The sequence below is a fragment of the Lacibacterium aquatile genome (assembly GCF_042683105.1).
Lineage (GTDB): Bacteria > Pseudomonadota > Alphaproteobacteria > Elsterales > Elsteraceae > Lacibacterium > Lacibacterium aquatile.
Map to the genome: position 1 here is coordinate 1 of NZ_JBHUIP010000002.1, position 41,624 is coordinate 41,624.

General features: G+C 62.0%; 38 protein-coding genes. 14 read left to right on the forward strand and 24 right to left on the reverse strand.

Features of this window, described 5'->3' with window-relative positions; genetic code table 11:
* Positions 1 to 267: 267 nt before the first annotated feature.
* From ACFSM5_RS01710 to ACFSM5_RS01745, 8 genes are read right to left on the reverse strand one after another with little or no spacing between them, the layout of a single operon-like run.
* On the reverse strand, positions 268 to 1,215 hold the full coding sequence (locus ACFSM5_RS01710; protein WP_379874499.1) for an isoaspartyl peptidase/L-asparaginase family protein: 948 nt from the start codon (positions 1,213 to 1,215) through the stop codon (positions 268 to 270).
* The gene (locus ACFSM5_RS01715) at positions 1,212 to 2,234 is read right to left on the reverse strand and encodes a DmpA family aminopeptidase (RefSeq protein ID WP_379874500.1); all 1,023 of its coding nucleotides are present in this window, start codon (positions 2,232 to 2,234) and stop codon (positions 1,212 to 1,214) included. Before ACFSM5_RS01715 ends, ACFSM5_RS01710 begins: the two co-directional genes overlap by 4 nt.
* Positions 2,231 to 3,127 (reverse strand): polysaccharide deacetylase family protein, encoded by an 897-nt coding sequence (locus ACFSM5_RS01720; RefSeq protein ID WP_379874501.1) that lies wholly within the window; start codon positions 3,125 to 3,127, stop codon positions 2,231 to 2,233. Before ACFSM5_RS01720 ends, ACFSM5_RS01715 begins: the two co-directional genes overlap by 4 nt.
* A gap of 5 nt (positions 3,128 to 3,132) precedes the next feature.
* Positions 3,133 to 4,017 carry a DMT family transporter gene (locus ACFSM5_RS01725; RefSeq protein ID WP_379874536.1) on the reverse strand — a complete coding sequence of 295 codons (885 nt, stop codon included), beginning with the start codon at positions 4,015 to 4,017 and terminating at the stop codon, positions 3,133 to 3,135.
* A 2-nt stretch (positions 4,018 to 4,019) separates the two neighbouring features.
* The gene (locus tag ACFSM5_RS01730) at positions 4,020 to 4,748 is read right to left on the reverse strand and encodes an SDR family NAD(P)-dependent oxidoreductase (RefSeq protein ID WP_379874502.1); all 729 of its coding nucleotides are present in this window, start codon (positions 4,746 to 4,748) and stop codon (positions 4,020 to 4,022) included.
* Positions 4,721 to 5,758: a ketopantoate reductase family protein gene (locus ACFSM5_RS01735; protein ID WP_379874503.1), complete on the reverse strand. Its 1,038-nt coding sequence runs from the start codon at positions 5,756 to 5,758 to the stop codon at positions 4,721 to 4,723. Before ACFSM5_RS01735 ends, ACFSM5_RS01730 begins: the two co-directional genes overlap by 28 nt.
* On the reverse strand, positions 5,758 to 6,456 hold the full coding sequence (locus tag ACFSM5_RS01740) for a creatininase family protein (protein ID WP_379874504.1): 699 nt from the start codon (positions 6,454 to 6,456) through the stop codon (positions 5,758 to 5,760). Before ACFSM5_RS01740 ends, ACFSM5_RS01735 begins: the two co-directional genes overlap by 1 nt.
* Positions 6,453 to 7,448, reverse strand: a complete 996-nt coding sequence (locus ACFSM5_RS01745; protein ID WP_379874505.1) for a GntR family transcriptional regulator — start codon at positions 7,446 to 7,448, stop codon at positions 6,453 to 6,455. Before ACFSM5_RS01745 ends, ACFSM5_RS01740 begins: the two co-directional genes overlap by 4 nt.
* Before the next feature lie 179 nt (positions 7,449 to 7,627).
* On the opposite strand from ACFSM5_RS01745, the gene ACFSM5_RS01750 reads away from it, so the two are divergent.
* The 6 genes from ACFSM5_RS01750 (at position 7,628) to ACFSM5_RS01775 (ending at position 14,638) form a co-directional block, all read left to right on the forward strand.
* Positions 7,628 to 9,208: an ABC transporter substrate-binding protein gene (locus ACFSM5_RS01750; RefSeq protein ID WP_379874506.1), complete on the forward strand. Its 1,581-nt coding sequence runs from the start codon at positions 7,628 to 7,630 to the stop codon at positions 9,206 to 9,208.
* Between the two features lie 96 nt (positions 9,209 to 9,304).
* Positions 9,305 to 10,279 carry an ABC transporter permease gene (locus ACFSM5_RS01755; protein WP_379874507.1) on the forward strand — a complete coding sequence of 325 codons (975 nt, stop codon included), beginning with the start codon at positions 9,305 to 9,307 and terminating at the stop codon, positions 10,277 to 10,279.
* The gene (locus tag ACFSM5_RS01760; protein WP_379874508.1) at positions 10,276 to 11,181 is read left to right on the forward strand and encodes an ABC transporter permease; all 906 of its coding nucleotides are present in this window, start codon (positions 10,276 to 10,278) and stop codon (positions 11,179 to 11,181) included. Before ACFSM5_RS01755 ends, ACFSM5_RS01760 begins: the two co-directional genes overlap by 4 nt.
* Positions 11,178 to 12,140 carry an ABC transporter ATP-binding protein gene (locus ACFSM5_RS01765; protein ID WP_379874509.1) on the forward strand — a complete coding sequence of 321 codons (963 nt, stop codon included), beginning with the start codon at positions 11,178 to 11,180 and terminating at the stop codon, positions 12,138 to 12,140. Before ACFSM5_RS01760 ends, ACFSM5_RS01765 begins: the two co-directional genes overlap by 4 nt.
* On the forward strand, positions 12,137 to 13,141 hold the full coding sequence (locus ACFSM5_RS01770; RefSeq protein ID WP_379874510.1) for an ABC transporter ATP-binding protein: 1,005 nt from the start codon (positions 12,137 to 12,139) through the stop codon (positions 13,139 to 13,141). Before ACFSM5_RS01765 ends, ACFSM5_RS01770 begins: the two co-directional genes overlap by 4 nt.
* Positions 13,142 to 14,638 (forward strand): carboxypeptidase M32, encoded by a 1,497-nt coding sequence (locus ACFSM5_RS01775; RefSeq protein ID WP_379874511.1) that lies wholly within the window; start codon positions 13,142 to 13,144, stop codon positions 14,636 to 14,638. It abuts the gene before it with no gap.
* A 341-nt stretch (positions 14,639 to 14,979) separates the two neighbouring features.
* Here the strand turns inward: ACFSM5_RS01775 and ACFSM5_RS01780 are convergent, their stop codons facing one another.
* Positions 14,980 to 15,846 (reverse strand): LysR family transcriptional regulator, encoded by an 867-nt coding sequence (locus ACFSM5_RS01780; RefSeq protein ID WP_379874512.1) that lies wholly within the window; start codon positions 15,844 to 15,846, stop codon positions 14,980 to 14,982.
* A 96-nt stretch (positions 15,847 to 15,942) separates the two neighbouring features.
* Here ACFSM5_RS01780 and ACFSM5_RS01785 point away from each other — a divergent pair, with 96 nt between their 5' ends.
* A complete protein-coding gene (locus ACFSM5_RS01785) occupies positions 15,943 to 16,467 on the forward strand; it encodes a GNAT family N-acetyltransferase (protein WP_379874513.1) in 525 nt (174 codons plus the stop codon).
* A 236-nt stretch (positions 16,468 to 16,703) separates the two neighbouring features.
* On the opposite strand, the gene ACFSM5_RS01790 is transcribed toward ACFSM5_RS01785, so the two are convergent.
* From ACFSM5_RS01790 to ACFSM5_RS01830, 9 genes are read right to left on the reverse strand one after another with little or no spacing between them, the layout of a single operon-like run.
* Positions 16,704 to 17,885, reverse strand: a complete 1,182-nt coding sequence (locus ACFSM5_RS01790) for a fumarylacetoacetate hydrolase family protein (protein ID WP_379874514.1) — start codon at positions 17,883 to 17,885, stop codon at positions 16,704 to 16,706.
* A 41-nt stretch (positions 17,886 to 17,926) separates the two neighbouring features.
* Positions 17,927 to 19,456 (reverse strand): UxaA family hydrolase, encoded by a 1,530-nt coding sequence (locus tag ACFSM5_RS01795; protein WP_379874515.1) that lies wholly within the window; start codon positions 19,454 to 19,456, stop codon positions 17,927 to 17,929.
* Entirely contained in the window at positions 19,453 to 19,908 is a 456-nt protein-coding gene (locus ACFSM5_RS01800) for an RbsD/FucU family protein (protein ID WP_379874516.1), read from the reverse strand. Before ACFSM5_RS01800 ends, ACFSM5_RS01795 begins: the two co-directional genes overlap by 4 nt.
* A gap of 27 nt (positions 19,909 to 19,935) precedes the next feature.
* The gene (locus tag ACFSM5_RS01805) at positions 19,936 to 20,787 is read right to left on the reverse strand and encodes an amidohydrolase family protein (RefSeq protein ID WP_379874517.1); all 852 of its coding nucleotides are present in this window, start codon (positions 20,785 to 20,787) and stop codon (positions 19,936 to 19,938) included.
* Positions 20,788 to 20,790: 3 nt separating this feature from the next.
* Entirely contained in the window at positions 20,791 to 21,819 is a 1,029-nt protein-coding gene (locus ACFSM5_RS01810; RefSeq protein ID WP_379874518.1) for an aldo/keto reductase, read from the reverse strand.
* Position 21,820: 1 nt separating this feature from the next.
* Positions 21,821 to 22,894 carry an ABC transporter ATP-binding protein gene (locus ACFSM5_RS01815; protein ID WP_379874519.1) on the reverse strand — a complete coding sequence of 358 codons (1,074 nt, stop codon included), beginning with the start codon at positions 22,892 to 22,894 and terminating at the stop codon, positions 21,821 to 21,823.
* Positions 22,895 to 22,912: 18 nt separating this feature from the next.
* Positions 22,913 to 23,737, reverse strand: coding sequence for a carbohydrate ABC transporter permease (locus tag ACFSM5_RS01820; protein WP_379874520.1), 825 nt, complete (start codon positions 23,735 to 23,737; stop codon positions 22,913 to 22,915).
* Positions 23,734 to 24,660, reverse strand: a complete 927-nt coding sequence (locus ACFSM5_RS01825) for a carbohydrate ABC transporter permease (RefSeq protein ID WP_379874521.1) — start codon at positions 24,658 to 24,660, stop codon at positions 23,734 to 23,736. Before ACFSM5_RS01825 ends, ACFSM5_RS01820 begins: the two co-directional genes overlap by 4 nt.
* Positions 24,657 to 25,994, reverse strand: coding sequence for an ABC transporter substrate-binding protein (locus ACFSM5_RS01830; RefSeq protein ID WP_379874522.1), 1,338 nt, complete (start codon positions 25,992 to 25,994; stop codon positions 24,657 to 24,659). Before ACFSM5_RS01830 ends, ACFSM5_RS01825 begins: the two co-directional genes overlap by 4 nt.
* Before the next feature lie 240 nt (positions 25,995 to 26,234).
* On the opposite strand from ACFSM5_RS01830, the gene ACFSM5_RS01835 reads away from it, so the two are divergent.
* The gene (locus ACFSM5_RS01835) at positions 26,235 to 27,134 is read left to right on the forward strand and encodes a dihydrodipicolinate synthase family protein (protein WP_379874523.1); all 900 of its coding nucleotides are present in this window, start codon (positions 26,235 to 26,237) and stop codon (positions 27,132 to 27,134) included.
* A gap of 3 nt (positions 27,135 to 27,137) precedes the next feature.
* Positions 27,138 to 27,824: a GntR family transcriptional regulator gene (locus ACFSM5_RS01840; RefSeq protein ID WP_379874524.1), complete on the forward strand. Its 687-nt coding sequence runs from the start codon at positions 27,138 to 27,140 to the stop codon at positions 27,822 to 27,824.
* Positions 27,825 to 27,886: 62 nt separating this feature from the next.
* Here the strand turns inward: ACFSM5_RS01840 and ACFSM5_RS01845 are convergent, their stop codons facing one another.
* The gene (locus tag ACFSM5_RS01845) at positions 27,887 to 28,414 is read right to left on the reverse strand and encodes a DUF2239 family protein (protein WP_379874525.1); all 528 of its coding nucleotides are present in this window, start codon (positions 28,412 to 28,414) and stop codon (positions 27,887 to 27,889) included.
* A gap of 173 nt (positions 28,415 to 28,587) precedes the next feature.
* Between ACFSM5_RS01845 and ACFSM5_RS01850 the strand changes: the two genes are divergently transcribed.
* From ACFSM5_RS01850 to ACFSM5_RS01865, 4 genes are all read left to right on the forward strand, one after another.
* Positions 28,588 to 29,028 carry a carboxymuconolactone decarboxylase family protein gene (locus tag ACFSM5_RS01850; protein WP_379874526.1) on the forward strand — a complete coding sequence of 147 codons (441 nt, stop codon included), beginning with the start codon at positions 28,588 to 28,590 and terminating at the stop codon, positions 29,026 to 29,028.
* Between the two features lie 15 nt (positions 29,029 to 29,043).
* The gene (locus ACFSM5_RS01855; RefSeq protein ID WP_379874527.1) at positions 29,044 to 29,487 is read left to right on the forward strand and encodes a carboxymuconolactone decarboxylase family protein; all 444 of its coding nucleotides are present in this window, start codon (positions 29,044 to 29,046) and stop codon (positions 29,485 to 29,487) included.
* Complete coding sequence (locus ACFSM5_RS01860; protein ID WP_379874528.1) at positions 29,480 to 30,388, forward strand: sigma-70 family RNA polymerase sigma factor; 909 nt, start codon at positions 29,480 to 29,482, stop codon at positions 30,386 to 30,388. Before ACFSM5_RS01855 ends, ACFSM5_RS01860 begins: the two co-directional genes overlap by 8 nt.
* 104 nt (positions 30,389 to 30,492) lie before the next feature.
* Positions 30,493 to 31,674 carry an MFS transporter gene (locus ACFSM5_RS01865; protein WP_379874529.1) on the forward strand — a complete coding sequence of 394 codons (1,182 nt, stop codon included), beginning with the start codon at positions 30,493 to 30,495 and terminating at the stop codon, positions 31,672 to 31,674.
* 53 nt (positions 31,675 to 31,727) lie between these two features.
* Here the strand turns inward: ACFSM5_RS01865 and ACFSM5_RS01870 are convergent, their stop codons facing one another.
* Positions 31,728 to 31,964 carry a hypothetical protein gene (locus ACFSM5_RS01870; RefSeq protein ID WP_379874530.1) on the reverse strand — a complete coding sequence of 79 codons (237 nt, stop codon included), beginning with the start codon at positions 31,962 to 31,964 and terminating at the stop codon, positions 31,728 to 31,730.
* A 115-nt stretch (positions 31,965 to 32,079) separates the two neighbouring features.
* Positions 32,080 to 32,973 carry a bifunctional riboflavin kinase/FAD synthetase gene (locus ACFSM5_RS01875; protein WP_379874531.1) on the reverse strand — a complete coding sequence of 298 codons (894 nt, stop codon included), beginning with the start codon at positions 32,971 to 32,973 and terminating at the stop codon, positions 32,080 to 32,082.
* Between the two features lie 170 nt (positions 32,974 to 33,143).
* Here ACFSM5_RS01875 and ACFSM5_RS01880 point away from each other — a divergent pair, with 170 nt between their 5' ends.
* Positions 33,144 to 34,208 carry a response regulator gene (locus ACFSM5_RS01880; protein WP_379874532.1) on the forward strand — a complete coding sequence of 355 codons (1,065 nt, stop codon included), beginning with the start codon at positions 33,144 to 33,146 and terminating at the stop codon, positions 34,206 to 34,208.
* 63 nt (positions 34,209 to 34,271) lie between these two features.
* Here ACFSM5_RS01880 and ACFSM5_RS01885 read toward each other — a convergent pair whose 3' ends face one another.
* The 3 genes from ACFSM5_RS01885 to ACFSM5_RS01895 form a co-directional block, all read right to left on the reverse strand.
* Entirely contained in the window at positions 34,272 to 36,392 is a 2,121-nt protein-coding gene (locus ACFSM5_RS01885; protein WP_379874533.1) for a FecR domain-containing protein, read from the reverse strand.
* A 277-nt stretch (positions 36,393 to 36,669) separates the two neighbouring features.
* Positions 36,670 to 38,757 (reverse strand): FecR domain-containing protein, encoded by a 2,088-nt coding sequence (locus tag ACFSM5_RS01890; protein WP_379874534.1) that lies wholly within the window; start codon positions 38,755 to 38,757, stop codon positions 36,670 to 36,672.
* 253 nt (positions 38,758 to 39,010) lie between these two features.
* Positions 39,011 to 41,624: calcium-binding protein (locus tag ACFSM5_RS01895; RefSeq protein ID WP_379874535.1), on the reverse strand; the 2,614-nt coding region annotated here is incomplete at its 5' end.

Genomic DNA, 41,624 nt, shown 5'->3' on the forward strand with positions numbered 1-41,624 from the left:
CAGAGACAAAAAGGCCTTCCTGATGATACCCGCTTGACCAAACTCAACACAGTTGCTCGGACTTGATCCGAGGATCTAGAGTTGCCGAACTCCGTTCCGGCTTTGCGACGCGGCGCGTCCACACGAGATCCTCGGATCAAGTCCGAGGATGACGAGGCTAGTAGAATACGCCCCCGGAGGAGACCCCGCATCAAGTGCGGGGTGACGACAGAACAGAAATAGCTGGAGACCCCGCATCAAGTGTAGGGTGACGAACGGTAGGGGGCTTTAAAGCCCCGCCGTCCGCACATCGTCCTTGTAGATGCCGGTATGGGCCACACTGTCGCCCGCCACCCAGCCGCGATACATGCCGCTTGAGTTGAACGGCAGCGATATCACGCCGCCCTTGCCGACCGCGATCAACCCGCCCGAACCACCGGCGGGCATCAGGTCCTTCATCACCACATGGTCGGCGGCGACCTCCAGGCTTTCGCCCAGATAGCGCATGCGAGAGGCGATTTCGTGGGCAGCGGCATAGCGGATGAAGATCTCGCCATGGCCGGTGGCGGAGATGGCGCAGGTGTCATTGTCCGCCCAGGTCCCGGCCCCGATCACCGGGCTGTCGCCGACACGCCCCGGCAGCTTGGCCGTCATGCCGCCGGTCGAGGTGGCGGCGGCGAGGTTGCCGTGGATATCGCAGGCAACGGCACCGACGGTCCCGTGCTTGCGGCTATCGTCATGGTCGTCTGCCCCGCGGTCCCGCATCGCCATCGTATCTTGCAGGGCTTTCCAGCGGGCCTCGGTGAAAAAATAGTCGTCTTCTTCGAACGGCAGGCCTTGCTGGCGGGCAAGGGTCAGGGCCCCTTCGCCGATCAGCATCACATGCTCGGTCTTTTCCATCACGAGACGGGCGAGGCGGATGGGGTTGCGCGGCCCACGCACACCGGCAATCGCCCCGGCGCGGCGCTGGGCGCCTTCCATGATGGAAGCATCCATCTCCTGCTTGCCCGCCGTCGTATAGACCGCGCCGCGTCCGGCATTGAACAGCGGCTCATCTTCCAGCGCGCAGACGGCGGCAGTCACGGCATCCAAGGCTGCTCCGCCATCTTTCAGGACTGCATGTCCGGCCTTCAGCGCGGTGGTGAGCCCCGCGTGATAGGCGGCCTCCTTTTCGGGGGTCATGGTGGATTTCAGGATGGTTCCGGCGCCGCCGTGAATGGCAAGGGCGAAGCTCATGCTTTCTCTCCAAGAGTATCGGCCAGACGAGGCCGGAAATTACCATCGCGCCCTGTCACCGCCTCGGCAGCGGCCAGGGCATCGAGCACGCTTTCATGAGTCGTTTCCGCCATCGCCTCGAACAGGCGGTCGATACGCGACTCGTTCAGGACGCGGCGGGGGATAAGGTCGCTCTTCTCGTCGTGGCTCACGCGATTGGCGGTGCTGAAGCCGAGGGCGATATCGCCGCTGCCATGGCCCCAGAAAGACCCGACTCGCGCCAGCCCGACGCCAGCCCGCGCGATTACTCGGCGGATCTGGCGTTCTTCGAGCGGGATGTCGGTCGCCATGACGATGATCACGGAGCCTTTGTCGTCCTGATCGGCAGGCGGGGCGACTTTGGATCCATCGGGCAAGGTAAGATCACCAGCACGCCCGAAGTTGCAAAGGCTCAGGACGCCTAAGTGAAACTTCTCGCCATCCAGCTTCAGTTTGCGCGACGCGCTGCCGATGCCGCCCTTGAAGCCGAAGCAGCTCATTCCGCGTCCCGCCCCGACAGCACCGACGGCGAAATCCTCGCGGGCGGTGTCGAGGGCAGCGCGGGCATCCGCTTCGCTGATCTTCAAAGCCTGGATGTCATTGAGGAAGCCGTCGTTGCATTCCATCACTACCGGATTGACCGTGGAGGTCTCCCGCCCGATGTCTGGGTTTTCTGCTATCGCCCGGCGGATCAGCGCGGTAGCACAGCTGCCGACCGACAGGGTATTGGTCAGCAGGATCGGCGTTTCCAGCGTGCCGAGTTCGGCGACCTGGACAAGGCCGATGCTCTTGCCAAAGCCGTTCAGCACCACCGAGCTTGCCACCAGCTTCTCGCGGAAGAGATTGCCGCCGTGGGGCCGGATGGCCGTGACGCCGGTCTGGATCGCGCCGTCGCTCAAGGTGGCATGACCCACCGTGACGCCCGGCACATCGGCGATGCTATTGAGTTTTCCTGGCTTACCCCGACCGCAGGCGAGGCCCAGATCCCGCGCGCGTGTCACAGCCCGGCATCTTCCTTCACATAGGCCGCGATCTCCGCATGGGTCGCGAACCAGACATTCCCCTTGGCTTTCATCAGCTCGATCAGTTGCTCCAGGATCCAGAGGCGCGAGCGGTAGGTGATGACATGCGGATGCATCGTCAGCAGGAAGAGTCCGCCTTCCTCGTAGGCGCCCTCGAACTCCCGGCGGAAGATGTCGAAGACAGCCTCGGGCGCGGTATAGGGGCGCAAAGCCGCGAAGCGGTTCATGTTGAAATAGACCGCATCGTCACGGATCCATTCCACCGGCAGCTCGACGATGCCGGTCGGCTCGCCTTCTTCGACGATTTCATAGGGATCATCGTCGGCCATGAGGGAGCTGTCATAGAGCAGCCCCAACTCGCGCTCGATCCGCAGGGTATTCGGGCTGAAATCCCAGGAGGGGGTGCGCAGGCCCACGGGGCGGACCCCCGTCACCTTTTCCAGCGTATCGGCGGAACGGAACATCAGGTCGCGCTCCACCTGATACTCCAGCACGCTGTTCAGCTCGTGAATCCAGCCATGGATGCCGATCTCGTGACCGTTGGAAACAAGGCGCCGCTGTTCGTCGGGATAGAGCCGGGCCGAGACGGCGGGCACGAAGAAACTTGCTTTGATGTCGTGCTTGTCCAGCACCCGCTCGATCCGGGGAATGCCCTGGCGGTTGCCGAACTGGCCCCAGGACATGCGGCCGATGGATTTGCCGCCGTCGCGCAGCTCGTTCGTCTCATGGTCGCTGTCGAAGGACAGGGCCACGGCGCAGCGCGCACCACCCTTCCATTTAGCGGGCTTCAGGCTGCGACCGGCACGGACCTTATCGACCGTGGCGCGCCAGCGTTCCTCGGGCCATTCGTAGGGCGGGATGTCGTTTGTCATCTAGGCTACTCCTTGCGGGCCTTGCGGCGCACGCTGATCAAAAGGGCGCCGCCGACGATCAGGACGGCGCCGAACCAGAAGCGCGGATCGGGCACTTCGGCGAAAAACACGAAACCCGCCAAGGCTGCGAACAGCAGGCGGATATACGGGACAGGGGCAATGGCCGAGACCTCACCGATCCGGTAAGCCTCGATGTTGCACCACATGCCGCAGCAGCCTGTGAGCGAACTCAAGGCCAGCAGGGGGATATCCCAGCCGGACGGGAAGCCGCCTTGCCAGATCGCCACCGGCAGCACTCCGACGATGGTGACCAGACCGATATAGACCATGATGGTCTGGGTGGATTCGGTGGTCGACAGCCGCCGGTTCGACATCACGATCCCGGCACCTGCGGCGGCGGAGAAGAGCGCCATGATCACCGCCGGATCGAACTTCAGGTGATCGAGGCCCGCCGCGATGACAACGCCGGAAAAGCCGATCAAGGTCGCGGCCCAGCGCAGAGGCCCTACCTTCTCCCCCATCACCGGCCCAGCCAGCAGCACGGTGAAGAGCGAGGTGGTAAAGGCCAGCACCGTCGCCATAGCGATGCCGAGGCTGGCAAAACTGGCGTAATAGAGCCACCAGCAGGCAAGGCTGAACAGGCCGCGCACGATATGCATGCCGGGGCGGCTGGTCTTCAGCGCGACCCAGCCGACGGTGGTCGACATCCAGACCCCGGCGAACAAGATCTGGGCCAGGGCGCGGAACAGCACGATCTGGGCAAACGGCACATGATCGCCCAGGTAGCGCAGCAGCACGACTTCGAACGTGAAGGTCAGCGACCCCAGCAGCAGAAACCCCGTGGCTTTGAGGTTCTTTGCCGCCTGATCGGGTGCCGCCACGACAGTCATGGTCACGAGCGTCCCCCGTCGACCGACAGGATCTGCCCCGTCACCCAGCCCGATTGTTCGGCCGCGAAGAAGAGGGTGGCGTTGGCGATATCCTCGGCCGTGCCTAGGCGCTTGGTATGGATGCTCTCCACCAGCTTCTTCTGGCCTTCTGCGCCATAGCTTTCCCACTGGCGCTGGGTTGAAGGGTTGGAGAGCACAAAGCCCGGCGCCACACTATTGACCGTCACGCCGAACGGACCAAGCTCCCAAGCCAGTTGTTTGGTAAGTCCGACCAGCGCGTGTTTCGCAGCGCTATAGCCCTGAATGCCGGTGAGGCTGGGCCGCAGTCCGGCACCCGAGGAGATGGTAACGATACGGCCATAGCCGCGTTGCTTCATCCCTGGTGCCACCGCCTGGGCGCACCAGAAGGCGCTGTCGGCGTTGGCACGGAAGAGGGCATGCCAGGTGTCTTCGTCGATCTCTTCGACCGGGCGATTGACCTGACCGCGCACGCCGCCCGCCGCCGTCGCCAGAATGTCGACAGGGCCGATGGTGGCGACGGCATCCAGCACGGCCTGCCGGTCGGACAGATCCAGCACATGGGGCGTACCGACCGAGGATTTCAGCCCGTCGCCGTCCAGATCGAGGGCATGAACCTCCGCGCCTTTGTCCGCGAAGGCTTTTGCGATGGCGCGCCCGATACCCTGGGCGGCGCCGGTGACGATTACACGGCGGCCTTTGAAGTCGTACATGCTTCCAACAATTGATCGAGGGTTGCCCAATCCTGGGCGAGCTTGCCGTCTTCGATGGCATGGATCAGATCGACCAGCTTGGCCAGGACCGGCGTATCGATGCCGACCTCTTTGGCAAGCTGGACGATGGGGGCGATCTGGGCATCGACCTCGGTCTTGCGCTTGCGCACAGCCAGATCCCGCCAGATACCGGAATGGGTCTTGGCGGTATAGCGGTTATGTTCCGCCATCGCCATGACCGAGGCCTTGGACATATCGAGGCTGACACCCGGCGCGAAAGCGTCCGGGTCGAAGCCGTTGAAGCCCAGCGGCGTTTGTCCGCGCTTCAACGCCGTCGCCACCACCTCCCGGCCCAGCTGATCGAAGACGGGGAAGTGCCGGGCGCTTTCCAGATTCTCGGTCATGGAGCCGTTGGTGAGGGCGGTGGCGAACAGGATCGAACCATAGCCGAGCTTGCCCCAGAGATAGCCCCAGATATTGTCCGTCATCACCGCGCGCGGCTCGAAGATCGACAGCAGCCGGTGGATATCGGCAAGACGTGCCGTCGTGCATCCGTCCAGTTCACCCACCGCCACCGCGGCGCGGTTGCCTAGCAGGATCTTGCCCGGCTCCAGCCAGTCGGCGCCGAAATTGACGAAGCAGCCGATGGTGCGATGCGCCCCGATCATATCGGCAATCGTCACCTCGTTAAGGCCGTTCTGGGCGGAAACGACAAAGCCATCGTCGGCCAGGAACGGCGTCAAAGCGGCGACAGCCCCTTCCGTGTGATGCCCTTTCACGGCCAGGAACACCCGCCGGTATTTGCCGGTCAGCTGCGCGGGCGTGAAGGCCTTCATCGGCTGGTTGAAAGCCTCGACCGGCCCTTCCAGCGTCAGGCCGGACTTGTTCATGGCGGCGACGTGATCGGCGACGATATCGACCATCACCACGTCTTCGCCCGCCCGGGCCATATAGGCGCCAAGGGTGCCGCCAACGGCGCCTGCGCCCCAGATCAGGATCGGATCAGCCATTACGACCAATCCTCCAGCAGGCCGCGGGTTTCGGCGACCGCGACGGACCAGAGAGCATTCATATCCTCGTCCGAGCGCTCGTAAAGCCCGCCGTAGTTACCGTCGCCGATGATCTCGCGCACCGCTTCGGGACCGCGGTCCTTCAGCTTGTCGAACGGCACATAGGGCTTGCGCTGGGTCGGTTGCTCGACGCCTTCAATACGGGTCCAGGGGAAGTTTTCCATCCAGGAGGCATGGCTTGCCACCGGGTCGATTTCCTTGACCTTGGCCCAGGTCTTGGGCGAGTTCCACCAATTGTGGAACTTCACGCGGGTGCCGGGGCGGTCGGTCATGAATTCCATGGTCACGGGCTGGACGGGTGAATTGCCGCCATGACCGTTGACGATCAGGATCTTGCGGAAGCCGGTCGTATAGAGGCTGTCCAGCACGTCGCGCACGACTTGCATATATGTCGCGGCTTTCAGTGAAATAGAGCCAGGATAAGCCATGAAATAGGGCGTGATGCCAAAGGGGATCGCTGGAAAGACCGGCACGCCCAGGGGGGCGGCTGCATCCACCGAGACTTTTTCCGACAGGATGCTGTCGACGGCAAGGCTGAGGTAGGCGTGCTGTTCAGTCGATCCCAGCGGCAGCACGGCGCGGTCGTCGTGCTTCAGATATTCTTCGACCTGGAACCAGTTGGCTTCAGAGACTCTCACAGGGCTTCCTCCTGGTGGGGCAGACCGGCCCGCAGACGTTCCAGCACCGGCAGTAGTGTGGTGCGGATCGAATGGGGGTCGGGGACATGGCGATATTCAAAAACGTCTCGCCCTTCGGGCAGACGTGGCAGCAGGGTGGTTTCAAGGCCGGAGGCATAGATGACCACATCGGCCCAGTTCAGAACCTGTTCCAGCGCCGGATCGTCGATCATGCGCACGTCGATTTCGGCCACATGGGGCGCAAAGCGCAGCACGCCGGGCTTCATCAGCGCCATGAATTCGGCAAAGACCGACACCACGCAGACATGGGCCTCGGGGTCAAGCGAGGCGAGGCGGGCGCGGGTCTCTTCGGACGGGATGTAGCTTAGGCCCACCACCGGCACGCCCTGCGGCGCGAAGGCTTCCACCTCGCCACGCCGGTTGGCGTGGGTCAGGCAGATGTCGGCGGGCTGCGGGAATTGGGCGCCTTCCTGCAGGGCGCTGAAGGTGGTCACCGTGATGGTATCGGACAGGCCCAGATACGCTGTGACCCGTTCGGCATAGACCGTGGTGGTTTCTATGAAATTGCCGACCATGACCAGCGACAGTGGGCGTTCCTGCACCGCCCGGCCGCGCGCCACCCTGGCCGACACCAGCGCCGCGATATCGGCGGGGGCGAGACCCATGCTTTCGGCTTCGGCGAACAGGGCATCGACCTTCTTCTGCACCTTGCGCATGGCCGACGCCCGGCCGCGATCCTCTTTGACCAGCGAGGCGACGAAGGTCCCCGAACCGGGGCGCGCCTCGATCAGCCCGATCTTGCGCAGGTCGGCATAGACGGTCGACACGGTCATCGGCGCGATGCCGAGGTGGCTTGCCAGATCGCGCACGGACGGCAGGCGGAAACCGGCGACAAGCTCGCCCAGGGCAATGCCGAATTGGATGAGGCCAAAGAGCTGCGTGCCGACGGGAACCGGCAGCGATTTATCAAGCGTTCCCGTTAAGCTGCTCAAGAAACGGTCACTCTGCATCTGTTCTAAGCCATTAGAACGGTTGCTGTCCGCGTCTGCTTTTTCTAGCGGCAAATTAGGCGTCATCCCTGTTGACTTGTGGCGAAAATGCGACCTACCGTTACATTCGATAAGTACAGCTTGCGTCTAAAGTTACATTCGGATCAAGGGGAGTTGCACGGATGAAACGAAATTTCGTTCGCGGGGGTTTGGTTGCCGCGGCGTTGGTTCTCGGCACGTCGCTGTCGGGTGGTGTGCTGGCTCAGACTCTGACACTGGGCGTGCGCGCCGGTCCTGACAGCATCGATCCGCATTGGTCGACCCTGGGCAGCCAGGCCGAGACGCTGCGCCATGTCTTCGATACGCTGGTCGGCGTTGACGAGAACCTGCAGCTGCTGCCGGCGCTGGCGACTTCCTGGAAGCCGATTGCCGACGATGTGTGGGAATTCAAGATCCGCGAAGGCGTCAAATTCCACGATGGGTCGGAACTGACCGCCGAGGATGTGAAGTTCTCCATCGAACGTATCCCGGTCGTGACCGGCCCGATGTCGATGACGATCTATACCAAGCGCGTGAAGTCGGTTGCCGCACCGGACAAATACACGCTGCATGTCACGACCAACGGCCCCGCCGCCGGTCTGCCGAACGATTTTATCCGCCTGTTCGTCGTGCCGAAAAAGATCGGCATGGACGTTCGTAACGAACAGTTCAATTCGGGCGCAGCCGCCATCGGCACCGGCCCCTATAAGTTCGTCTCGTGGGAGCCCAAGGGCGATTTCGTCGCTGAACGTTTCGACGGTTATTGGGGCGATAAGCCCGCGTGGCAGAAGGTGGTCCGCAAGGAAATCGCCAATGACGCGGCCCGCGTCGCTGCCCTGAAGTCCGGCCAGGTCGATATGGTGAACTATGTTCCCGCGACCGACTATGCCGCCCTTCAGAAGGACAAGAGCGTCGATACCTTCATCGCCGACTCGGTCTATATCCTGAATATCACGCCGAACGTCAAAGAGACCCTGCCCAAGAAGGCCAAGGTCGACGGCAAGGAAATCGACGCCAACCCGCTGCGTGACCCCAAGGTCCGCGAGGCGATGGATCTCGCCATCGACCGCAAGACCCTGGTGCGCGTGGTGCTCGAAGGCCTTGGCAAGCCTGCCAACCAGCTGATGCCGGTGACCTTCTTCGGTGCCTCCAAGAAGCTGCCGGAACGCCCCTATGACCTGAACAAGGCCAAGGCACTGCTGGCGGAAGCCGGGTATCCCAAGGGATTCGAGCTTGATTTCGCCTGCACCAATAACCGTCTGCCGGGCGATGCCGCCACCTGCGAGGCCCTGGGCCAGATGTGGGCGCGTGCGGGTCTGAAGATCAATGCCCAGGCGCTGAACGGGACCGTCTTCTTCCCGGCCCAGCAGAAGGGCGAGTTCAGCATGTGGATGTCGGGCTGGGGCACCGTGACGGGTGAAGCCTCCTACACCTACGGCTCGTTGGCCCATAGCGCCGATGCGACCACGGGTCTGGGCGCCTTCAACAAGTCGGGCTACGTCAATCCGGAAGTCGACAAGCTGCTGCAGGCCGGTGCCCGCGAGCTGGACGACACCAAGCGCCGGGCGCTGTTCGAGCAGGTCTCGGAAATCTCGATGAACGACCGGGCGCTGATCCCGACCGTCATCATCCAGACCGTCTGGGCGGCCAAGAAAGACGCGATCACCTTCGTGCCGCGCGTCGATCAGGAAACCCTGGCCTATCTGATCAAGCCGAAGAAGTAACTCCCCTTCGGTTCCTAACCCCCGCCGCTGACCCGAGCGGCGGGGGATTTTCAAAATCAAACGGGTCGCCTGCTTTCCTTTTGGTCTGATGGGACGATGCTGGGTTTTCTTCTACAACGCGTTATGCAAGCCGCTGCCGTGATCGTCGTGATGTCGATCCTGGTTTTCATCGGCGTTTATGCGATCGGCAATCCGATCGATGTGATGATCGATCCCGGTGCCGATCAGGCGCTGCGCGAAGCGCTGATCAAGCGCTACGGCTTCGATCAACCGCTGATCGTGCAATATGGCTATTTCGCCAAAGCGATTCTGACCGGGGACTTCGGCGAAAGCTTCATCTATCGCCTGCCGGTCCTCAGCCTTATCTGGTCCCGCTTCCCGGCGACGCTGGAACTGGCCCTGTCGGCGATGATGATCGCGACTCTGGTCGGTATTCCGCTGGGCATCTGGGCGGGCTATCGCCCGGACAGCATCGGCGCCAAGGCGATCATGGCCTTCTCGACCCTCGGGTTTTCCGTTCCGACCTTCTGGATCGGCCTGCTGCTGATCATGGTCTTCGCCGTCGAACTGGGCCTGTTTCCATCGGGTGGGCGCGGCGAGGTCGGCAGCATCCTGGGCATCCCCACCTCGCTTGCCACGCTGGATGGGCTTAGCCATCTGCTGCTACCCGCCATCAACCTGTCGCTGTTCAAGATGGGGTTGCTGATCCGCCTGACCCGCGCTGGCATGCAAGAGGCCATGGGATCGGACTATGTGCGGTTCGCCCGGGCGCAAGGCTTGCCGGAACGTCAGGTCGTCGGGCTGCATGTCCTCAAGAACATCTCCATCCCCATCGTCACCGTCTTCGGTCTGGAGTTCGGCGCCACCCTGGCCTTTGCCGTGGTGACCGAGACGATCTTCAACTGGCCGGGCATGGGCAAGCTCATCATCGACAGCATCACGACGCTCGACCGTCCGGTGATGGTCGCCTACCTCATTCTTGTGGTGATGCTCTTCGTGTTGATCAATCTCGCGGTCGATCTCATCTATGGCCAGCTCGATCCCCGTATCCGCAATCGGGGTGCGTCATGAGCGCCGCCCCAATGCTTGAGGGCGAGGGCTGGCGTCAGCGGCTCGGTGTCTTCTGGGAGGATTACCGCCAGAACTGGGTTGCCGTGCTGGCGCTGATCGTCATCGTGCTGGCGCTTGGACTGGCTTTCTCCGCCCCCTTGATTGCGCCGCAGGATCCCTATGATCAGGCGGCCCTCGATCTGTTCGATGCCCGCCTGCCGCCGGGTGAAGTCGGGTCGGGCGGCTATGCCCATATCCTCGGCACCGATAGCGCGGGCCGTGATCTCTTCTCGGCCATCCTCTATGGGCTGCGTGTCAGCTTCCTGATCGGCCTGATGGCGGGGGCGGTTGCCTTCTGTTTCGGCGGCACCATCGGTCTGATCGCGGCCTATTATGGCGGACGGGTTGAGGCGATCCTGATGCGTATCGTCGATCTCCAGCTCTCCCTGCCCGCGATTCTGCTGGCGCTGGTGCTGGTGGCGATGCTGGGGCAGGGGCTGATGCAGCTCGTGGCGGCTCTGGTCACGGCCCAATATGCCTATTTCGCCCGCACCACCCACGGCGCGGCCAGTGCGGAGCGGCGCAAGGATTATATCGAAGCCGCCATGTCGACCCCGCTGCCCGCGCGCCGGGTGCTGTTCAAGCATCTGCTGCCCAACGCCCTGCCGCCGCTGATCGTGGTGGCGACGGTGCAGGTCGCCAATGCCATCGCGCTGGAGGCGACCCTGTCCTTCCTGGGTCTGGGCCTGCCGATCACCACACCGTCGCTGGGCTCGCTGATCTCCAACGGTTTCCAGTATCTGCTGTCGGGCCGCTACTGGATCTCGATCTATCCCGGTATCGCCCTGATGATTGTCGTCGTCGCCATCAACCTTGTGGGCGATCAGGTTCGCGCCATCCTCAACCCGAGGCGCAGCCGATGAGTGCCCTAACAGTCGAAAACCTCCAGACCGAATTCCACACCAAGGCGGGCGTGCTGAAGGCGGTGGATGGGGTCAGTTTCACGGTCGAGCCGGGGCGCATCCTGGGCCTTGTGGGCGAAAGCGGGTCGGGCAAAAGCGTCACCGGCTATTCGATCCTGGGCTTGATCGAAGCGCCGGGGAAGATCGCAGGCGGCAAGGTGCTGCTGGGCGGCACCAACCTTGTGGGCATGAAACCGTCGGAGATCCGGCGCTATCGCGGTAAGCAGGTCGCGATGGTGTTCCAGGACCCGATGATGACCCTCAATCCGGTCCTGAAAGTCGGGACCCAGATGGCGGCCGCCGTCCGGGCACACGACAATGTCTCCAAGAAAGCGGCCCTAGCCCGCGCCCGCGATGCCCTTGCCATCGTCGGCATTCCCTCGCCCGAGGAACGGCTGGAGGCCTATCCCCATCAGCTGTCGGGTGGGATGCGTCAGCGCGTTGCCATCGCGACCGCTCTGCTGCACCGGCCGTCCGTCATCATCGCTGACGAACCGACCACGGCGCTCGATGTCTCGATCCAGGGTCAGATCCTGGCCGAGGTGCGGCGCCTTGCGACGGAAACCGGTACCGCCTTCGTCTGGATCACCCATGATCTGGCGGTGGTTTCCAGCCTCGCCGACGATATCTGCGTCATGTATGCGGGCAAGGTGGTGGAACGGGGACCGGCGGCGGACGTCATCGCCTCGCCCCGCCATCCCTATACCCTGGGTCTGCTGTCGTCGGTGCCGAGCCAGCATGAGCCGGGTGGCGCCTTGCCGCAGATCCCCGGATCGACGCCGTCGCTGGGCAAGCTGCCCACCGGCTGTGCCTTCCGCACCCGTTGTCCGCGCGCGACGGCCCTGTGCGAGACACCGCCCCCCTATGCCGATTTCCCCGGCGGTCGCGCCGCCCTCTGCCATCATCCGGTGCTGCCATGAGCGAAGCGCTTCTTACGCTTGAAAGCGTCACCAAACGCTTCACCCGCAACCCGAGCCTGGGCGAGAAGATCGCGGGTCTTGTCACCGGCGGTGCTAAGTCCGAGGTGGTACGCGCCGTCACCGATGTCTCGCTGACGGTGGACAAGGGCGAAGTGATCGGCCTTGTCGGCGAAAGCGGCTGCGGGAAGTCGACCCTCGGCCGCATGATCGCCGGGATCTATACGCCAAGCGAAGGCAGCCTCCGTTTCGAAGGCAAGCCAGTCGCAAAACCGGCGGGACGCCGTGTCGACAAATTGACGACACGGATCCAGATGGTGCACCAGGACCCGTTCGCCAGCCTCAATCCGCGCATGCGCATCGGCGATACGGTGGCTGAAGGGCCGGTGGCGCACAAGCTGGTGGCATCGGGCGAGGCTGCCGCCTACGTCGAAAGCCTGCTGAGCCGTGTGGGTCTGGATGCCGGATATCGCCGCCGCTTCCCGCATCAATTCTCCGGTGGCCAGCGGCAGCGCGTGGCGATTGCCCGCGCCCTGGCGATGAAGCCGGACCTGCTGGTGCTGGACGAGCCGGTGGCGTCGCTGGATGTGTCGATCCAGGCGCAGGTGCTGAACCTCTTCATGGATCTGCGGCGCGAGCTGGGCCTGACCGGCATCTTCATCAGCCATGATCTGGGCGTGGTGCGTCATGTCAGTGACCGGGTCGCGATCATGTATCTGGGCCGGATCGTCGAACTGTCGCCGACAAAAGACCTCTATGCCGATCCGCGCCACCCCTACACCAAGGCGCTGTTCGACAGCGTGCCGAAGCTGGGGCAGGGGCAGGGGGTGTTCAAGCCGATCGCGGGCGAGATCCCGTCGCCGCTGAACCCGCCCAGCGGCTGTGCCTTCCATCCGCGCTGCGCTTTTGCCGGGCCGCGCTGCAAGGCCGAGGTTCCCAAACTGAAACCCTTATCCACAGGCCGCCTTGCCGCCTGCCACTTGGAAGATGGTGGAGTTCAATAAGTGACCGACCTTTCGAACCGTATCGGCGCCGTCAATGATGTCTTGAATGCCGTTTCTCTGCTGACCTGGGACAGCCGGACCATGATGCCGGGCGGCGGGGCTGAAACGCGCGGCCAGCAGATCGCGACCCTGACGCGCCTTGCCCGCGATATCCTGCTGAGCGAGGAAACCCGCACTGCGCTCAAAGCAGCCGAAGCGGCAGCCCAGCCCGGCTATACTGCCGAAGGTCAGCAGGTCATCCAGACGCGCGAGGCTATCGAGCATCACAGCCGCGTGCCTGCCGATCTGATCGAGGCGCGGGCCGGTCTGCGCACGGTCGCCCAATCGGCCTGGATCGAGGCGCGCTCGAAATCCGATTTCTCCATCTTCGCGCCGCACCTGGAAAAGACGGTCGAGCTTTCCCGCCGCTATGCCGATGCCATCGGTTGGGAGAAACATCCCTATGATGCGCTGATCTCGCTCTATGAGCCGGGAGAGACGGTCGAAGGGCTACAGAGCCTGTTCGCGACCTTGAAGGCGGGGTTGAAGCCGATCCTGGCGGCTGTACAGGCGAGGCCGCAGCCGCGCACCGACTTCCTGACACGCGACTATCCCGAAGAAGGCCAGCGTGCCTTTGGGCTGAAGATGGCGCAGAAGTTCGGCTATGACCTGACGCGTGGGCGTCTGGATACCACCGTGCATCCGTTCGAAGTGTCCTTCACCCGCAACGATGTGCGCATCACCACCCGCTATCGCCGCGACTTCCTGCCTGCTTCCATCTTCGGCACCTTCCATGAGGCGGGCCATGGGATGTACGAGCAGAACGTCGATCCCGCCTATACCCGCACCACGCTGGCGACGGACCTGATCGGGCTTTATGCCGTCGGCGGCACCAGCTTCGGGGCGCATGAAAGCCAGTCGCGCCTGTGGGAGAATCACGTTGGCCGCAACCGGGCCTTCTGGCGTCTGAACTTCGCCGAACTGCAGGCCCAGTTCCCGGACAAGCTGGCGGACGTGACGGCCGATGAGTTCTATGCCGCGGTGACCCGCATCCAGCCGGGTTTCATCCGGGTCGAGGCGGACGAGCTGACCTATGATTTCCACATCATGCTGCGGGTGGAGATCGAGCGCCGCCTGATCGAAGGGAGCCTCGCGGTCAAGGATCTGCCGGAGGTCTGGAATGCGGCGATCAAGTCCGACCTGGGACTGACGGTGCCGGACGATGCGCGCGGCGTGTTGCAGGACGTCCATTGGTCGACGGGCTATTTCGGGTCTTTCCCGACCTACACCGTCGGCAACGTCATGGCGGCACAGTTGATGGACACGCTGCGGCGCGAGCAGCCGGACATCGATATCGCCTTGGCCGATGGTGACTACGCCAGCCTTGCCGGGTGGCTACGGGGCAAGGTCTGGCAGCACGGTCGCCGCTTTACCCGCGACGATCTGCTGATCCGGGCGACAGGGCGGGCTTTGGATCCAAAGCCCTATCTGGCCTATCTGACCGGGAAATACGCTTGAGCGTCGCTCGGCGGAAGGGGCCATCTGCGTCGTTGCTTCCCGTGCTCGGTGCTCACGTACCGGGGGTACGCTCCGCGCCTGTGCTGGCAAGCGCCTAGCATCTGACCCCTCCCGCCTTCGCTTCTAAAACCGAGTAAATCAGAACTGTCATCCCGCACTTGATGCGGGATCTCGTGTGGACGGGTTGCGTAGGATGCCTGCATCCAGCCAAAGACCTCGTCATCCTCGGGTCAAGCCCGAGGATGACAGGATTTTTGAGTGGGTCTTAGGACGACAGGGTTCGGCCACACAAGATCCCGCATCAAGTGCGGGATGACAGATCTTATTTGATATGCTCAAAGCTACCCGCTCAACCCTACCATCAGCGCTCGCAGCGCCTTGGTAACCTGTTTGTCCTTGCGCAGCACCAGTGCCAGCGTCCGGTGCAACGCGGGGAGCAGCGGGCGGACATCCAGGCTCGGGGCTGACTTCACCGCCATCGCGGGCAGGATGGTATAGCCGAGGCCAGCGCCCACCAACTCCTTGATCGCCTCCACGCTGCCGAGCTCCATAACCGGGCGCGGGGCATGTCCGGCCTTGGCGAACCAATCGTCGATGACGGAGCGGGTATTGCCCCCCGGCTCGTACAGCACCAGCGGTAATCCTGCGAGGTCGGCGGGCGCGACGGCCATCGGTAGATGACCATTGGCAGGACCGACGGCGACAAATTCGTCCAGACGCACCGGGGTGACATCCAGCATGCGGCCAGACGCGGGCAGGGTGACAAGGGCGATGTCGAGGGCGGTATCCTCCACCTGCCGGACGATATCGCCGGTATTGCCGGTCGCCACCACGATCTCCAGCCCCGGCATCTGCTGACGCAACTGACGCAGGATCGGGGGAAGCAGATAGATGCAGGCGGTGGCGCCGATGCCTAAGCGGATGCGTCCGACCTCGCCGCTGCCATGGCGGGCCATGGTCGCCAGCAGCTCGGTCACGCTGCCCTCGACCCGCCGGGCATGGAGGATCAGTTCCGACCCGGCGGCGGTCGGCGCGGCCTTGCGGCCCAGGCGCTCGATCAGCCGGACGCCAAGCCGCTTTTCCAACTCGCGGATCTGCTGGCTGATGGCGGGCTGGGAGAGCGCGCGACGCTCCGCCGCTGCCGAGAAACTGCCGGTTTCGACGACATCGAGAAAGCTTTGCAACTGATCAAGGGACAGGCCGCGCATGCAAAGGAATTTCTTATACAAACCATAAGAAAGCAAAGCTTTCCTTATGATTTGGGATGGCTCACTCTCGGTCTGTCACTCATTGGAAGACAGAAGATGCCTATCGTTATTCGTATCGCCGCCGACAGTGATCTGCCCGCTATTCAGGGGATCTATGCCCACCATGTGCTGCACGGCACCGCTTCCTTCGAGGAAGTGCCGCCAACGGTCGAGGAACTGCGAAGCCGCATGCAGGGCGTGCGCGACAAGGGGCTGCCCTATCTGGTGGCGGAGATGAACGGCGTGGTGGTCGGCTATGCCTATGCCAGCCTGTATCGCCCGCGTCCTGCCTATCGCCATACCCTCGAGAATTCGGTCTATGTGGATAAGGACAGCGCGGGACTTGGCGTCGGTCGCGCTTTGATGGTGGCGCTGATCGAGATCTGCGAGAAAGGCCCCTGGCGCCAGATGGTGGCCGCCATCGGGGACAGTGCCAATATCGCGTCGATCCGCCTGCATAGCGCCATGGGGTTCGAACATGCCGGGCTGTTCAAATCCGTCGGCTTCAAACATGGCCGCTGGCTGGACTCGGTGCTGATGCAGCGGGCGCTTGGGGTGGGGGACGGGAGTTTGCCCTCATAAGGCTGTCATCCCGGGCTTGACCCGGGATCTTATGTGGACAGACCGCGTCGCCTTAGCGCGCCCAGTCAAAAGTTCGTCATCCTCGGGCTTGACCCGAGGATCCATCTTTCCGAATCGAGGTTGGCAACCCAATGGATCCTCGGATCAAGTCCGAGGATGACGAGTGTTTATGGCGACGCCCCGGAGGGGATCCCGGTGTCGAGCACCGGGATGACGAGTTTTCCTAACGGTTATCGTTACTTGCCCAGCAATCCGCGCTTGGCGAGGTTCTGCATGAAGGCGGTCAGGCCGTAGGTCCAGGGGGCGACCTGGTCGCTGGTCTTCATGCGGTTGGTGATAGCGCCCAGCTTCGGGGCTGCGACGGTGACGATATCGCCGATCTTGTGGGTGAAGCCCTTGCCCACGTCGTCGCGATCCTTGGTCGGCGCGAACATGGTGCCGAGGAACAGCGCGAAACCGTCGGGATACTGGTGCACCGGGCCGATGGTCTGGGCGACGAGGTCTTCGGGATCGCGGCTGATCTTGGAGATCGAAGAGGTGCCTTCCAGACGGAAGTTATCCGGCCCTTCCACCACCAGCGTCACATCGGTCTTGCGCACGTCATCCAGAGTGAAGGTGGCATCGAAGAAGCGGATGAAGGGACCGATGGCGCAGGAGCCGTTGTTGTCCTTGGCCTTCGAGAGCAGCAGGGCCGAACGGCCTTCGAAGTCGCGCAGGTTCACGTCGTTACCCAGCGCCGCCCCGGTGATGCGGCCGTCGGGGGAGACGATCACCACCACTTCCGGCTCCGGATTGTTCCAGGTCGATTTCGGATGCAGACCGGCGTCCGCCAGCGTACCGACGGCGGACAGGGTCGGAGCCTTGGTGAAGACTTCGGCGTCCGGGCCGATACCGACTTCGAGATATTGGCTCCAGGCGCCTTGCGCGATCAGCACTTCCTTCAGCTTCATGGCGGCTTCGGAGCCGGGTTTCAGCTTCTGGAGATCGTCACCGACGAGGCGGTTGACCTCGGCACGGATGGCGGCGGCGGCATCGGGATTGCCACGGGCGCGCTCCTCGATCACCCGCTCCAGCATCGAGACGGCGAAGGTGACACCAGCGGCTTTCAGCACCTGCAGATCGGTCGGGGCCAGCAGCCAGGGCTTGCTCTCGTCGCGGGTGTCGATGGGGGTATTGGCCAGGATATCGGCGAGGTTGCCCGCAAACTCACCCTTGGCCTTCGCCAGATCGGTAGCGGGATTAGCCAGGGCGGCCAGCTGGCTCATGGTCGGGAAGGCAGCGCTGACATCGAAGACACCGTCTTCCCGGATCGCGACCACGGACGGGCCGATACCGGGGCGCCAGATACGTCCGGCAAGAGCGCCGGCATAGCCATCGGTGGGGAGGGTGCGCGTTACGTCGATCGGCAGCTGAGGCATGTTTCTTCCCGAGGTTTCGTTATTTGTAGGAGGAATAACTCTTACATAGTCGCGCCGAGTTGCCACGGGACAAATTCAGCGTCGCCGTAGCCGAGATCCTCGGACTTGGTTTTCTGGCCGGAAGCGGTTGCGAGGATCAGGTCGAAAATCTCCTGACCCTTCTGCTCGATGGACACGCCGTCGAGCACGTCGCCGCAGTTGATGTCCATATCCTCGGACATGCGCTTGAACATGTCGGTATTGGTGGCGAGCTTGATGGAGGGCGTGGGCTTGCAGCCATAGGCCGAGCCGCGGCCGGTGGTGAAGCAGAGCACATTGGCACCGCCTGCGACCTGACCAGTGGCGGCCACCGGGTCATAGCCTGGCGTATCCATGAAGACGAAGCCCTTGGCGCTGACCGGTTCGGCATAATGATAGACGCCGCGCAGGGTGGTGGTGCCGCCCTTGGCCGCCGCGCCCAGCGACTTCTCCAAGATGGTGGTGAGCCCGCCCGCCTTGTTGCCGGGGGAGGGGTTGTTGTTCATCTCGCCGCCATTGCGGGCCGCGTAATCTTCCCACCAATGGATGAGGTCGACCAGCTTCTCGCCCACGGCCTTGTCGGCGGCGCGATAGGTCAGCAGATGTTCAGCGCCATAGATCTCCGGCGTTTCCGACAGGATCGCGGTACCGCCATGTTTCACCAGCAGATCGACGGCGGAGCCCAGGGCGGGGTTGGCGGTGATGCCGGAATAGCCGTCCGACCCGCCGCACTGCAGGGCCAGCATCAGCTCGGACGCCGGAACCGTTTCGCGCACCGACTTATTGGCCAGCGGCAGCATATCCAGAACGGCCTGCACGCCCGCTTCGATGGTCTTGCGGGTGCCGCCCATGTCCTGGATGACCATGGACCGGAAAGCGTCGCTTTCGACGATGCCGTAGGCTTCCTTCCATTTGCCGATCTGGAAGGCCTCGCACCCCAGGCCCACCATCAGGACGGCGGCCATGTTCGGATTGGCGGCATAGCCCCATTGGGTGCGTTTCAGCACCTCATAGCCTTCGCCATGGGTATCCATCGCGCAGCCGGTGCCATGGACCAGCGGAATGACGCCATCGACATTCGGGAACTGATCGAGGATGCCGGAGCGCTCCACTTCCTTGGCAATGAAGCGGGCAGCGGTGGCCGAGCAATTGACCGAGGTCATGATCGCCACATAGTTGCGGGTGCCGAACTTGCCGTTGGCGCGGCGGAAACCCTGGAAAGTCGCTTGCTGTTCGACCGGCAGGATCAGCTCCTGGCGCGCGCCTTCGGCAAACTTATAGTCGCGGGCGAAATCATGGACGGCGACATTCTGCTCGTGCACCCAGTCGCCCGGTTCGATGAGCTTGCTGGCAAAGCCGATGACCTGACCGAATTTCAAAACCGGCGCACCCTCGGCTATCGGAGCCGTCGCCATCTTGTGACCCTTGTGAATGCGGGCCTTGGCGGTGATGCCGCGCACGGTGGCGCCGGGCGGAATGCTGTCGACGGCGACAATCACATTGTCGCTGGCGTGTAGAAGGACGGAGCGGGGGTCTGAAAGGGTTTCGCTCATGGACGCTCTCCAGCGATGACGCCCTTGCGGAAAAGGAAGCAGCCATAGGGACGCGGGTCGCCGACCTGGACGACGGCGAAGGCCTTGGAGGCTGCGTCATAGAACGGAAAACGCTCGATCCCGTGGGCTGGCGTCGGCTTACCCTCGGCACGGTCGATTTCCGCTTGGACTTCCTGCTGGATGATCGGCATGGCGCTGGGGTCATCGACCACCAACATGCGCCGCACCGGATCGGGGACAAATGTGTCGAGCGGCAGGACGCTCAGGATAGCTCTGGCGGCACGGGCCATGGGCAGGCCGGGAAGCACGATCAGCTTCCCCGAAGTCGTCGCCCGCGCGATCTTTTCGGCGGGGTGATTGCCGTCGACCAGTGCCAGGTCATCGCCATGCCCCATGGCAGCCAGGACCCACAGCAGGTCGGGCGACAGAACGGGATCGAGCGACTTCAGCATGCCCGTGACTTCATGATGCCAGTACTTTCATGATGGCTGTCTTCCTCTTCGAGACAAGTAAACCTTGGCGGCCGTGCCGCCCCAGATGGCATCGCGATCCTGCTGCGACAGGTGACCCAGCAGATCCTCGCTGGCCTCGCCCCACAGGCGGTAACCCCCCGCCAGATCGGCAACCGGCCAGTCGCTGCCCCACAGCAGGCGCTGGGGCGTGAAGATGCGCAGCACGTGCTGGACATAGGGGCGCAGATCGTCGATCCGCCAGTTCTGCTTGGCCTCGGTGATCAGGCCGGACAGCTTGCAGAAAACGTTCGGGCGGCGGGCAAGCGCGCTCATCTCGCTGGCCCAGGGCTCCATGGCCCCTAGGGCGACAAACGGCTTGGCAAGATGATCGATCACGAAGGTGATGCCGGGGAACTGATCGACTACATGTAAAAGGCGCGTCAGGTGACGCGGCAGGACGAGGGCGTCGAACACCAGCTTCTGCTTTTCCATGGCCTGGAAGGCCGGGTGCAGATCCTCGCGCAGCAGCCAGTCGTCGTCGGCAATGTCCTGGACCATCGGACGCAGGCCCAGCAGCAAGGGATCGACGGCAAGGCGGGCGATATTCTCGCGGGCCGTGGGGGATTCGAAATCGCTCCAGCCGACGACGCCCGCAACGCGGGCATCATGCAGGGCGATGCCCAGCAGGTACTGGGTTTCCGCTTCCGTCGGTGCCGCCTGCACCAGGATCGTCTTGTCGATCGAAAAGCGTTTGAGCAAGGGGGTGACGTCCGCCATCGTGAAGTCGCGATAGATCGGCGCCAGGGACGGGTCAGGCGTCAGCCAGCCGTAGTCCCCCCGCGCCAGTTGCCACAGGTGGTGGTGAGCGTCGATCCGCATAAATCACTCCGGTACAGGGACATCTGCGCCGAGCAGAGACTCGGCCTTCAGATCCGACCATAGACCGGGGGGGATGACAACGCTCATACCCTTTAGATTGCGTGCAACTTCCTCTGCATTCGCTGCTCCCAGCACCACCGAAGCAACGGCGGGATGCCCAAGGGCGAATTGCAGCGCGGCGGTGGCGAGCGGTACGCCGTGGGACTGACAGACGGCTTCGATCCGGCCGACCTTGGCCAGGATCTCGGCCGGTGCCGGACCATAATTATATTTGGCGCCCGCAATCGGGCCGCTGGCGAGAATGCCGGAGTTGAACACGCCGCCCAGCATGACGCCGATGCCCTTCTTCAAGGCCAGCGGCAGGAATTCATCGATGGCGGGCTGCTCCAGCAGCGAATAGCGCCCGGCCAGCAGCATGGTGTCGAAATCGCCTGCATTGGCGAACCGCACGCACATGTCGGCTTCATTGATGCCGACGCCGATGGCCTTGACCGTGCCGTCGGCGCGCAACCGGTCCAGTGCCTTATAAGCACCGTTCATGGCCTCGGAAAAACGCTGCTCGATAGCATCCTTGCCGTGGGTCCAGACGTCGACATCGTGGATCAGCAGGATATCGATCCGGTCCGTGCCCAGGCGCAGCAACGACTGTTCGACCGACCGCAGGGTGCCGTCGTAGGAATAATCGAGGTTGGCCTGATGCGGCAAGCCACCGAGATAGCCCGAACCATTGCCGCGGTCACCGCGTGGATTCATCCAGCGGCCGACCTTGGTGCAGAGAACGACATCTTCTCTCTTTACGTTGGCGCGCCCGACCTGACGAAGCGCTGACCCGCAGCGCGCTTCGGAAAGCCCGTGACCGTAGAGGGGGGATGTATCGAGCAGATTGATCCCGGCCTCCAGCGCCGCGACCGCCGCACCGATGGCGGTCGCTTCGTCCAGGCGGTCATAGAGATCGCCGATGGGAACCGCGCCGAACCCGATCGTGGTGACCGGGATCTTGGTGCGGCCGAGAGGGCGGGTCGGCAGGGACATGTTAGAGGCGGCGCCCATGCTCGTGGTCAAAGAGATGGATCATCGCGGGATCGGGGGCGATCTTCACGACTTCGCCGGGCTTGGCCGAGATACGCTCACGCAGCAGGCAGGTAAGGCCGCCGCGCTTGTCGGTCGCATGGCCCACGGGACGCACGATCATCTGGGTTTCCGAACCGGTCGGCTCGATCACGATGACCTCATGCGGCACGCCGTCATCGGCCAGACGCAGATGCTCCGGCCGCACGCCATAGACGGCCGGGCGGCCATCGGAGGCGGCGGGAGTGCTGCCGTTCAGCGGCAGCTTGCCACCGGCTTCGGTGGTGAAGCCGTCCGCCCCGATCTGGCCACGGATGAAGTTCATCGACGGCGAACCGATGAAACCGGCGACGAACATATTGGCGGGCTTGTCGTAAAGGTCGAGCGGCGCGCCGATCTGTTCGATGATGCCGTCATGCATAACGACGATCTTGTCGGCCATGGTCATGGCTTCGATCTGATCGTGGGTCACATAGACCGTGGTGGTCTTGAGGCGCTGATGCATCTCCTTGATCTCGGTACGCATCTGTACGCGCAGCTTGGCATCGAGATTGGAGAGGGGTTCGTCGAACAGGAAGACCTTGGGATCGCGCACGATGGCACGGCCCATGGCGACGCGCTGACGCTGACCGCCCGACAGCTGGCGCGGGAAACGCTCCAGCAGGGGGCCGAGGCCGAGGATCTCGGCGGCGCGCTGAACCTTCGACAGGATCTCGCCCTTGTCGGCTTTCTTGAGCTTCAGCGAAAAGCCCATGTTCTCGGCGATGGTCATATGCGGATAGAGCGCATAATTCTGGAACACCATCGCGATGTCGCGTTCCTTGGGCAGAACCTCGTTCACGACGCGCTCGCCAATCGCGATCTCGCCCGACGAGATTTCTTCCAGGCCCGCGATCATGCGCAGCAGGGTGGATTTACCGCAGCCCGACGGGCCGACCAGGATCACGAATTCGCCGTCCTGGATGTCGATATCGACGCCCTTGATGATCTCGAGCGGACCATAGGACTTGCGGACGTTACGGATGGAAACGGAAGCCATGATGGGAAAACTCTCTTCTTAGCCGCCCTTGACGGCGCCTGCGGTCAGTCCGGCGACGATCTGGCGCTGGGCAACAACCGTGAGGATCAGGACCGGCAACGTCACGATCAGGGCGGCGGCGGCCAGCGGGCCCCAGCTCACCTGTTCGAACGACAGCATGTTGTAGACGGCGACCGGCAGGGTTCTTGTCTCTCGCGAGGCCAGCACGATGCCGAAGACGAAATTATTCCAGGAGAAGATCAGCGCCAGGATGAAGGACACCACGATGCCGGGCTTGGCGATGGGCATTGCGACCTTCATGAAGATCTCCCACCGGTTGGCGCCGTCGATCATCGCAGCTTCTTCCAGCTCCAGCGGGGTCGTCTCGAAGTAACCGATCATGACCCAGATCACGATGGGAACCGTCACCACCAGATGGATGATGATCTGCGGCCAGAGGGTGCCCAGCAGCCCCATCCACTGGAACAGCAGGAACAGCGGGATCAGGAACGACAGACCCGGCGTCATGCGGGCGATCATGATCACGATGGCCGACTTATGTGCCTTCATGCGGGCAATCGCATAACCGGCCGGAACGCCGACGATCAGGGCAAAGAGGGTCGCCGTACCCGTGACGATGACGCTGTTCTTGAAATAGAGCAGGAAGCTGTTGCCCTCGAACACGCCGGTATAATTCTTCCAGGCGAAACGCTCCGGGATCAGGATCGGCGGGTAGGCGCCGTTGTCGATCTCGAACTTCAAGGACAGCGACAGCATCCAGATGAAGAACAGCAGGGCGGGCGACACCAGCAGGAAGATGCAGACGGCGAGGCCCAGCTTATTGGCGATCTTGCGGGTGTTCATCGGCCGTCTCCGGCGTTCCAGGCGCTGCGCTGGCGCAGATAGAGCAGGATCAGCGACAGGGCGACGATGATCACGAAGAAGACCACGGCAATCGCCGACCCATACCCGATGTCGTAGTAGGTGAAGGCGACGCTGTAGAGGTAGAGGTTCACCGTCTCCGACGCCGTACCCGGACCGCCTTGGGTGATCGCATAGATGATGTCGAAGCTTTTCAGGGCGTCGATGGTGCGGATGATGACGGCGACCATCAGGAACGGCCCGATCATCGGCAGGGTGATATAGCGGAACCGCTGCCAGCCGTTGGCACCGTCGATCTGCGCGCTCTCATAGGGCTCGGTCGGCAGGGCGGCAAGGCCACCCAGGACGATCAGCATGACGAGCGGCGTCCATTGCCAGGTTTCGACCAGCACCAGCGACGGAATGACCGTGCGCGGGTTGAAGACCCATTCGGAGGGGCTGATACCGATCTGCGCCAGCAGATAGTTCAGCACGCCCAACTGCGGGTGGAACATCATCGTCCAGACCAGCGCGATTGCGACCGGCGTTGCCATCATCGGCATGACGAAGATGCCGCGCAGGATCCCGCGGGCAGGCAATTTGGAATTAAAGGCCAGGGCGGCGGCTGTACCCAGGATCAGCGGACCGATCACGGACAACAGCGTGTAGACCGCCATATGGCCCATGCTTTCCCAGAAGCGGGCGTCGTTGATCAGGCGCACATAGTTCGCAAACCCGACAAACCGCTGTTCCTCGCCGATGCGCCACTCATTGGCGCTCATCCACAGCGTGAAGGCCCAGGGAAAGATGATGACGCCGATGACCACGACCAGTGCCGGGATCAGGAACGGCCAATAAGAAGGCCGTAGCCGCTTCCCTTTGGGGGAAGCAGCCACGGCAGGGGAGGAGGAGATCAGAGTGCTCACGCCTTCTCGCTACGCTCGAGGATGGGTTTGAATTCCGCCGTCGCGCGCTTCATTTCGGCTGCGGGATCGCCGCCCGAGATGAGGTTGGTGAGGGCAACGCCCAGCACGTCGCGGAATTCGGTAACCGGGATGATGACCGGCAGGGTCAGACGGCTGATCTTGGCGGAACCCGCGACCGCATCGACCCATTCGGCAGGCATCTTGACGCCCTTGCGCACTTCCGCGTCGGCCAGGACCGAGTTGCGGAAGGGAACGCCGGCACCGGCCTGCAGAAGGCGTGCGCCCATCAGCTTGTTGGTGGCCCACTGGCAGTAAAGGTAGGCGGCTTCCTTGTTCTTGGAAGCGGCGGTGACGCCGATGCCGTCGCCGGTGGTAGCGGCTGCATGGGCCTTCGGGCCCTTCGGCATGATGCCGTAACCGACCTTGCCCACGACGCGCGACTTTTCCGGATCTTCCAGCGGCGGGGCGAAGCCGACGCCGTCGAACCACATGCCGATCTTGCCCTGCAGGAAGGCGGACTGGCATTCGGCCCAGTTGAAGCCCGCGACGCCCGGAGGTGCAGCCTTGGTCATCAGGGTCTGGTAGAGTTTGGCGGCTTCGATGGCGCCGTCGGTGTCGGTCAGCAGGTTGCCGCCATCGACGCTATACTGGTCGTAGCCGAGCATCAGGCTGGTCCAGACCGGGGTATTGGCGTTCTTCATGCCACGGGCAACGAAGCCGTAGGTCTGATTGGCCGGGTCGGTCAGCGCGACGGCGGCCTTGACCATTTCGTCGAAGGTGGTCGGGAACGACAGGCCCTTCTTGGCGAAGAGTTCCTTGTTCCAATAGACGATCCAGTAATCGACCGAGAAGGGCAGGGCACCGAAGCCGCCTTCGGGGTTCTTGGCGAACGCCAGACCGGCTTCGGCGAAATCGTTGAGGTAACCGGCGTCGGTCAGGCTGGGGTCGTTGATGAAGGGGGTCAGATCGGCGAGCCACTTGCCCTTTTCGAACTGACGCTTCTGGACGTGATAGCTGATGTGAACGACGTCGAAGCTGGGGCGGCCCGAGGTCAGTTCGATGACTGCCTTCTGGCGCTGCTGCTGCTCCGGGGTCTGTTCGGAGACGACGGTAATGCCCGTCAGCTCTTCGAATTCCTTCTGAAACTTCGTCAGCGTTTCGCCGCGCGGCGACTTGATGAGGTTAACCTCGATCTTGGTCCCGGCATATTTCTTCCAGTTAATCTGGCTCGACTGACCAAAAGCGGGCATGCCGGCCATGCTCAAGGCACCGGCAGCAACGCCGGATGCCAGAACCTGGCGACGCGAAAGACGCAATTTATCCGAAGTGAACATCGCTTCCTCTCCTCCGTCCGGAATGGACTGTCCCATGGTTTGCCGAGTCATTGGGAAGGTCTCACGACCTCTTGCCGCTCGGCTGACGATCTTTTGTAGCGCAGGAGCCGGGCCCTTGCAGATCGATTGTTGCGATAATCCATAAAGCCAACGCAGTTTTGTTGCAAACAAAAAAACATCTGACTAACATGTTACTCAGTTCGCAGCGATCGGTTGCGTCTTTTTCCGGAGAAATCCAAAGTGAATCAATCGGTTGACCGTTTTGGTCTGTCTTGTGCCCTGGTTACGCCGTTCCGTGAGGATGGCAGCATCGATCTCGCTCGCCTCACTCCGCATATCGGCTGGGCGCTCGGCCATGGCTGCGATTCGGTGACGCTGTTCGGCACGACCGGCGAAGGTCCGCTGATTGGTCAAGTCGGTCGCGATCAGATGATCGGCGCGGTCAAGGGATCGGGTGTCGATTTCCGCAAGAATGTGGTCGGCGGCGTCATCGCCTCCTCGCTGCATGATGCGCTGGACCAGGCCAATCAGTTGCTGAACGCAGATGCGCGCGCGCTGCTCGTCGCGCCGCCCTTCTATTTCAAGGGCGTTTCGGACGATGGTCTCTTCAACTGGTTCTCTGCCTTCATCACCAAGCTGGGCGACCGCGCCCGCAACGTGATCCTCTATCACATCCCCTCGGTGACGGCGGTGCCGCTGTCCATCGATCTCATCAACCGTCTGCAGGCCGCTTTCCCCAAGATCATCACCGGCGTGAAGGATTCGGCAGGCGACTGGGGCTATAGCCAGAAGCTGCTGGCCGCCCAGCGCAACAATCTCTCGGTCCTGATCGGTGACGAACGCGTGCTGGCCCAGGCCGTCCGCGACGGCGGTCAGGGCGCGATCTCCGGCATGGCCAACCTCGTTCCGGGCCGCCTGCGCACCATTATCTACAAGGGCCAGGACGATGCAGCCCTGGTCGAGCTGGTTAACGAAGTTCTGAAGTATCCGGTCACCCCGGCCGTGAAAGCGCTGGTCTCGCACAAGACGGGCGACAAGTCGTGGTTGACGGTGCGGGCTCCTTTGCTGCCTATATCGGCCAAAGATACCGCTCACCTCGGTAGCTTCTACGACCGGGTATTTGCAGAAAAGGCCGCCTGATTAATGAGCATCTCCGCTAAGAAGGACCGGGAACCGGTAAACCTGCGCGGTCGGGCTTATGAAAGCTTCACCCGCAGCCTTCTGGCGGACGAGATCCGGCCGGGGCAGTTCATCTCCCAGCGCGAGCTGGTGGACATCACCGAACTGCCCTTGGGCGCCATCCGCGAACTCATCCCCCGGCTCGAGGCTGAAGGTCTGGTCAAGACCGTACCGCAGCGGGGGATGCAGGTCGCCCATGTCGACCTCAACCTGATTCGCGACGCCTTTCAGTTTCGCCTGTTCCTGGAGCGCGAGGCAGTGGCCGTTTTCGCCCAAGACGCGGCAGACTCGGTGCTGAAAACCCTGCTCGACAGTCACGAGCATATCGTGGCTGCCTGCGAAGAAGCTGAAGCCAACGGCGGCATCCAGCCCGAACTGGTGCATGAGGCCCAGGAGATCGACTGGGCGATGCATGTGACGATCATCGACAGCCTGGGCAACGCGATCATCGCCGACGCCTACCGTGTCAATATGATCAAGATCCGGCTGATCAAACAGTCGAAGACCACGCTGAATACGACGGTCCTGGTGCCGACGATGCGCGAGCATCTGGCGGTCATCAACGCCATTATGACCCGGGATCCGGATCGGGCGCGGGCAGCGATGGATGCGCATATTCGCAGTGCCTGGGATCGCGCCATCCAGCTTTAGGGACGACGCCGCTATAAAGGCGCGACGAACTCGTCATCCCCTCACTTGCCTGTTTGGTGTGCTCAACTGCCCGCCAGCTTCAACAGATACACCGCTATATCCTCCGGCCACGCCCGCACTTGCTCCTGCAGCTTTTCCCGATCCCCGGCAAATAACGCTCGAGAGGCTTCCTCGAAGCCCGGCAGGTCGCCTGCCATGGTCGACATAAAGCGGTAAGCGATCTCTTTTGTGCGGCGAAGTTCCTCCGCGCCTGACCGCATCGCCGCCTCCACCAGCTTGCGGATAGCGACTGAGGCGCCGCCGGGCTGCTTGCCGAGCCAGTCCCAATGGCGGGGCAGCAAAGTGACCTCACGGGGCGTAACCCCAAGCTTGGGGCGACCCCGACCGCGCGGCTCCTCCTGCGGCAGGCGGGCCAGAACCTCAGCCTCCGTTCCCCGTGTATCGAGATCGACGACCCGGCCCGAGGCATCCTCGAACGTCAGGATGCTGGCCTGCGGGTCCGCCGACAGGGCCGCGCGTACTGCCAAGGCGACTTCGGCCAAAGATCCAGCGGCCAGGCGCTGGGTGCCTTGGAAGCTCGTATGGGTCATCGATTGCTCCTCGTCGACAGGAGCTATATCGGCACCTACACAGCTTGTCTATATCGTCCGGGTAATAGTCTTTCTTCAAAAAATTGCCGACCCGTGTCACAGCGGCAAAAGCCGTCTCGTCTTGCATTCAGAAGGCCGGGAAAAGCCCGCGCTACGGATCTGGAGAAGATGAAATGCAAGCTCGTCTGAATATGTTCAAAGCCAATCCCGCCGCCATGCAGGCCTTGCTGGATGTCTCGGAAAAGCTCGGGACCCTGGGCCTGGAACACAGCCTGCTGGAACTGGTGAAGATGCGCGCCTCGCAGATCAACGGCTGTGCCAATTGCCTCGCCATGCATGCGGCCGATGCCCGCAAGAGCGGCGAGACCGAGATGCGCCTCTATCTGCTCAGCGCCTGGTGGGAAAGCTCGCTCTATACCGACCGGGAACGCGCCGCGCTCGCCTGGACGGACTCGTTGACCAAGGTCGCCGAAACTCAGGCTCCTGACAGCGTCTATGCCCAGGTTGCCGCCCAGTTCACCGAAGCCGAGCAGGTCGCCCTGACCTTGGCGATCACGATCATCAACTCCTGGAACCGCTTTGCTGTCGGTTTCCGCGTCCAGCACGCCCGCTAATCGGAGAAGATCGAGATGGAAGCGCGTTTGAACCCCTATAAGCTGGTCCCGTCGGTCATGCAGGGGATGATCGACCTCGAGGGGCGCGTCGCGGGCGCCGGGCTGGAGCATAGCTTGATCGAACTGATCAAGATGCGCGTCTCGCAGATCAACGGCTGTGCCTTCTGCCTGCATATGCATTCGACCGACGCCCGCAAACACGGCGAGACGGAGATGCGGCTCTATCTGCTGAATGCCTGGCGGGAGTCGAGCCTCTATACCGACCGCGAGCGGGCGGCGCTGGGCTGGGCTGAGGCCCTGACACTGATTTCGCAGACGAATGCGCCGGATGCGGATTATGCTGCGCTCAAGGCCCAGTTCACCGAGCAGGAGCAGGTCGTCGTGACCCTCGCGATCACCACCATCAACGCCTGGAACCGCATCGCCATCGGGTTCCGCACCCAGCATCCCCATGGTTGAGCGTATCGATGAGGCAGCAGCGGCTTTCGAGCCGCTGCGGCGCTACCTGACCGGCATCGCCTATCGCATGCTGGGCTCGGTCTCTGAAGCCCAGGATATGGTGCAGGAAGCCTATATCCGCTGGCATGATGTCGACCGTTCGGCGGTGACGGATCCGAAGCCGTTTCTGGCTAAGACGGTGACGCGCCTGTGCCTGGATCATCTGAAGTCGGCCCGCAGCAAACGGGAAAGCTATTACGGCGAATGGCTGCCCGAACCTGTGCTGGAGCAGACGGTCGATGGTCCCGACGCCATTCTGGGGCGGATCGAGGATGTCTCCGTCGCGCTGATGCTGGCGCTGGAGCGCCTGTCACCGCTGGAGCGCGCCGCCTTCATCCTGCACGACGTCTTCGATATGGACTTCGACGAGGTGGCAGAGGTGCTGGGGCGCACCGAGGTTGCCTGCCGTCAGCTCGCCGCCCGTGGCCGCAAACATGTGCGCGATAACCGTCCGCGCTTCACCGTGGATGCTGATGAGGGGATGCGGATCGCCCGCGCCTTCATGATGGCGGCCCAGAAAGGCGACACCGCCGCGCTGCAGAGCCTGCTGGCCGAAGACGTACGTCTGCATACCGACGGCGGTGGCATCAAGGCGGCGACGCTCAATATCATTCTGGGTCTGGCAAAAGTCGCGCGCTTCTTCGCCGGGATTGCGAAGAAAGCCCAGGCGGCGATCTATTCGGATCTTATCTACGAAGGCACGATCAACGGGCATCCGGGCTTTGTCACCATCGAATCGGGCGACACTTTGCAGTCGACCGCCCTCGATGTCCGCGACGGGAAAATCGTCGCGATCTATATCGTCCGCAATCCCGAGAAACTGTCGCATATCAAGATTGACGAACTGCGGCGCGGGGCCTAGGGTCCGGCTCAGGCCCCGTCGCAGATGCTGCGGCCCGGCGTAAGCGTTAACGTCAACCAACGCACCCTTGCCCTGCAGATATGCGCGGCGACAACAGGTGCTTTATGACGACGCAGACTTCTCCTTCCTCGACCGATATCAGCGTGCTGACGGGCCTTGGCCCTTTGGTTTTCGTGGTGTTCTTCGGCTTTCTTGCCATCGGTATTCCTCTGCCGACTCTGGGGCTGGAGGTCCATGGCACATTAGGCTTCGGCGCCTCGGTCGTTGGCTGGGTAATCGGCAGCCAATCGGCCGCCACCGTCCTGACGCGCCATGCAGGCGGAGTCTATAGCGACCGCCATGGGCCTAAGCGCGCCGTGATGCTGGGCCTCCCGCTGGCGGTGCTGGCCGGACTGCTTTATCTGCTGGCGAGCTCGTTGACGGAGCCTAAGTTTGCCCTGGGCGTGCTGCTGGCCGGGCGATTGATCCTGGGACTTGGTGAAAGCCTGTTTCTCACCGGCACCATGAGTTGGGGCATCGCCCGTCTTGGTCCTGCTCGCACTGGCAAGGTCATGGCCTGGCAGGGGATTGCTATGTATGGCGCGCTGGCCATCGGCGCACCGGTCGGCTTGGCGATCCAGGGGCGCTTCGGCTTTACCGGGGTTGCGCTGGCCTCGACCTTGGCCCCGCTCCTTGCCTGTCTTGTGGCTGCCGGACTGGCCCGTGTGCCCGGAAGCGGCGGAACCCGCGTGCCTTTCTATCGCGTGATCGGTCTGATCTGGCGGCCGGGACTTGTACTGGCGCTGGCGACCGTGCCTTTTGCTGTCATGTCCACCTTCCTGGCATTGCATTTTGCCGCCAAAGGGTGGGAGGGGGCGGGGCTGGCGATCACCGGCTTTGGCATCGGCTATATCACCGTGCGGCTCTTCATCGCCCATTGGCCGGATAAGTTTGGCGGCGTGCGGGTTGCTGGTTTCTCGTTGCTGGTGGAGATCGCAGGGCAGGCCGTGTTGTGGTCTGCCGACAGTGCCTTGCTGGCCCTGGTGGGGGCTTTGCTGACAGGCGTCGGCTTCTCGCTGATCTTCCCATCGATGGGGGTGGAGGCGACGCGCCGGGTGGCGCCGGAGCTACGCGGTCAGGCGGTTGGGAACTTCATCGCCTTCTTCGATATCGCCATCGGTCTTGGAGGTCCGGCGGCAGGATTGCTCGCGAGTGGTTTTGGCTATGGCGCTTCCTTCGGCATCGGCACGGCTTCCGCAGTTCTGGCATTGGTCATGCTGCCGCTCGTTGCCCGCATGGGGCGATAAAAAAAGAGCGGCGATTTCTCGCCGCTCCTTTCTCCAGGAAAGACCTGTCCAGCTTAACGCCAGACAGGCTTGCCAAGATCGATGTCGTCCTTGTCGGTCAGGGCGCCGGTAGCGGCACCGGCTGCACCGCCGACAACTGCACCGGTGATTGGGGCGCCGACCAGGGCGCCGCCGATAGCACCGGCACCGGCGCCGAGGGCACCGCCCGAGATGGCGCGGTCACCCTTCGACTCGCCACAGGCAGCCAGGGTAAGGAGCGACAGGGTCGCGACGACGATTACGTGTTTCATGGCCCTCTCCGTCAGTTACGCCGGGGACCATCACTTAGAGGGTCATTCATCCCGGCAAGCCTCGTTGCGTTCTGTCCATACAACGCGTGAGCTCGGGAATGGTTGCGTCTGGGATTTAACGGGCCAAGAGGTGCCGGGCCTCGGCGGCATCGAGGGCGATTTGAGCCTTCAGGGCATCAAGGCCGTCGAACTTCTGTTCTTGGCGCAGGAAGCTGACGAGCTGGACCTGCAAACGGCGGCCATAGAGATCGCCGGAGAAGTCGAACAGATGCACCTCAAGCCGGTCGTCGAAGCCACCAAAGGTCGGGCGGCGCCCCAGGTTCGCGACGCCTTGGCCCACCCCCGGCACCCGCACGGCATAGACGCCGAACTTCGGCCGGATGTAGCTACCGAGGCCGATGTTTGCCGTCGGAAAGCCTATCGTGCGCCCACGCTTGTCGCCGTGCCGCACATGACCTTCGATGGTGAAGGGGTGGCCGAGCAGGCGCGCCGCCTCGTCCGGGCGACCATCGCTCAGAAGGGTGCGGATTTCGGTGGAGGAGAAGATGGTGCCATGGGTCGCGATGGCAGGAACGCCCGTGACGCGGAAGCGGCCATCCGCCCGCAGGCTGGCGAGATTGCCCTGGCGACTTTGACCGAAACAGAAGTCCTCCCCCACGACAACATGTCCGGCACCCAGCGCCCGCACCAGGATTTCGTTGACGAAATCCTCCGCACTCATTGCGGCGAGCCGGCGGTTGAAACGCAGGGCGATGACCCCGTCGATCCCCTGCGCCTGCAAAGCCCGCAGCTTTGGCCCAGGAGGTGTCAGGCGGAAGGGGGGCGTATCCGGGCGGAATAGCCGCCGGGGGTGGGGTTCGAAGGTGACGACGATGGTCTTGGCCCCAACCGCCTTGGCGGCTGAAATCACAGCTTGATGACCGGGGTGAATACCGTCGAAATTGCCAAGCACCAAAGTGGCGCCTCGCAAGGTCGTGGGAAGTCGGAAGGGATCGCGTGAGACAAACATGGCTGAATGTTTGGCAGGTCTGCTGCCGCATGCAAGGGGTCTGTTAAGGTTGTATGCTTATCAATGAGTATGAAGATAATTTCCTAAGTGTTAGTTTTGGCGTAAGTTTTTTCGCCAAGCTTTCGCCACTATGGTAGAAGAGTGCCGTTAGTTTAAGGGGATCTGCGACAGTGTTTGACCGTCTCAGCGTTATGATCATCGAGGATAGCCCGTTTTTTCGCTCCATGTTGGCGGAAATTCTGCGGTCCTTGAAGGTCGGCAAGATCATGCAGATGGAAGATGGCGCCCAGGCGATCACCCACCTGCGTCAAGCGGCCAAGAACAATATGACGCTGCAGGCGCTGCTGCCGGATATCATTATCTGCGATTATGTGATGTCGCCGATCGATGGCGCCATGGTGCTGCGCTGGTTGCGCCAGCATGAGGAAAGCCCCGATCGCTTCGCCCCCTTCATCATGATTTCCGGTGCCGCCGACCGCGACAAGGTCCATCAGTCGCGTGATTGGGGCGTTACCGAGTTCATGGCCAAGCCCTTCTCGGTCAAGTCGGTCGCCGATCATCTGGTCGCGGCCATCGAAGGCCCGCGCCAGTTCATCTATACCAAGGATTATTTCGGTCCCGACCGTCGTCGCCAGAAGCGCCAGTTCAATGGCGAGCGCCGCGATCCCACCGAAAAAGACGTCGAAACCGTCTATACGACTAATAAGGCAAAGAGCGGTAATCCGGGCGCCAAGGCCTATATCTTCCGCCTGCCGAACCGTCTGCGCGAAAAGATCGCCGGCCTGACCCGTGGTCCGCTGAAGGTGGATCCGGAGTTGCTGAAATCGGCCGAAGCCCAACTCGACCGGATGGAGAACGACTATTCGGATTGGGTGCGCGGTTCGCTGAAGCTGCTGAATGAAGCCCTGTCCGAAGCCCGGTCCGACGAAAGCGGGATCGCCAAGATCGGTGCCGCCATCGTGCGTATCAACAAGATTGCCCATGATCTGCGCGGCCAGGGGTCGACCTTTGGCTATCCGCTGATCACATCTTTTGCCAAGTCGCTTTATGAATGCACCCTAGATCCGGGTGATGTTGAAGAGCGCCTGCTGGAACTGGTGGGCGCCCATATCGACGGGGTCAGCGCCGTCATTCGCGAAAAGATCAAAGGCGATGGCGGACAGTTGGGCCGGGAGTTGATGGCCAGCCTGGATGCTGCTCGCGAACAGTTCGCGACCTCCGAAGAGCTTCGCTAGGACTTGAAAGGAAAAAAGCCGCCGTCCCGATGGGGGGGCGGCTTTTTTTGTGCCTGCTTCCCGTCAGGCGGCGTTCACCATCTTGATGTCGCTATGGTCGATCGTGATGTTGCCCTGGAAGGATGCGACCAGCTGATAGCCATTGGCCGAATTGCCATTACTGTCGAAATAAAGCTGGGTGTTATTGCTGGCGTCATGGACTACGACAAAACATGCGCCCCCGGCGGTTCCCTTCAAGCCGGTCATCGTCGTTCCGCCTTCGAAGAGCAGACGGCTGGTATCAAGGGTACCGTCCATCGCAGTCGGCATGAAGCCGAAAGCGTCATTGTTGAATTCCAGAATATCGCTTCCGCTGGTGAAGGCGCCAAACTGGAAATTATCTCCGCCCTCAGAAGGGGCCGAATAATAATAGGTGTCGTTTCCCATGCCGGGACTGACGAAGGCGTCGGAACCGGCGCCCCCCCAAATCAGATCATCTCCCCCACCGCCGTTCAGGGTATCGTTTCCGGCACCACCATAGAGTGTGTCCTTGCCGTCGCCAGCGTCGATCAGATCGTCGCCTGCGTCGGCATTGATGAAGTCATTGCCCTCCAGGCCGTTGATCGTATCCTGGCCCGCGCCGGAGAAGATAATGTCATCCGTGATCGTGCCGGTCAGAGAGTCGCTGCCGCTGAAATTGGCGCCCATGATGTCGATACCGATCACTGCGCCGGTGGAGGTCGATCCGACGCAGATGCCGACGCTGGTCGTGCCGGTCACGACGATCTTGCCGAGCTGACCGGAGAATATGTCGCCATCGAAGGACAGAAAATTCGACGAGTCGAGGTTGGTGACATCCACGATCATAGTTTCGATATTCTGGATGTTGGTTCCGAGCGAAATCAATCCGCCGGTACCTGTCATTTCGGCGGTCAGGATATCATTGGTTCCGGTTCCGCCGTCGATTGTCTGGTCATCGCCGGGATTGCCGATGATGAAGATGATGTCATCACCCGCACCGCCATCAATGATGTCGGATCCTTCGAACGCGATAATCGTGTCCTGGCCGCCCTGACCAAGCAGCGTGTCGTCACCTGTCGTGCCGATCAGCTTTTCCGTCGCGTCGGTGCCGATGATATTCGAGCCGCTTAGCACGGGAATCGGGATAACGGGAGGCTGATCGTCCGGCTCAGTCGTGGGTGGCGTCGGTGTCGTCGGCGTGGGAACCGGATGCGTGCCTGATGCCTCGGGCAAGGGAGCAGGAAGCGATGGGTCGCTTGCGGTCGCCGCAGTATCGCTCGGCTGATAATCCGGAGCATAGGCACCATAGGCCGTGCCATCTGATGGATAATCATAAGGACGGTCCAGGGGCTCCGCAATTCTGGTCTCGTGGAGCACCGTAACGGTTATCTTGTCTGCGCCATTGCTGTCTCGCGGTGGAGCGCCATCGGCTGCTTGCGATGTCGTATCCCTGACGGCGGCGGTGCGTTCTGCAGCCTGGGCGTCTGCGACCTGCTGAAGGGCCTGGATGATCTGTTCGCCGACGATACCGTCGACAAAGGCCATGACCTGGGCCAGCACATCGGCAAGGGCTCCAGGCAGGTTGCCCATGGGCTGGGGGGCGGTTGGGGCGCTGTTGTAGCTCTGGATCTGCAGGCCGGTATTGGCTTCGGTAATGAATTGGGTCCCTGCGGCGTTCGAGACGACAACGGCAGCCGGGCGCCCGACAGGATCGGGGAGGAGCGAGAGAACGAGGCCGTTTTCGGCGTCAATACCGCCTGCGATCTTGGTGCCGCGGATACCGATGGTGCCGACCGGGGTGCGGATGGTCATGGCATCGGTGGAGGAAGGGGCAATTTCGCCGGTCACCAGGACAAAGGCGCCCTTGAGCATGGAGAGGCCAAGAGTGCCCTGTTTGGACGTTGGATTGTAGACCAGCTCGTCCATGCGCATCTGGCCGTTTTCGCCGAGCGCAAAGGTGGTGTTGTCGACAAAGACGACGCCGATCTTGCCGCCCTTCGGCGTTTCAACCAGATCCCCCTGGAAGACCGGCAGGCCTTTGGTTGCTTGCACGACGCTGCCATCGACCCGAGTGATAGTCCCCTGTCCTGCGACCGTATCGATGCGGCCAATCGGTTGTGCTTCTGAAATCTGAGCCAACTGCGCCAGCAACATTTCCCCAGCAATCAAATGTCCGCCGTTCATCGATCCGTTCCCTTAATCAGGGGTTAACTTTCCGTCTATCATTTGACTCCCACAAAGAATTGTCGAGATATAATTCACTATAAATTCTAATTATTGCCATTAACGCTCATGTTTATTTTATAGTCGGCAGTATATTTGGGATTATCATGCCGATTTGTAATGTGTTTTCTGCGTTGGTGCTGCATATATTCTGTCTATATTTTGAGCGCGGAGAACATAAAAAAAGGGCGCCTTATCAGGGGCGCCCTTTTTTATGCTGGTCTGCTGCTATAGGGATTTAGATGGCGAGCGGCGTCCCGACATGAAGGTCGCTTGCCTGTACGCTGCCTTGTTCGATTGTGGCGATGACATAACCGCCATCCAGACCGGCACCATTACCATTGGCGTCGTAATAGAGTTTCCCGCCGCCACTGCCGTTATCCCAGAAGACCACGCCCGGCATGGTCGAGGAGCCTGCCGAACCATCGTATGCGCCTACCATGGTCGATGTGGCGAAAGCGCTGATCGCCCACGAGCCAATGTCGCCGTCGGTAAACCAGAAGGCGCTACCGCCGCTGATGAAATTATCGATTGTGTCTCCCGCCTCGGAACTGACGCCCAGATAGACGAAGTCATTGCTGGTGTTACCGACAACGAACCTATCTGCGCCATCGCCACCGCTCAATTGATTGTGGCCGCTGCCGGCATAAAGGGTGTCATTGCCGCTGCCGCCGTTGAGCGAGTCGTGACCCAAGCCACCGATCAGCTTGTCTGCGCCGTTGCCGCCGAGGATGTAGTCATCCCCTGAACCACTGGCGATGACGTCGTTGTTCTCGGTGCCAACGATATTCATATCAACAAACAACGAGGCGGCATTCAGCTTGAGAGCGCTGGACCCCTCATACCCGCTTGCACTGATGTTCAGTTGAGCAATGTCGCTGGTCGCGGAGAACAGAATTATCTCGGGGCTGCCAGCAAGAAAGCCTCCATTCAGTAGGATGCTCTGCTCCGCCCCGCCTTCCGTAGAGAGCATCTTGGAGAGGTCGAGCATGACATGTTCGATGCTGTCGAGAGAGGCCGTTATTTGAACGGAGCCCTCACCGTCAGCAGGCGATAGCGTGCCCATCAAAGTGTCGCTGCCAGCGCCACCGATGATCGTCATGCCGGGTTCGTCGGCTAGGCTGGTGAAAACGGGCATGCTGAAGGTATCGGTCCCGAGATCACCCACCTGAATGATATCGTTCCCGTTACCGCCATCGATAAGGTCGATGCCGCTGATTCCTAGGATCGTGTCGTTGCCGCCCTTGCCATAGAGCGCATCGTTGCCCTCCGTACCGATGAGCAGTTCATCGAGATCGGTTCCGACGACATAGGCGCCTTTTAAGGTCGGCACGGAATCTGGAGGAGGGGGTTCGTGTGGAGGCACCGTGCTTTCCCCGAGATCCCTGACCGGGGGCTCGGTTGTCGTCTGGGAATGTGACCGAACGGTCGGTGCGGGCACATGGAAATCCCGGTCGGAGAGATCGGGGCTCGTCGCCAAGGGGTCAATGAGTTTGATATCGAGGGCGTCCACGGCGACGATCTTCGTTGTGCCAGCTTGACCTTCCGTCGGCGGCGGCGTTGCAGCGCCATCGGCTGCTTGCGATGTCGTATCCCTGACGGCGGCGGCGCGTTCTGCAGCCTGGGCGTCTGCGACCTGTTGTAGGGCCTGGACGATCTGGTTGCCGACGATGCCGTCGACAAAGGCCAGCACCTGAGCCAGCACGTCGTTCAAGGCACCGGGCAGGTTGCCCATGGGCTGGGGGGCGGTCGGAGCGCTGTTGTAGCTCTGGATCTGCAGCCCGGTATTGGCTTCAGTGATGAACTGAGTGCCGGCGGCGTTGGAAACGACGACGGCTGCCGGACGGCCGACAGGATCGGGGAGGAGCGAGAGAACGAGGCCGTTTTCGGCGTCAATACCGCCTGCGATCTTGGTGCCGCGGATGCCGATGGTGCCGACCGGAGTGCGGATGGTCATGGCATCGGTGGAGGAGGGGGCAATTTCGCCGGTGACCAGGACAAAGGCGCCCTTGAGCATGGAGAGGCCAAGAGTGCCCTGTTTGGACGTTGGATTGTAGACCAGCTCGTCCATGCGCATCTGGCCGTTTTCGCCGAGCGCAAAGGTGGTGTTGTCGACAAAGACGACGCCGACCTTGCCGCCCTTCGGCGTTTCAACCAGATCCCCCTGGAAGACTGGCGTACCTTTTGAGGCTTGGACCACAGTGCCGTCGACGCGGGTGATGGTGCCCTGACCGGCGACCGTATCGATACGCCCGATAGCCTGGGCATCAGCCTGGGCAAGCTGGGCTATGTCCGTATAGGGAACTGCCGGAAGGTGACCGCTCATTATGATCTCCTGGGATCAATTACTTTAGTAAGCGTTCACTGTTGGTTTAAATTTAGTAAATGTCCAGTTTTATCGCCTTGTCTCACATGCATGACTCGAGGGCGTGTCATGTAATTGAGGTATAAATGCTTATATTTTTCGGCAATATTTAAAATTATACTTATTTTGCTGATCGCCCGCCAAGGTGGCGCCTTAAAGAAAAAAAAGGGCACCGCAGGGGCGCCCTTTCATGGCTATGGAAACACCCCGCCGATCAGGGGGGCATAGTGATTTTCACATCGCCCGTATGAATTGTGTTGCCGCCGAAATCGGAGACAATCACCGAATAGCCGCCGCTGGTGTCGTTACCGTTGCTGTCGAAGATCAGGCTGGTCTTGCCTGTGCTCGTGTCGGTGTAGAGCAACGCGTAGGCGTCGCCGTCGAAACTATAACCATCGCCACCGTTATAGGCGCCACTGCCGGAAACGGCCTTGATGTGGGTCGACTGATTGATCGCGGAAAACGCTCCGCCCTCCAGATCGATGGTGGCGTTACCGCTCTTGAAGGAACCGCTCGCGAAGATATCGCCGCCTTCAGCGACATCCGTATAGACGAAGTGAGTCATGCCGGAGCCGCTCATGGTGCCGACAAAGCGGTCAGCCCCCTGCTCGCCATAGATGAAGTCGATATGGCTGCTGGAGGTATTGCCGGAGACATCGATCGTATCGTTGCCGTCGCCCGCTTCGATCAAATCGCTGCCGGCGCCGCCGGTGATCTTGTCTGCACCCTGGCCGCCATAGATCGTATCGTCGCCGGTGCCGCCGATAAGCGTGTAGTTGTTGGCGCTGGCCGCGACGTCGATATAGTCATGTCCGGCGCCGCCGTTGATCGAGCCGTTACCGGCGCTATCCGACAATGTGTCGTTGCCGTCGCCGCCATGGAGCGTATCGCTGCCACCGCCGCCGCTGATGACGTCGTCACCGAGGCCGCCGTTGAAGAAGTCGTTGCCGGCACCGCCCCACATGGTGTCATCGCCGCTGAAACCGCCGATGACCGAAACTGCGCCGCCACCGATGCTGATGCCGCTGGCATCGATCAGCATATCGTGCTGAGTGCCAGCGCCGCCGAGCGGGTTGCCGATGCTGCCGTAGCCCTCTTTGCCGGTGACTGGCACGTAGGAGTCGGAGCCATTGCCCTTGAAGCCTTCGATCGTCATAACGCCGTTATTGGCGATGACATAGCTGTCGAGGATCCGGATCGTGCCCGATTCGCCGCTCAGAGTCAGATTGTCGTAATATTCCAGACGGTCGATGCCGGATGAGCCGTTCTGCAGGCTGACATATTGCGAGCTGGCCGTCGCGATGACCCGGAGGACATCGACGCCCGCACCCAGGTTGATATTGCCCCAGTCGGCACCCGTCGCGTGTGCGATCAACGTATCATTGCCAAGGCCGCCCTGGATCTCGCCCTTGGGGCCTAGGTTCCGCACCAGCATCAGATCGTTGCCGCTGCCGCCCACAATGACGCTGCCGGTGTTCTGGCCGAAATTGTTGAGGATCAGCGTGTCATTGCCGCTACCGGCGGTGACATCGATCTTGCTGATCGTGTGCTGGTAGCTGTCGATGATGCTGCCCTTGGTGGCGGTGTGGGCATCGACATAGAGCGTGTTGAGATCATGTTGCACGGCGATACGGACATCGCCCTTCACGCCATCGTTGTTCTGATCGGCGCTCGCCCAGTTCACGCTGTTGAAGTCGAAAGCATAGGAGGCCGGGCTGCTCCAGTTCGCGCCCAATTCGATCACATCGATCCCGGAGACCGCATGCAACGGGCCGACATAGCCCTCGTAGGCAGCAAAAGCCATGCGAAGCACGTCAACACCGGCACCACCGTCGATGGTCAGGTTATTGAAGGGGTTGCCCTCGGACCAATAGGCGGAGACTTCGATCGTGTCATTCCCCGCGCCTCCGCTGACGGTCGTGCCCCAGTCGTCTTCGCCCGTGAAGATGCTGTCATCGCCGGTGCCGCCGTCGACGAAATCGGTGCCGCCATTGCCATAGATCGTATCGTTGCCGGTGCCGCCATAGATCGTATCGTCGGCTAGATAGGCGCCGTCGATGGAATCATTCCCGGCACCACCGCTGAGCAGGTCGCCGAAACCGCCTGAACCTTCAGTGTCGCCAGCGTTAATGGAGTCGTTCCCGGCGCCAGCGATAATCGTGTCCGAAACGCCAAAGCTGCCTCGGAATTCATTGTTGCCGGACAGCAGGCTGGCGTTGATCTTCACGCCGTCCTCGCCATAGTGGCTAACGTACATATGGGAGACGGAACCGATCAGGTTGATCTCGCCCATATTGGCATAGGCATTACTGTCGCTGAGATACAGCGCGCCATTGTCCAGACCGCTGACATCGACGAACAGTTTCTCGACATTCGTGACCTTGGCGTCGAGATACGCGTAAGTCTCGCCTTCCATGCCGCCCGAGAATTTCGAGATTAGGATGGTCGCGATGTCATAGCCATCGCCGCCGTCGATCGTTACGATGCTGGTCGGCGCCGCGCTTTCCCATCCATTATAGGACGAAATCGCTGCCTGGATCAGATCGTCGCCCGAGCCGCCCGAAAGCGCATCGGCGCCCGAGATACCGAGCAGGGTGTCATTACCGCCTGCGCCCTTCAGAATATCGTCGCCGGTGGTTCCGATGATGACTTCGGCGCGGCTGGTGCCGACGATATTGGTACCGGTGAGGGTAGGGGTCGGATCGACTGGGTCTACGGGATCCACCGGGTCGACTGGGGTCACGGGCTTGACGGGGACGGCCGCGGGGATGGTCGGGGTGGTCTTGTCGGGCGTGACGACCTGAGTGGTGGGAGTATAGCTGTAGATC

Excerpts from the sequence above, each read along its gene's own strand:
- ACFSM5_RS01710 (WP_379874499.1), bottom strand. The coding sequence starts at position 1,215 with ATGAGCTTCGCCCTTGCCATTCACGGCGGCGCCGGAACCATCCTGAAA.
- ACFSM5_RS01720 (WP_379874501.1), bottom strand. The coding sequence starts at position 3,127 with ATGACAAACGACATCCCGCCCTACGAATGGCCCGAGGAACGCTGGCGC.
- ACFSM5_RS01725 (WP_379874536.1), bottom strand. The coding sequence starts at position 4,017 with ATGACTGTCGTGGCGGCACCCGATCAGGCGGCAAAGAACCTCAAAGCC.
- ACFSM5_RS01730 (WP_379874502.1), bottom strand. The coding sequence starts at position 4,748 with ATGTACGACTTCAAAGGCCGCCGTGTAATCGTCACCGGCGCCGCCCAG.
- ACFSM5_RS01735 (WP_379874503.1), bottom strand. The coding sequence starts at position 5,758 with ATGGCTGATCCGATCCTGATCTGGGGCGCAGGCGCCGTTGGCGGCACC.
- ACFSM5_RS01750 (WP_379874506.1), top strand. The coding sequence starts at position 7,628 with ATGAAACGAAATTTCGTTCGCGGGGGTTTGGTTGCCGCGGCGTTGGTT.
- ACFSM5_RS01755 (WP_379874507.1), top strand. The coding sequence starts at position 9,305 with ATGCTGGGTTTTCTTCTACAACGCGTTATGCAAGCCGCTGCCGTGATC.
- ACFSM5_RS01760 (WP_379874508.1), top strand. The coding sequence starts at position 10,276 with ATGAGCGCCGCCCCAATGCTTGAGGGCGAGGGCTGGCGTCAGCGGCTC.
- ACFSM5_RS01765 (WP_379874509.1), top strand. The coding sequence starts at position 11,178 with ATGAGTGCCCTAACAGTCGAAAACCTCCAGACCGAATTCCACACCAAG.
- ACFSM5_RS01770 (WP_379874510.1), top strand. The coding sequence starts at position 12,137 with ATGAGCGAAGCGCTTCTTACGCTTGAAAGCGTCACCAAACGCTTCACC.
- ACFSM5_RS01780 (WP_379874512.1), bottom strand. The coding sequence starts at position 15,846 with ATGCGCGGCCTGTCCCTTGATCAGTTGCAAAGCTTTCTCGATGTCGTC.
- ACFSM5_RS01785 (WP_379874513.1), top strand. The coding sequence starts at position 15,943 with ATGCCTATCGTTATTCGTATCGCCGCCGACAGTGATCTGCCCGCTATT.
- ACFSM5_RS01790 (WP_379874514.1), bottom strand. The coding sequence starts at position 17,885 with ATGCCTCAGCTGCCGATCGACGTAACGCGCACCCTCCCCACCGATGGC.
- ACFSM5_RS01795 (WP_379874515.1), bottom strand. The coding sequence starts at position 19,456 with ATGAGCGAAACCCTTTCAGACCCCCGCTCCGTCCTTCTACACGCCAGC.
- ACFSM5_RS01800 (WP_379874516.1), bottom strand. The coding sequence starts at position 19,908 with ATGCTGAAGTCGCTCGATCCCGTTCTGTCGCCCGACCTGCTGTGGGTC.
- ACFSM5_RS01805 (WP_379874517.1), bottom strand. The coding sequence starts at position 20,787 with ATGCGGATCGACGCTCACCACCACCTGTGGCAACTGGCGCGGGGGGAC.
- ACFSM5_RS01810 (WP_379874518.1), bottom strand. The coding sequence starts at position 21,819 with ATGTCCCTGCCGACCCGCCCTCTCGGCCGCACCAAGATCCCGGTCACC.
- ACFSM5_RS01815 (WP_379874519.1), bottom strand. The coding sequence starts at position 22,894 with ATGGCTTCCGTTTCCATCCGTAACGTCCGCAAGTCCTATGGTCCGCTC.
- ACFSM5_RS01820 (WP_379874520.1), bottom strand. The coding sequence starts at position 23,737 with ATGAACACCCGCAAGATCGCCAATAAGCTGGGCCTCGCCGTCTGCATC.
- ACFSM5_RS01830 (WP_379874522.1), bottom strand. The coding sequence starts at position 25,994 with ATGTTCACTTCGGATAAATTGCGTCTTTCGCGTCGCCAGGTTCTGGCA.
- ACFSM5_RS01840 (WP_379874524.1), top strand. The coding sequence starts at position 27,138 with ATGAGCATCTCCGCTAAGAAGGACCGGGAACCGGTAAACCTGCGCGGT.
- ACFSM5_RS01845 (WP_379874525.1), bottom strand. The coding sequence starts at position 28,414 with ATGACCCATACGAGCTTCCAAGGCACCCAGCGCCTGGCCGCTGGATCT.
- ACFSM5_RS01850 (WP_379874526.1), top strand. The coding sequence starts at position 28,588 with ATGCAAGCTCGTCTGAATATGTTCAAAGCCAATCCCGCCGCCATGCAG.
- ACFSM5_RS01855 (WP_379874527.1), top strand. The coding sequence starts at position 29,044 with ATGGAAGCGCGTTTGAACCCCTATAAGCTGGTCCCGTCGGTCATGCAG.
- ACFSM5_RS01860 (WP_379874528.1), top strand. The coding sequence starts at position 29,480 with ATGGTTGAGCGTATCGATGAGGCAGCAGCGGCTTTCGAGCCGCTGCGG.
- ACFSM5_RS01865 (WP_379874529.1), top strand. The coding sequence starts at position 30,493 with ATGACGACGCAGACTTCTCCTTCCTCGACCGATATCAGCGTGCTGACG.
- ACFSM5_RS01870 (WP_379874530.1), bottom strand. The coding sequence starts at position 31,964 with ATGAAACACGTAATCGTCGTCGCGACCCTGTCGCTCCTTACCCTGGCT.
- ACFSM5_RS01875 (WP_379874531.1), bottom strand. The coding sequence starts at position 32,973 with ATGTTTGTCTCACGCGATCCCTTCCGACTTCCCACGACCTTGCGAGGC.
- ACFSM5_RS01885 (WP_379874533.1), bottom strand. The coding sequence starts at position 36,392 with ATGAACGGCGGACATTTGATTGCTGGGGAAATGTTGCTGGCGCAGTTG.
- ACFSM5_RS01890 (WP_379874534.1), bottom strand. The coding sequence starts at position 38,757 with ATGAGCGGTCACCTTCCGGCAGTTCCCTATACGGACATAGCCCAGCTT.